Annotated in this window: 48 protein-coding genes, 2 tRNA genes and 2 pseudogenes (1 of these 52 running past the window's edge); 30 read left to right on the top strand and 22 right to left on the bottom strand. The window is 63.7% G+C overall.

Annotation, left to right across the window (positions count from 1 at the left end):
* Positions 1-731: the 3' portion of a KPN_02809 family neutral zinc metallopeptidase gene (gene ypfJ, locus NEI07_RS07045; protein ID WP_256033652.1), read on the top strand. 163 nt of this gene lie to the left of the window's left edge; the window shows 731 of its 894 coding nt (coding positions 164-894); the start codon falls outside the window, past its left edge; its stop codon occupies positions 729-731.
* Positions 732-748: 17 nt separating this feature from the next.
* On the opposite strand, the gene NEI07_RS07040 is transcribed toward ypfJ, so the two are convergent.
* A complete protein-coding gene (locus tag NEI07_RS07040) occupies positions 749-1,264 on the bottom strand; it encodes a transposase (RefSeq protein ID WP_256033651.1) in 516 nt (171 codons plus the stop codon).
* A gap of 119 nt (positions 1,265-1,383) precedes the next feature.
* On the opposite strand from NEI07_RS07040, the gene NEI07_RS07035 reads away from it, so the two are divergent.
* The 3 genes from NEI07_RS07035 to NEI07_RS07025 all read left to right on the top strand — a co-directional run bounded on the left by NEI07_RS07035 (position 1,384) and on the right by NEI07_RS07025 (position 5,415).
* Positions 1,384-2,922 (top strand): NAD(P)H-hydrate dehydratase, encoded by a 1,539-nt coding sequence (locus tag NEI07_RS07035; protein ID WP_256033650.1) that lies wholly within the window; start codon positions 1,384-1,386, stop codon positions 2,920-2,922.
* Between the two features lie 240 nt (positions 2,923-3,162).
* Positions 3,163-3,807 (top strand): carbonate dehydratase, encoded by a 645-nt coding sequence (gene can, locus NEI07_RS07030; protein ID WP_256033649.1) that lies wholly within the window; start codon positions 3,163-3,165, stop codon positions 3,805-3,807.
* 42 nt (positions 3,808-3,849) lie between these two features.
* Positions 3,850-5,415 carry a SulP family inorganic anion transporter gene (locus NEI07_RS07025; RefSeq protein ID WP_256033648.1) on the top strand — a complete coding sequence of 522 codons (1,566 nt, stop codon included), beginning with the start codon at positions 3,850-3,852 and terminating at the stop codon, positions 5,413-5,415.
* A 12-nt stretch (positions 5,416-5,427) separates the two neighbouring features.
* On the opposite strand, the gene NEI07_RS07020 is transcribed toward NEI07_RS07025, so the two are convergent.
* The 3 genes from NEI07_RS07020 to NEI07_RS07010 all read right to left on the bottom strand — a co-directional run bounded on the left by NEI07_RS07020 (position 5,428) and on the right by NEI07_RS07010 (position 7,498).
* On the bottom strand, positions 5,428-6,126 hold the full coding sequence (locus NEI07_RS07020; protein WP_256033647.1) for a tetratricopeptide repeat protein: 699 nt from the start codon (positions 6,124-6,126) through the stop codon (positions 5,428-5,430).
* Positions 6,127-6,254: 128 nt separating this feature from the next.
* Entirely contained in the window at positions 6,255-7,022 is a 768-nt protein-coding gene (locus tag NEI07_RS07015; protein WP_256033646.1) for a glycerophosphodiester phosphodiesterase family protein, read from the bottom strand.
* On the bottom strand, positions 7,019-7,498 hold the full coding sequence (locus NEI07_RS07010; protein WP_256033645.1) for a RidA family protein: 480 nt from the start codon (positions 7,496-7,498) through the stop codon (positions 7,019-7,021). The genes NEI07_RS07015 and NEI07_RS07010 overlap by 4 nt, the downstream gene beginning before the upstream one ends.
* Positions 7,499-7,605: 107 nt before the next feature.
* Between NEI07_RS07010 and NEI07_RS07005 the strand changes: the two genes are divergently transcribed.
* From NEI07_RS07005 to NEI07_RS06990, 4 genes and pseudogenes are all read left to right on the top strand, one after another.
* Positions 7,606-8,427: a cell envelope integrity EipB family protein gene (locus NEI07_RS07005; protein ID WP_256033644.1), complete on the top strand. Its 822-nt coding sequence runs from the start codon at positions 7,606-7,608 to the stop codon at positions 8,425-8,427.
* A 103-nt stretch (positions 8,428-8,530) separates the two neighbouring features.
* A pseudogene (locus NEI07_RS07000) lies at positions 8,531-9,100 on the top strand (pyruvoyl-dependent arginine decarboxylase).
* Positions 9,097-10,017, top strand: coding sequence for an agmatinase (gene speB / locus NEI07_RS06995; protein ID WP_256033643.1), 921 nt, complete (start codon positions 9,097-9,099; stop codon positions 10,015-10,017). Before NEI07_RS07000 ends, speB begins: the two are co-directional and overlap by 4 nt.
* A 126-nt stretch (positions 10,018-10,143) precedes the next feature.
* Positions 10,144-10,707, top strand: a complete 564-nt coding sequence (locus NEI07_RS06990) for a hypothetical protein (RefSeq protein ID WP_256033642.1) — start codon at positions 10,144-10,146, stop codon at positions 10,705-10,707.
* A gap of 22 nt (positions 10,708-10,729) precedes the next feature.
* Here NEI07_RS06990 and NEI07_RS06985 read toward each other — a convergent pair whose 3' ends face one another.
* The gene (locus NEI07_RS06985; RefSeq protein ID WP_256033639.1) at positions 10,730-11,170 is read right to left on the bottom strand and encodes a hemerythrin domain-containing protein; all 441 of its coding nucleotides are present in this window, start codon (positions 11,168-11,170) and stop codon (positions 10,730-10,732) included.
* On the opposite strand from NEI07_RS06985, the gene NEI07_RS06980 reads away from it, so the two are divergent.
* On the top strand, positions 11,157-11,279 hold the full coding sequence (locus tag NEI07_RS06980) for a hypothetical protein (RefSeq protein ID WP_256033638.1): 123 nt from the start codon (positions 11,157-11,159) through the stop codon (positions 11,277-11,279). The genes NEI07_RS06985 and NEI07_RS06980 overlap by 14 nt on opposite strands.
* Before the next feature lie 15 nt (positions 11,280-11,294).
* Here NEI07_RS06980 and katE read toward each other — a convergent pair whose 3' ends face one another.
* Complete coding sequence (katE, locus tag NEI07_RS06975) at positions 11,295-13,367, bottom strand: catalase (RefSeq protein ID WP_256033702.1); 2,073 nt, start codon at positions 13,365-13,367, stop codon at positions 11,295-11,297.
* A 623-nt stretch (positions 13,368-13,990) separates the two neighbouring features.
* Here katE and NEI07_RS06970 point away from each other — a divergent pair.
* The 3 genes from NEI07_RS06970 (at position 13,991) to NEI07_RS06960 (ending at position 16,515) form a co-directional block, all read left to right on the top strand.
* The gene (locus NEI07_RS06970; RefSeq protein ID WP_256033637.1) at positions 13,991-14,911 is read left to right on the top strand and encodes a Cof-type HAD-IIB family hydrolase; all 921 of its coding nucleotides are present in this window, start codon (positions 13,991-13,993) and stop codon (positions 14,909-14,911) included.
* The gene (locus NEI07_RS06965) at positions 14,908-15,849 is read left to right on the top strand and encodes a phosphotransferase family protein (RefSeq protein WP_256033636.1); all 942 of its coding nucleotides are present in this window, start codon (positions 14,908-14,910) and stop codon (positions 15,847-15,849) included. The genes NEI07_RS06970 and NEI07_RS06965 overlap by 4 nt, the downstream gene beginning before the upstream one ends.
* A gap of 150 nt (positions 15,850-15,999) precedes the next feature.
* The gene (locus NEI07_RS06960) at positions 16,000-16,515 is read left to right on the top strand and encodes a superoxide dismutase family protein (RefSeq protein WP_256033635.1); all 516 of its coding nucleotides are present in this window, start codon (positions 16,000-16,002) and stop codon (positions 16,513-16,515) included.
* A 62-nt stretch (positions 16,516-16,577) separates the two neighbouring features.
* On the opposite strand, the gene NEI07_RS06955 is transcribed toward NEI07_RS06960, so the two are convergent.
* Positions 16,578-17,378, bottom strand: a complete 801-nt coding sequence (locus NEI07_RS06955; protein WP_256033634.1) for an SDR family NAD(P)-dependent oxidoreductase — start codon at positions 17,376-17,378, stop codon at positions 16,578-16,580.
* Between the two features lie 230 nt (positions 17,379-17,608).
* Here NEI07_RS06955 and NEI07_RS06950 point away from each other — a divergent pair, with 230 nt between their 5' ends.
* Both NEI07_RS06950 and NEI07_RS06945 read left to right on the top strand, forming a co-directional pair.
* Positions 17,609-18,061, top strand: a complete 453-nt coding sequence (locus NEI07_RS06950; protein WP_328516963.1) for a copper resistance CopC family protein — start codon at positions 17,609-17,611, stop codon at positions 18,059-18,061.
* 470 nt (positions 18,062-18,531) lie between these two features.
* A complete protein-coding gene (locus tag NEI07_RS06945) occupies positions 18,532-19,680 on the top strand; it encodes a copper resistance D family protein (protein ID WP_256033632.1) in 1,149 nt (382 codons plus the stop codon).
* Between the two features lie 122 nt (positions 19,681-19,802).
* Here NEI07_RS06945 and NEI07_RS06940 read toward each other — a convergent pair.
* A tRNA-Ser gene (locus tag NEI07_RS06940) sits at positions 19,803-19,892 on the bottom strand.
* 46 nt (positions 19,893-19,938) lie between these two features.
* Here NEI07_RS06940 and NEI07_RS06935 point away from each other — a divergent pair.
* Genes NEI07_RS06935 through NEI07_RS06920 form a run of 4 tightly spaced genes read left to right on the top strand, consistent with a single transcriptional unit; the run spans position 19,939 to position 22,398 of the window.
* Positions 19,939-20,391 carry a gamma-glutamylcyclotransferase family protein gene (locus NEI07_RS06935; protein WP_305123646.1) on the top strand — a complete coding sequence of 151 codons (453 nt, stop codon included), beginning with the start codon at positions 19,939-19,941 and terminating at the stop codon, positions 20,389-20,391.
* Complete coding sequence (panC, locus tag NEI07_RS06930; protein WP_256033629.1) at positions 20,388-21,245, top strand: pantoate--beta-alanine ligase; 858 nt, start codon at positions 20,388-20,390, stop codon at positions 21,243-21,245. Before NEI07_RS06935 ends, panC begins: the two co-directional genes overlap by 4 nt.
* The gene (locus NEI07_RS06925) at positions 21,242-21,541 is read left to right on the top strand and encodes an acylphosphatase (protein ID WP_256033627.1); all 300 of its coding nucleotides are present in this window, start codon (positions 21,242-21,244) and stop codon (positions 21,539-21,541) included. The genes panC and NEI07_RS06925 overlap by 4 nt, the downstream gene beginning before the upstream one ends.
* 14 nt (positions 21,542-21,555) lie before the next feature.
* Positions 21,556-22,398, top strand: a complete 843-nt coding sequence (locus NEI07_RS06920) for a shikimate dehydrogenase (protein WP_256033625.1) — start codon at positions 21,556-21,558, stop codon at positions 22,396-22,398.
* Between the two features lie 59 nt (positions 22,399-22,457).
* Here the strand turns inward: NEI07_RS06920 and NEI07_RS06915 are convergent, their stop codons facing one another.
* Together NEI07_RS06915 and NEI07_RS06910 are read right to left on the bottom strand one after the other, a co-directional pair.
* Complete coding sequence (locus tag NEI07_RS06915; RefSeq protein ID WP_256033623.1) at positions 22,458-22,832, bottom strand: phasin family protein; 375 nt, start codon at positions 22,830-22,832, stop codon at positions 22,458-22,460.
* Between the two features lie 107 nt (positions 22,833-22,939).
* On the bottom strand, positions 22,940-23,296 hold the full coding sequence (locus NEI07_RS06910; protein WP_256033622.1) for a phasin: 357 nt from the start codon (positions 23,294-23,296) through the stop codon (positions 22,940-22,942).
* Positions 23,297-23,625: 329 nt separating this feature from the next.
* Here NEI07_RS06910 and NEI07_RS06905 point away from each other — a divergent pair, with 329 nt between their 5' ends.
* From NEI07_RS06905 to NEI07_RS06890, 4 genes are all read left to right on the top strand, one after another.
* Positions 23,626-25,887: a sensor histidine kinase gene (locus tag NEI07_RS06905; RefSeq protein WP_256033621.1), complete on the top strand. Its 2,262-nt coding sequence runs from the start codon at positions 23,626-23,628 to the stop codon at positions 25,885-25,887.
* 519 nt (positions 25,888-26,406) lie between these two features.
* Positions 26,407-27,183, top strand: a complete 777-nt coding sequence (locus NEI07_RS06900; RefSeq protein WP_256033620.1) for a LamB/YcsF family protein — start codon at positions 26,407-26,409, stop codon at positions 27,181-27,183.
* A 5-nt stretch (positions 27,184-27,188) separates the two neighbouring features.
* A complete protein-coding gene (locus NEI07_RS06895; protein WP_256033619.1) occupies positions 27,189-27,920 on the top strand; it encodes a 5-oxoprolinase subunit B family protein in 732 nt (243 codons plus the stop codon).
* Positions 27,917-28,915, top strand: a complete 999-nt coding sequence (locus NEI07_RS06890) for a 5-oxoprolinase subunit C family protein (protein WP_256033618.1) — start codon at positions 27,917-27,919, stop codon at positions 28,913-28,915. Before NEI07_RS06895 ends, NEI07_RS06890 begins: the two co-directional genes overlap by 4 nt.
* On the opposite strand, the gene NEI07_RS06885 is transcribed toward NEI07_RS06890, so the two are convergent.
* From NEI07_RS06885 to gloB, 3 genes are all read right to left on the bottom strand, one after another.
* Complete coding sequence (locus NEI07_RS06885) at positions 28,916-29,752, bottom strand: DUF5765 domain-containing protein (RefSeq protein ID WP_256033617.1); 837 nt, start codon at positions 29,750-29,752, stop codon at positions 28,916-28,918. It abuts the gene before it with no gap.
* Between the two features lie 90 nt (positions 29,753-29,842).
* On the bottom strand, positions 29,843-30,298 hold the full coding sequence (locus NEI07_RS06880; RefSeq protein WP_256033616.1) for a cupin domain-containing protein: 456 nt from the start codon (positions 30,296-30,298) through the stop codon (positions 29,843-29,845).
* On the bottom strand, positions 30,295-31,071 hold the full coding sequence (gene gloB / locus NEI07_RS06875; RefSeq protein ID WP_256033615.1) for a hydroxyacylglutathione hydrolase: 777 nt from the start codon (positions 31,069-31,071) through the stop codon (positions 30,295-30,297). The genes NEI07_RS06880 and gloB overlap by 4 nt, the downstream gene beginning before the upstream one ends.
* Before the next feature lie 106 nt (positions 31,072-31,177).
* On the opposite strand from gloB, the gene NEI07_RS06870 reads away from it, so the two are divergent.
* The gene (locus NEI07_RS06870) at positions 31,178-31,936 is read left to right on the top strand and encodes a class I SAM-dependent methyltransferase (protein ID WP_256033613.1); all 759 of its coding nucleotides are present in this window, start codon (positions 31,178-31,180) and stop codon (positions 31,934-31,936) included.
* A gap of 98 nt (positions 31,937-32,034) precedes the next feature.
* Here NEI07_RS06870 and NEI07_RS06865 read toward each other — a convergent pair whose 3' ends face one another.
* The gene (locus NEI07_RS06865; RefSeq protein WP_256033611.1) at positions 32,035-32,718 is read right to left on the bottom strand and encodes an alpha/beta hydrolase; all 684 of its coding nucleotides are present in this window, start codon (positions 32,716-32,718) and stop codon (positions 32,035-32,037) included.
* A 287-nt stretch (positions 32,719-33,005) separates the two neighbouring features.
* Positions 33,006-33,281, bottom strand: coding sequence for a hypothetical protein (locus tag NEI07_RS06860; RefSeq protein ID WP_256033608.1), 276 nt, complete (start codon positions 33,279-33,281; stop codon positions 33,006-33,008).
* Between the two features lie 11 nt (positions 33,282-33,292).
* Between NEI07_RS06860 and NEI07_RS06855 the strand changes: the two genes are divergently transcribed.
* Together NEI07_RS06855 and NEI07_RS06850 are read left to right on the top strand one after the other, a co-directional pair.
* Positions 33,293-33,493 (top strand): DUF2905 domain-containing protein, encoded by a 201-nt coding sequence (locus NEI07_RS06855; protein WP_256033606.1) that lies wholly within the window; start codon positions 33,293-33,295, stop codon positions 33,491-33,493.
* A 57-nt stretch (positions 33,494-33,550) separates the two neighbouring features.
* Positions 33,551-34,339 carry a bestrophin-like domain gene (locus NEI07_RS06850; RefSeq protein ID WP_256033604.1) on the top strand — a complete coding sequence of 263 codons (789 nt, stop codon included), beginning with the start codon at positions 33,551-33,553 and terminating at the stop codon, positions 34,337-34,339.
* Positions 34,340-34,349: 10 nt separating this feature from the next.
* On the opposite strand, the gene NEI07_RS06845 is transcribed toward NEI07_RS06850, so the two are convergent.
* The 3 genes from NEI07_RS06845 to galE form a co-directional block, all read right to left on the bottom strand.
* Positions 34,350-34,426: transfer RNA gene (locus NEI07_RS06845), tRNA-Arg, on the bottom strand.
* An 85-nt stretch (positions 34,427-34,511) separates the two neighbouring features.
* On the bottom strand, positions 34,512-34,979 hold the full coding sequence (locus NEI07_RS06840) for an SRPBCC family protein (RefSeq protein ID WP_256033601.1): 468 nt from the start codon (positions 34,977-34,979) through the stop codon (positions 34,512-34,514).
* Between the two features lie 229 nt (positions 34,980-35,208).
* Positions 35,209-36,216 (bottom strand): UDP-glucose 4-epimerase GalE, encoded by a 1,008-nt coding sequence (galE, locus tag NEI07_RS06835; protein WP_256033599.1) that lies wholly within the window; start codon positions 36,214-36,216, stop codon positions 35,209-35,211.
* 217 nt (positions 36,217-36,433) lie between these two features.
* Between galE and galU the strand changes: the two genes are divergently transcribed.
* The 4 genes from galU (at position 36,434) to murA (ending at position 40,266) form a co-directional block, all read left to right on the top strand.
* Positions 36,434-37,318, top strand: a complete 885-nt coding sequence (gene galU, locus NEI07_RS06830) for a UTP--glucose-1-phosphate uridylyltransferase GalU (RefSeq protein WP_256033597.1) — start codon at positions 36,434-36,436, stop codon at positions 37,316-37,318.
* A 173-nt stretch (positions 37,319-37,491) separates the two neighbouring features.
* Positions 37,492-38,712 (top strand): beta-ketoacyl-[acyl-carrier-protein] synthase family protein, encoded by a 1,221-nt coding sequence (locus tag NEI07_RS06825; protein WP_256033595.1) that lies wholly within the window; start codon positions 37,492-37,494, stop codon positions 38,710-38,712.
* Positions 38,713-38,764: 52 nt separating this feature from the next.
* Entirely contained in the window at positions 38,765-38,971 is a 207-nt protein-coding gene (locus tag NEI07_RS06820) for a hypothetical protein (RefSeq protein WP_256033593.1), read from the top strand.
* Positions 38,971-40,266 (top strand): UDP-N-acetylglucosamine 1-carboxyvinyltransferase, encoded by a 1,296-nt coding sequence (murA, locus tag NEI07_RS06815; protein WP_256033591.1) that lies wholly within the window; start codon positions 38,971-38,973, stop codon positions 40,264-40,266. Before NEI07_RS06820 ends, murA begins: the two co-directional genes overlap by 1 nt.
* Before the next feature lie 1,508 nt (positions 40,267-41,774).
* On the opposite strand, the gene NEI07_RS06810 is transcribed toward murA, so the two are convergent.
* The 3 genes and pseudogenes from NEI07_RS06810 to NEI07_RS06800 form a co-directional block, all read right to left on the bottom strand.
* Positions 41,775-44,078, bottom strand: a complete 2,304-nt coding sequence (locus tag NEI07_RS06810) for a transglycosylase domain-containing protein (protein WP_305123643.1) — start codon at positions 44,076-44,078, stop codon at positions 41,775-41,777.
* A gap of 90 nt (positions 44,079-44,168) precedes the next feature.
* Positions 44,169-50,032 (bottom strand): annotated as a pseudogene (locus NEI07_RS19830) (alpha-2-macroglobulin family protein).
* Entirely contained in the window at positions 50,029-55,194 is a 5,166-nt protein-coding gene (locus NEI07_RS06800) for a hypothetical protein (protein ID WP_256033588.1), read from the bottom strand. The pseudogene NEI07_RS19830 and the gene NEI07_RS06800 overlap by 4 nt, the downstream one beginning before the upstream one ends.
* A 179-nt stretch (positions 55,195-55,373) precedes the next feature.
* On the opposite strand from NEI07_RS06800, the gene NEI07_RS06795 reads away from it, so the two are divergent.
* On the top strand, positions 55,374-55,766 hold the full coding sequence (locus NEI07_RS06795) for an SH3 domain-containing protein (RefSeq protein WP_256033586.1): 393 nt from the start codon (positions 55,374-55,376) through the stop codon (positions 55,764-55,766).
* Here NEI07_RS06795 and NEI07_RS06790 read toward each other — a convergent pair.
* Positions 55,767-56,627, bottom strand: an 861-nt coding sequence (locus NEI07_RS06790; protein WP_256033584.1) for a lytic transglycosylase domain-containing protein, incomplete at its 5' end; no start/stop codon positions are given.

Raw genomic sequence — 56,627 nt, 5'->3', positions numbered from 1 at the left:
TCATCGGCGGCGCACAGATGATCAACAATATGCGCCAGGAGCGCGAAGCGGCGCTGCCGCGCCAAGAGGCGCCGCGGCAAAGCGCGCCGACCGATCAAATGGGGCGTTTCGTCGCGAAGGTGGTCGGCTCCAACGAGCAGATCTGGTCGCAGGTGCTTCCCGAGCAAAAGGGCGTGCGCTTTCAGCCGCCGCGGCTCGTGCTCTTTAGCGGCTACACCCAGTCGCGCTGCGGCGCGGCGCAGGCGGCGATGGGGCCGTTTTATTGTCCGCTCGACCAGCGCATCTATCTCGACACGTCCTTCTTTAGCGACATGCAGCGGCGCTTCGGCGGCGGCGGCGATTTCGCCTACGCCTATGTGATCTCTCACGAGATGGGCCATCACATTCAGAACCTCATGGGCATTCTGCCGAAGATCCAGCGGGCGCAGCAAATGGCAGGCAGCCGCTCGGAAGCCAATGCGCTTTCGGTGCGCGCGGAGCTGATGGCCGATTGCCTCGCCGGCGTCTGGGCCAACAACGCCAACAAGCAGAAGCCCATTCTCGAGGAAGGCGACATTGAGCAGGCCGTCGCTTCGGCGCAGGCGATCGGCGACGACCGGCAGCAAAGGGCTACGCGCGGCTATGTCGTGCCGGATAGCTTTACGCATGGCTCGGCGGCGCAGCGCACGCAGTGGCTGCTGAAAGGCTTGCGCACGGGCAGCATCGACGCCTGCAATACATTCGCGCGCTGATCGGCCGGACGCTGCGCCTACAGGACGCGGCGGGCGCGGGTCGTCAGATCGGCGCCCCGCATCTTTCGCACAAGTTGCGCCAGATCCGCGCCTTCGGCGGATGAGAGCGCGCTCTTTGGCGCAATGAGCCCGACCGGACGCGCCAGGGCCGGCGCAAGGCGGGTGATCAACGAATCGGGCGCCAGCCGAATCGTTCGGGCGCGGCTGGCGTCGCCATAGGCGAAAAAATCCTGCGCTTCCTCGGCAAAGCCGCGCTCCACGGCGAACCCCGCCAGCAGAAGGAGAAGATGGTCGCGCCGCGCCGCTTTCAGCGCCTGCGCCAGGCCCTCGGCGGCGTGCGGCGCTTCGATCAGCGCGCAGCCGGCTTCATCGGCGATCCCGTCCAGGCCTCGTCCCGGCGCGGCGAGGATCAGAGCGTCGGCAATCAGTCCTTGGACGCACGACTCGACGAGCGAACCGAGGCTGCGCGCCACGGCCTCCCGGCGCAGCGGGGCGCGGGGAGAGTCGAAGGCGATCAGCGCGGCGGTCAGCATGTCGCTGACATAGCGGAAACCGGGGCGCGGCGGAATGCGGCGCCCTATTACCGGGCGCGGCGTCCATCTTGTGAGCGGCGCCCATTGCGCGGGCGGCGGCCTTCGGTCACCATCGCGCCATGCCCTCCGCCTTCCCGCTCGAAATCCTCACGACGGATCAAATGGCTCGCGCCGATCGCCTGACGATCGAGAGCGGCGTGCCGGCGATGTCGCTGATGGAGAGCGCCGCCGCGGCGATCGCGCGTGCGACCAGCCAAATTCTTCAACGCACCAGCGGGCGGCGGGTCTTGGTGCTCTGCGGTCCGGGCAACAATGGCGGCGACGGCTTCGTCGCGGCGCGGCTGCTGCGCGCGCAGCGCTATAAAGTCCGCGTCGCCTCCCTGACCCCGCTCGACCAATTGCGCGGCGACGCGGCGCGAGCGGCCGCCGCCTGGCCCTGCCCAGTCACGTCAGCGCTCGACTGCAGCTTCGACGGCGTCGATCTCGTTATCGACGCTCTGTTCGGCACGGGCCTCGCGCGCGATCTCGATTCGAACGCCAGCGCGCTCGTCCGCCGCTTGAATCGCTGGCGGCGCGAAAGCGGCCAGAACGTCGTCGCCGTCGATATTCCAAGCGGCGTTGACGGGACGACCGGCGCGGTGCGCGGCGCGGCGGTGGAGGCCGACGCGACCGTCACCTTCTTTCGCGTGAAGACCGGCCATCTGCTGTTGCCCGGCCGTCTGCATTGCGGCGCGCTCACTTGCGCGCATATCGGCATTCGACCCTCCGCGCTCGATTCGCTCGCCGTTGAGACTTTCGTCAACATGCCGCAGCTCTGGCGCGCCGCGCTGCCCCTGCCGCAGGTCGAGGGCCACAAATATTCGCGCGGCCATGCGCTGGTCGTTTCGGGCGGAGCCTCCTTTACAGGCGCCGCGCGGCTTTCGGCGGCGGCGGCCTTGCGCGCCGGCTCGGGTCTCGTGACGCTCGCCAGCCCAATTGAAGCGCTTGCGGTCAACGCCAGCGCGCTCACGTCGGTCATGGTTCGGCCGGCCGACGGCGCGAAGGGCCTCGCCAAGGTTCTCTCCGACGAGCGCAAAAATGCCGTCGCCATCGGTCCCGGGCTAGGCGTCAGCGAGGAAAGCTGCGCACAGGTCGAAACGGCGCTTGCGCCGCAGGCCTATCGCCGCGCCGCGGTCCTCGACGCGGACGCGCTCTCGAGCTTCGCCGGCTATCCAGAGCGGCTGTGGCGCGCAACGCGCGCTGCGCCGGGTCCAGTGGTGATGACGCCGCACGCCGGCGAATTCGCACGGCTCTTCGCCGCTTGCGAGAGCGATTGCAGCTGCCGCTCGAAACTCGACAAGGCGCGTGAGGCGGCGCGCGCCAGCGGCGCGGTTGTGCTCTTCAAGGGAGCGGATACCGTCGTCGCCGCGCCCGATGGACGCGCCTCCATCCTTCCTTATGCGACGCCCTGGCTCGCCACGGCGGGCTCGGGCGACGTCTTGACCGGCGTTATCGCCGGCTTGCTGGCGCAGCGCATGGACGGCTTCCTCGCGGCGTCCTGCGCCGCCTGGATGCATGCGCGCGCCGCCGAGATTTTTGGTCCCGGTCTAATCGCCGACGATATCATCGCCACGTTGCCGCAGGTGTGGCGGGAGCTCTGCGCGGCGCAACAAAAATAGGCGGCCGAAGCGAGCGGTTTTCTCTTGTCCGTTTCGCGCGCGTGGCCCTATGCGAGGACGAGTTCGCGGACTTGTCGTGACCTCAAGAGCTTCGTAGACTCGCCCCTGCTTGAGCGAGGGCGCTCGACGCCGAGGATGATCGCCTTAGTTCGCGCTCTTGTTACGAGCGGCTTCGTTGCTGTCACATCGCTGTCGCAACAGACCGCTTTTGAGGCGACAGCTGAAAGAAAAACGGGCCTTATGAAATCCTTCGAAAAACTGTTGCTTGAGAACAAAGCCTGGGCCGAGGAAGTCTGTGAGCGCGATCCCGGCTATTTCGAGCGTCTCGCGGCCGATCAGAAGCCCGAATTCCTGTGGATCGGCTGCTCCGACAGCCGCGTGCCCGCCGACATTATCGTCAACGCGCTGCCGGGCGCGATTTTCGCGCATCGCAATATCGCCAATCAGGTGATCTGCACGGACTTCAACTGTCTCAGCGTCATCCAATACGCTGTGCAGGTGCTCAAAGTTCCGCACGTCATCGTCTGCGGTCACTATAATTGCGGCGGCGTTCGCGCCGCCCTTGACCGACAGCGCCCCGAGTTGTCGCTGCTCAATAAATGGCTGATGCATATTAAAGACATCTATCGGATGCATAGAGAAGAGATCGACGCTCTCAACTCTCAGACAGAACGCGCCGATCGGCTCGTCGAAATCAATGTCATCGAGCAAGTGATGCGTCTGTCGCAATTTTCCATTGTGCAGACCGCCTGGAAGGAAGATCAGCGGCCGATGCTGCACGGCTGGGTGTTCGGGCTCGACGATGGGATCCTGCATGAGCTCATCACGCTGCCGCCGGGCAGCGACGTCGACGTCATCTATCAGCAACATGGCGGGGATTTCTAACCGACCGCGCGGCATAAAACCGCCAATAAGGAGAATTCAGGCGTGTTCAGGAGACATCTCGACTACTACGTCCGCTACCTCGATCATGACATTCCGGCGGGGGTCGTGGTGTTTCTCGTCGCGGTGCCGCTGTGCCTCGGCATTGCGGTTGCTTCCGGCGCGCCGCCCTTTTCGGGAATTATCGCGGGGATCATCGGCGGGCTCGTCGTCTCCTTGATTAGCGGTTCGCAGTTGAGCGTTTCGGGTCCTGCCGCAGGCCTGACCGTCATTGTCGCGACCGCGGCCGAAAAACTCGGCTTCGACGCCATGCTGCTTGCGGTGGCGCTGTCGGGCCTCCTGCAATTGGGGATGGGCTTTCTGCGGGCGGGCGTCATCGGCGCGTTTTTTCCGTCGGCCGTCATCAAGGGCATGCTCGCGGCGATCGGGTTGATCCTGATCATGAAACAATTGCCGCACGCGGTTGGCTACGACGCCGACGCGGAAGCTGACTTGTCGTTCCTCGAAGACGACAGCCACACGCGTCTCTCCTTTATCTTTGACGCCTTTCGCTCCTTTTCGACGGGAGCGGTGATCGTTAGCGTCGTCTCCCTCGCGATCATGCTCCTTTGGGATACGCCCTACATCAAGAAGCATCGCTACCTTTCGCTCGCGCCCGGTCCGCTGGTCGCCGTGTTGTTTGGCGTCGCCTATAACATCGCGGCTCAGACGCTGTTTCCCTCTTTGGCGATCGCGCCGCAGCATCTCGTCAATCTTCCGGCCATCTTTGGACCGATCGATTTCGCGCGGGAGTTCAGCTTTCCGGACTTTACGCGGCTGATCGATGTCCAGATCTATGTGACGGCCGCCACTTTGGCGCTGGTCGGCAGCCTTGAAACTCTGCTGAGTCTCGAAGCGGTCGATAAGCTCGACCCGCTCAAGCGCATCGCGCCGACCAATCAGGAACTCAAAGCCCAGGGCGTCGGTAATTTCCTGAGCGGCTTGTTGGGCGGATTGCCGATCACTGCAGTGATCGTGCGCAGCTCCGCCAGCATCGACGCTGGCGCGCACACCAAGGTGGCGTCCTTTGTCCACGGCGTGCTGCTGTTGCTCAGCGCGATGTTCCTGGCGAGCGTGCTCAACATGATTCCTCTCGCCTGTCTTGCTGCGGTGCTGCTCCTGACCGGCTACAAACTCGCGAAGCCGAAGCTCTTCGTTCAGCAATATGACAAGGGCTTCAACCAGTTCGCGCCCTTCGCCGTGACGGTCGGCGCTATTCTTTCGACGGATCTCCTCAAGGGCATGGCGATCGGCATGGCCGTGGGCCTGTTCTTCGTGTTGCGCGCGAATTACCACTCCGCGTTCACGCTCACGCGCGACGGCCGGAACTACCTGCTACGCCTGCAAAAGGATGTATCCTTCCTCAATAAGGCGCAGCTGCGCAACTTCCTCGAGGATGTCGAGGAAGACAGCTATCTGGTGATCGACGGCACGCGCGCCGGCTTTATCGATCAGGACATCATGGAGACGATTCAGGATTTCATCAAAGCTGCGAGCGATTACAATATCCGCGTTGAACTCAAGGAAATGCGGGGCCTGCAGCCGGTCAACGGATTGGTCCCCGCAGAATAGCGCCGCGGCGAGTCACATTGATCTCAGCGCGCGGCGGGAAAAATCGCAGGCGGCGAATTTTGAGTCGAGCCTGCAGGATTTCCTGTAGTAGCGACGCGCGAGGGCAACGCTTTTCTTTACGCCCTCGCCGTTGCGGTACGCCTGTCCGAGCATAGCGCATCCCCAATGATCGCTTTTGTCGCAGGCGATCTTAAAGCTGCGAAATTGACAGCGCTCATTGGCCTTTGCCGACAGCGACTCGAGCGGATCGCCCTCTTCGGCGGCGTTGCGCATATGCGCGGCGCGGTTGGTGCAGCCGGAGGCCTTGCCAAGCGCACAGGCCATTGCGAACATGAGCTGCGCGTAGCGCGGCGCGATGACGCTTTCATTCTCCTGAAACGCGAGCGCCAACCGGAAGCAGTGTTCGCCGCTGCGCTTACCAATGCAGGCTTGATAGCATTCCTCAGGGCGGGCTGCGCAGTGATCGCGCGTGACCGCTTCATCTCCCAGGAGCAATCCGCCAAGCGAGGCTTCCTTACGGAAAACGTCCGCCGGACAGGCGCGGGCGCTGGATTGCAGCGTCTTGTCGCGATCCATTTCGCCTGTTGCGCGGCGGGCGCCATCGGCGTCGAAGGATCCGTCTTTCACGTCGGCGACGGCTGCGCCGACTCCCAGGAGCGCCGCTATTCCAATTGTTAGCACAAGGCGAAACGAGCATCTGCGCTGGCGCATGGCGATGTGGCTCCCGTCGATCGAGGGGCGCGCTCCATTTGTGATTCATGTCGCGCCCGATCGGCTCTGCTAACAAGAATTGGCGCTTGGGCGGATGCGGCGGCGCACAGGCCGCGCGATTGGAACGCTTATGGCGAGAAGCCCTCGAAGACGATCTGATCGGTCCATTCTCGCGCCCGCGCCGCTATCTCGGGCGAACGCACGGTCCAGGTCGTTACGGGAATCTTGAGCGCGTCGCGCAACAGCAGGGGAATGGCGTGCGGAAGATCGCGCACGCGCCAAGACAGGAAATCCGGCAGCGTGCGCTGGTAGTGCAGAAAGTGCGTGAGCTCCGCGCGCTGCGCGGTGGACAGCTGCGGCCAATCATCCGCGTCGTAATGCGCCTCGCCGACGATGCCGAGCGGCCGATGCGCGATCCCAAGCGCCGCGGCGCGCGCGCGAAGAAACGCGATCTGATCGGGATCGAAACTTTCGATGGCGACTGGCCCCTCGTAACGCGCCAACGCCTGCGCCGTGCGCTGCGCCGCGGCAGTGTCGCCATCGAAGGCGCTCTTGATTTCCACAATGATCGGCGTTCGCCCAGCGATAGCCGCGAGAAACTCGGAAAACGTGGGAATGGCGTCACTGGCGCCGCGCAGCCTCAGACGACTGAGCTCATTCGCGCTGCGCATCGCGACAGCCCCGGCGCTTTCGGTCAGGCGCTCCAGCGTCTCGTCGTGAAATACGACGAGTTCGCCGTCGGCTGTGAGTTGCACGTCGCATTCGACGCCAAAGCCGGCGGCGATCGCCGCGCGGGCGGCCGAAATCGAATTTTCGATCACGCCCTTGCGGGCGTCATGCAGTCCGCGGTGCGCGATCGGCCGCGCCGTCAGCCACGAAAAATCACGGGGGTTCACGGAAGAATCTCGAAGATTCCTTCCACTTCGACAGCGGCGTCGAGCGGCAATTGCGCGACGCCCACGGCGAAGCGCGCATGTTTGCCATTCGCGCCCAGCACGGCCGCGACGAGATCGGAAGCGCCGTTGACGACTTGCGGCAGCGAAGCGAAGTCGGGCGCGCTGTTGACATAGCCGCCGAGCCGCACGGCGCGCAATTTCGCAAGATCGCCGGTGGCGGCGTTGGCTTGGGCGAGGACGTTGAGCGCCGCCTGACGCGCGGCGGATTGCCCCGCCTCAAGCGAAACGCCAGCGCCGAGCTTGCCTTGATGCGCCGGGTCGACGCCATTGGAGCCGAGCGGCAGCTGTCCCGATATGAACAGTAAAGCGCCGGTGCGCACAAAAGGAACATAGTTAGCGACCGGCGCGGCCGCGGCGGGCAGCGTCAGTCCCAGCTCTTTCAGCCGCGCGAGCGGGGTGTCGGACGATGCGGTCATAGCGCCTCTTCAAAGAGAAAGTCGTTGCTCCCAATGACGCGCGACCCTAGTTTCCTACTCCACGCGACGCAATGGCGTCCAGGCGCCGCCACACAGAAAGAGGTCCAATGATTTCGTTACGCGTGCTGGCCGCCGCGATCTGCGCGGCGACGCCCGTCGGCCAGGCGTTCGCCGAGCGCGCATTGCCGCTCGCCAATCATCGCGCCGTTTATGATCTGAGCCTGTTGAAATCGAGCGGCGCGAAGGCGCCGGCGCAGGCGCGCGGCCGGATCGCTTTCGACTTTTCCGGTTCGGCCTGCGAGGGCTATGTGCAGAATTTTCGCCAGATCACCGAATTGCAGCCCTCGGAAGGGGCGGCCAAGCTCTCCGACATGCGTTCGGCGACATTCGAGGGCGGCGACGGCGCGGACTTTCGCTTCAAGGTGGAGACCAAAGTCGACAACTCGCGGACCGATGAAGTCGACGGAATGGCCAAAAAATCCGCCGACGCCCGGCTTGCCATCGATCTTGCAAAGCCCAAGCGCACGCGACTGGAGCTCGCCGGTCCGATGCTCTTTCCGACGGAACATTTGCGCAAGATCGTGGAAACGGCCGCGGCCGGTGAACAGCTGCTTGAAGCGCGGGTCTTCGACGGCACGGGAGACGGCGAGAAGGCGTTTGATACCTTAACGGTCATTGGCAAGCCGACGACCGAGCCGCCCCAGGAAAAGGTCGCGCGCTTGGATGCGCTCAACAACATCCGTCGCTGGCCGGTGGCGATTTCCTATTTTGACCTAGGCAAAAAGGACGGGCAGCCGATTTATGTGCTGTCCTTCGACCTTTATGAAAACGGCGTCTCGCGCGCGTTGAAACTCGACTATGGCGACTTCGTCTTGCGCGGCGACATGACGGATCTCGTCTTGCAGCCGACGCCGGCCTGCAAAAAATAAGCGTGGCCTGCTGTTGGTTTTAAGGAGCGTCCGCCAATTCGCGTGGCAGTCTCGCCCGCTTGTCCTAATTGAAGCGTTGCGGTTTTTGCCAGGAGCGCGTTCGATGTTTCCCATTCCGCAATGCGTCTTTCTCACGCGCGGCGTCGGCGTTCATCGTCATCGTCTGACGGCGTTCGAATATGCGCTGCGCGACGCCGACATCGAACAGTAGAATCTCGTGGCGGTGTCGTCCATTCTGCCGGCGGGATGCGAAGTCGTTCCGGTGGAGCGGGGCGTCGCGACGCTTCAGCCTGGCGAAATCACTTTTACGGTGCTTGCGCGCGCCGAGACCGACGAGCCCGGACGGCGCGTCACTGCAAGCATTGGCCTCGCGCGGCCAAAGGAGCCGACGCTCTACGGCTATATTTCGGAACATCACGGCTATGGCTTGACGGAGCGCGAGAGCGGCGATCATGCGGAAGATCTCGCGGCGACGATGCTCGCTTCGACGCTCGGGATCGAATTCGATCCTGACGCCGCCTGGAACGAGCGCAAGAAGGTTTATGAGACAAGCGAACTGATCGTCGAGAGCCTGTCTTTGACCGCGGCGGCCGAAGGCGCTCCGAACGGCGAGTGGACCTGCGCGGTCGCCGCGGCGGTGTTCCGTTTCGTCAAACTCGATGGTTTGCCATGAGTGGGACGCCGACATTCGCCGCGCCGCCGACCTTCCTCGGCGTCGCCCCGCGTGCTGACGCGGCGATTGTCGTCGCCGGCGTCCCATTCGACATCGGCACAACCAACCGCAGCGGCGCGCGCTTCGGGCCGTCGGCGATTCGTCACGCGAGCCGTATGTTGATCGACGGCGAGCACCCCGCGCACTGGACGTCGCCCGTCGATCTGCCGCTCGCTGACGTCGGCGATTTCGCCATCGCGCTGGGCGATATCGCCGCAAGTCTCAAGCTCATCGAGGAGCAGGCCTCAGCCTACGCGCATCTCGTGACGCTTGGCGGCGATCATGGAATCACGCTGCCGCTCTTGCGCGCCTGCGCGAGAAGACGCGGCCCGCTGGCGTTGATTCATTTCGACGCCCACGTCGATACTTGGCCCGATAATTTCGGCCAGCCCTATGCGCATGGCTCGATGTTCTATCACGCGATCAATGAAGGCATTGTCGATGCGCGCCGCATGATTCAGATCGGCATTCGCTCGCCCGTGCAACGCGAAGTCTACGACTGGACGCTTGGACAAGGCGTCACGATCATCGCCGCACAGCAGGCGCATGAGATTGGGCCGGCGGCGATCGCCTCGCGGATCGTCGACGTCGTCGACGACTCCCCGGTCTATTTGACATTCGACGTCGACGCGCTTGATCCGGCCTTTGCCCCGGGGACCGGCACGCCGGAAATCGGCGGCCTGGCCACTTGGCAGGCGCAGGCGATCATCCGCAAGCTCGGTGATCTGAACCTTGTCGGGATGGACGTCGTCGAGGTGGCGCCGGCCTATGACATTTCCGAAATCACCGCGCTCGCCGGCGCGACGATGGCCTGGGAATACCTCTGCCTGTCGGCGGCCTCGGCCGGTGCGTCTCGGTCCGCCGCGCGATCTCCTTAGCTCCTCGCCAGCGTCAACGCGTCTCTTGCCAAGGGCCGGCGTTCGGCAGCACTCTGCCCTGAACAGCCGCGATGCGGCGGGCCGCTTCGAAGCGGATCGAGGCGTGCAAGGCTAGGGGAGGGCGGCATGTCTAGTGCGGAGCGGCGGGCGCGAGAGGTGGTCGGCGTTTTCTCGGACGGCTATGTGCTCGAGAGCGCTGTCGAGGAATTGGTGAATTCGGGGTTCGATCTCGGCGACATCAGCCTGCTTGCGGGTGAAAAGGCGATCGTCGGCAAGCTCGGCCATAAATATACAAAGGTCGAGGCCGCCGAAGACGACGGCGCCGCCCCGCGCGTGGCCTATGCGCCAAGGGAGTCCTTGAGCAAGAAAGAGGGCGCGATCATTGGCGGTCTTGTCTACGTCGGCGCCACCGTGGCGGCCGGCGCGGCGCTCGCGTCAGGCGGCGCCCTCGCGATGCTTCTCGTGAGCGGCCTAATCGGCGCGGAATTTGGCGGCCTCATCGGCGTCGTGCTTGGCGAGTTCATGGAAGAGCGTCACGCGAAATATCTGCAGGAGCAACTTGACCATGGCGGCTTGTTGCTCTGGGTGCGAACGCGTAACGCAGCGCTCGAGGAGACCGCCAAGCGCATCATCGCCCAACATTCTGGCCGCGACGTGCATGCGCATGACGTGCCCGCCGCGGCGGCGTGAATGTGCTTCGAGGCGGCCGCGATCAGGCCGCTTTTTTCATCAGTTCGGCTTTACGCTTGGATAGCTTGACGCCCAAGGCGTCGAGATCGACCTCGCTCTTGCGCGCCTCGGGAAAGATTTCCTGCTCTTCTTCCTGGACATGGTGCATGACGTATTCGCCAAGCACCTTCACCTTTGCGTCGAAGAGATGGTCTTGCGGCGACATCGAGAGAATTTCCGCGATGAGCTGTTTGGCGCTTGCGTGCTCAACTTCGGCTTCGTCGAGAAGCTCTTCGTCGTCTATGTGCTTGCGCAGCGCCGGATAGAAGATCTCCTCTTCGATCTTGGCGTGAACGGTCAACGCCGCGCAAATGTTTCGGGCGAGATCTTCCTTCTCCGCCTTTTTTTCGAGCTTTTCATACTGTTTGAACCAGGTCTTCACCTCCCGGTGGTCCTCCTTGAGGAGCTTGATGGCGTCCGCCATTTTGGACGCGCTGGCCGATGTCTTCGCGCCCGTGTGGGACTTCGACCGTTTCGTGCTGCCGCTTGTGCTCGCCGTTGGCATTTTGGTTCTCCTGTTGCGCGGTTGTTGACTTGACGTGACCGCATCACGCATCGAGATCGACCGTCAGTTCTCTGGGCCAGTAACGAAGTTCGGCGCAGGCCGCGACGAACGCGGCCGCGTCCTTGACGGTCGCAAGCTGAATGCATGCTTCATCCAGCGCGTCGGCGACGCCGGCTTTCTCCAGCAGCGGCGTCGCGCTCTGGGTGAAGCCGATGAACTTGCAATGCGCGAAGGCGTCGCTTGCAAAATCGCGCGCGGCGGCGTCGCCGACGAGATCGGCGACGCCGGTCTCCGAGGCGACGATAGCGACGGCGTCGTAGAGCACCGACGGTCCTCCGTCGATCTTTTGCGCGGCCGGCTGCATCGCGCCGTCGTCAAGCACCACGCCGCCGATGTGGGGCGCGACAATCTCGTAAACCGCTCCAATCTTTTCGACGGCCTCGATCAGCGCCTTTAACAGCTTCGCGTCAGCGCCATCCGTCGCGAGAATCCCGAGCTTGCGCCCCGCGAAGGATTTCGGACGCGCCAAAATGCTCAGCGGCGCGGACGGGGGAAGCTCTTGCCGAGTCGGGCGCGCGGCCTTCGCCGGATCCGGCATTTCAAGCCGCAAGCCGTCGGCGACGCGCGTCGCGAGCGCAACGTCGATGTTCAAGAGATGCGACACGACTCGCGCGCGAATGTCCGGGCGCTCGCATTTGCTCAGTTCGAAGGTGAGGGCGTCGCCGATATGTTTGCGCTCGATCGGCGCCTGGCTGATGAAGAATTGCCGCGCCTGGCTGTAGTGATCGGCGAAGCTTTCGGAGCGAAGTCTCGTCTTTGGCCCGGCGACCTCCTCCGGGAACGACGTGAATCCGCGCTCGGGATTTTCGCGCGGTCCGCCGAGCGCGCCCCAGCTGTTGGGCTCGTAATTGGCGCGGGCCTTGGGATTCTTCATCGCCATATGCCCGTCCTGTTGGAAATGCGCCATCGGACATCGCGGCGCATTGACGGGAAGATGGGTGAAGTTCGGGCTCCCGAGCCGCTTCAACTGGGTGTCGAGGTAGGAGAAATTGCGGCCTTGGAGCAGCGGATCGTCGCTGAAATCGATGCCAGGAACCATGTTCTGCGTGCAGAAGGCGACCTGTTCGGTTTCCGCGAAGAAATTATCCACGGTTCGGTCGAGCACAAGGCGCCCGACGATTTGCACGGGAACCTGTTCTTCCGGAATAATTTTGGTCGAGTCGAGAATGTCGAACTCGAAACGTTCGGCGAATGCGTCGTCAAAGAGCTGAAGACCGAGCTCCCATTCCGGGAAATGGCCGCCCTTGATGGCGTCCCACAGATCGCGCCGATGGAAGTCGGGATCGGCGCCATTGATCTTCACCGCTTCGTTCCAGAGCACCGATTGCAGACCGAGCTTCGGCTTCCAGTGAAACTTGACGAACGTCGACTTGCCTTCTGCGTTGATGAAACGGAAAGAGTGAACCCCAAAGCCTTCCATGAAGCGGAAGGAGCGCGGAATGGCGCGATCCGACATGATCCACATGATCATGTGAAAGCTTTCCGGCGAGAGCGAAACGAAGTCCCAGAAATTGTCATGCGCCGTTTGCGCCTGGGGGAAGCCGCGATCCGGCTCAGGCTTCGCCGCGTGGATCAAATCCGGAAACTTGATCGCATCCTGAATGAAGAACACCGGGATGTTATTGCCGACGAGATCCCAATTGCCTTCCTTGGTATAGAACTTTACCGCGAAGCCTCTCACGTCGCGCGCGAGATCGGCGGATCCCTTGCTGCCGGCTACGGTCGAGAACCGCACAAACACCGGCGTCTGCTCGCCGACCCGCTGGAAAAGATCGGCGCGCGTCATGTCTGCGAGCGACTTCGTGAGTTCGAAATAGCCATGCACGCCGAATCCCCGCGCGTGAACGACGCGTTCCGGGATGCGCTCGTGGTCGAAGTGGAAGATTTTCTCGCGAAAATGGAAGTCTTCGATGAGGCTCGGACCGCGCGCGCCAATGCGAAGCGTATTCTGGTCGTCGGAGACGGGAATGCCCTGCTGCGTCGTGAGCGTCTCAACCGCGGCGTTGGCGGTCTGGTGCGTTTCACCGCCGTCGCCTTGCGGCTGCGCGTAAGACATCTCAGTCTCGGCCGCGGCAAGATCGGGCTGCGCGGCTTGGCTCTTTCCAGCGTTCGCCATGGCGGATTCGCCGAAGGACGACGGTTTGCGTTTTGACCCCATAGGAAAACTCCGAAGAAGCGACCCACGACGCGAGCGCGCACGTGAGCGAAACCTCAGGCGATCCGACTTGTTCCCGGGCAGGAAAAATTCTCTGAGCCAATTAAAGCGCACAGTGTCAGAAGCGCAGAGCTTCGAAGACGTTTGATGCGGGGAAGGTCCCGCCCGCCAAAAACTTGCAAGTTTTTTCACTGACGACGCAGCTCAAATCAAAATGACGCTGGGCGGCGAGATGTTTGCCGTAAAGAATGTTTGCGCAAGAAGCGCCAGCCCGTCCGGTGTGCGAGTGGGGCCGGCCGAACGTAATCTTCGCGCGTGATCGTGCGCGAAGGATTTTAGGAATAGGGGCTGTCGCTTAAGCGCATCGGCGCCACATAGGACGGAGTGTCCGCCGTCAAGCGCACGCCGACCTGTCGACTCTCATCTGATTACAGCAGGCGCGATCATCATGTCTTCTGTCTCGATACGAAAGCTCGCTGCTTGTGTGAGGACGAAAAGCGGCGACAGAGAATGGAGGACCGGGAATGGCGCTTAGGGAGCATATCGACGAAGAGCTCAGGGCGTTTTTGGCGGAGACCAATTTCACCGGAGCGGGAGCGCTCATAACCGACCTTGACGGAACTGCGGTGCACGAGTTTGAAGGCCGTATCGTTATCCCTGAGCCGGTCGCTTGCGGCTTGAAGCGCCTCAATGATCTTGGCCGCCCCATTGTGCTGAACACGCTGCGGTTTCCGCTGAACGTCATCCGCACCTTCGGACGCGAGTGGTATGCGATCACCAATGCGCCCTTGCCGCTCGTCTCGCTCAACGGCGGCGTCGTCGGCTATCTTAGAGAAGATGCGGCTGGAGACATCATCTTCGAGGAACTCGATGCTTTTCCGCTTGAGCCGCTGGAAATTGACGAGGTGCTGACGGGCGTGCGCGGGCTGCTTGAGAATGGCGTCGATGAGCTACTTATCTTCTATTACACGCGTGACTGGACGCGTGGCGAGACGATCTGGACGCCTGTCAGGGAGAAAATCCCCCATCTTCAGGCAAAATACACGAGCGCGTCGTCGATCGTCTGCCTCTCGGTGGATGATCTTCGCGAGTCCTTGATGGCCCAGGACGTCTGCATGATGTTTCTGCTCGTCGAAGCCCCGCAGGATCGCCTGATGGCCTATCAGCACGTCAAGCGCTCGAACTTCGCGACGCGCAAGGGCGTCGACAAATTGTTCGGCGTGCGCGCCATTGCGGAGCGGCTCGGCGTCGACCTGCAGGCCTCTGTCGGCTGCGGCGACACGCCGATGGATTCATTTCTTTCCGGCGTTGGCCTTGCCGTCCATGTCGGATCGCGTGATCTGGAATATAAGGGTCTGCTGCGGACGGTGAAGATTGAAAGCTCCCAGGAGCTTGGCGAACTGCTGTTTCGCCTTGGCGGGCTGGAGAGCGAGTCGCTGCAATGACTGCTGCGCAAGAAACGCCGGTCACGCTGCGCAAGGCGCGATCCAACGCGGGCAAAATTATCGAGCATCACCTCGGGTCAAAACCAAAGCGCATCGTGGCGCGCGGCGGCGGCCTCACCAATTTCGTGTTCGAGGTCCGTCATGCCAAAGGCGATTTCATCGTCCGCATGAACACGACCCCTGACAAATTAAAGGATTATCTCAAGGAGCAATGGGCGATCGCCAAGGCCAGCGAGGCTGGCGTGCCGACCGCGAAAATTCTCGAGGTCGGCGCCGACATCATCGGCATGCCTTATATGGTGTTGCCGAAGGTCGAGGGGCAGGAAGCGACGCATCATCCCGAACGCCTCGCGATTCTGCGGGAGATGGGACGTCTGACCGCTCTTATCCACTCGGTGAAGACATCTGGCTTTGGGCAAACCTTCGATTGGTCGGACAATACGCTCTCGCGCAAAGAGACCTGGAAGGAGTATCTGCACGGCGAATTGAAAATTGAAGCGCGCGTCGACCTGCTCGATACGCAGCAGATGCTGGACGCCGGCCAGCTTAAACGTCTGAGATCGGTCGTTCGCGACATGGAGCGCTGGGACCCTTCGCCCGTCCTCAACCACGGCGACATGCGGCTAAAGAACGTGGTGGCCGACGCCTCTGGCGCGATCACGGCCGTGATCGACTGGGAATGCTGCGCCTCCAATGTCGCGCCCTATTGGGATCTGTCGATGGCGCTTCATGATCTCTCGGTCGACGCCAAGCAGGAATTTCTGATGGGCTATGGACTGACGGAGGAGAAGATCCGCGAAATGGCGCCGATTGTTAAGGCGATCAACCTCATCAATTACGCGCCCTATGTGGAGCAGGCCGCAGCGGAAAAAGACAAAGCTCGCCTTGAACAATATCGCACGCGCTTGTCTGGGGCGCTGGATCTATATTCGCTTTGACCAAAATTCATGGAGAGCCTGGAACTGTGCTGGCGCGCCAGATATCCTGCGACGCGGCGACGTCGCGCATGCTGCGTCGCTGACTGCAAAGCGCCGTCCGACCCCAACAGACCGTAGCGTCGCCGGTTCGCGAAGACGTGAGAGGAAAACATGTTCGACAAACTTGTCATCGCCTTAGTATCAATCGCATTCATGACGGGCTTTGCAAGCGCGGAGGAGCGAACCGCCGACGTCATCGACAACACAGGGAAGGGGATAGGCTCCATCGAGGTCAAACAGGGGCCGCGTGGCGTCGTTCTTCGCGTCATGCTGCGGCCGGCCGCGCTCGCGCCGGGCTGGCACGGCATCCATCTACATGAAGTTGGCGACTGCTCCGACATCGAGAAATTCATGCATTCGAAGGGCCATATAAATCCGTCAAATGCCGAACATGGGTTCCTCAATCCCAAGGGGCCGCACCCGGCGGATCTGCCGAATGTCTATGCATATTCCGATGGCTCCGCGCAGGCGGAAATGTTCATCGACGGCGCGTCCTTGAGCGGCGGTAAGATCAATCTCCTAGACGCGGACGGATCGGCGGTCGTGGTGCATGCGAGCCCCGACGACCACATGTCGCAGCCGATTGGCGGCGCCGGCGCGCGCGTCGCCTGCGCCGTGTTGAAGTAGCGTCGGCGCTGCTCGCGTGGCGCAAGAGCGCGCGAGCGCTCGGCCCGGCTGGGCGTGAGCCGCTAGCGCCGCGCTGAATGCGGCTTGGCCATCCTGCGATGCTGTTTGGCGAGGAAGGTCGCGGGCATCGCTTGTATGAAGGTCGCGGAAATCTTGTTCCTCCATCCGCTGACGACTCGCGCCTGACCCTGCATCATCGCGTCGAAGCCGTCACGCGCGACGTCAGCCGCATTCGCCTTCCTGGCCTGCCCGAGGCGCGTATCCAGCAGGTCGGCCCGGCGAAAAAAGTCCGTCTCGGTCACGCCCGGCATAAGCAAGGAAACCGTAACGGTGGTGTCCTTCAGTTCGTTGCGCAGCGCGAAAGCGAAATTGTCGAGAAACGCTTTGGTGCCATTGTAAACCGCCTGGAAGGTTCCCGGCACCATGCCGGCGATTGAGCCAACGATCAGAATGCGCCCAGAATTTCGGTTTCGCATGTCGCGGCCAAATTTCTGGATCGCATAGACGGTTCCGGTGATGTTGGTGTCGATGACATGACGAACCTTTTGAAAATCCTGATCGAGGAAGGCTTTGCCCAGTCCAATGCCCACGTTGGCGATGAGGACGTCAACGGGCCGGCCGAATTGCTGAGCTGCGTCATAAAGCCGATCGACCCCTTCGATCGTCGAAAGATCAGTTTCAATCGCGACAACGCGAGCGCCTCGCGCTTCGAGACTTGCGGCGGCGTCATATATGCGCGCCTTGTTGGATGCGATGGCGACATCGAAGTTATTGACGACGCAAACTTGCGCCAGTTCGAAGCCGATGCCGACTGAAGCGCCGGTAACGACCGCAAGCGGACGGCCGCTGGAAGTATGATCCATAACGCTCTCCTTTTAGGGGATACATACAACCTATTTCTGAACTGGTTCCCCCATCGACATCGACAATAGGCGCGCGCATTTTTCCTTTCGTTCGTCGGTTATCAAGCCTGCTCTAAGGCGACGACAAAGGTCCGCATCAGCATCAACAGCGAGAAGCGACCGGGCGAACAACCTGCAGGGTAGGGGCGCGCGCTTTCGGCGCTAAATGCTTCGAAGAGGCGGCATCGGCGATGCACCGCTTGCCGGTATACGCGCGTGACTTAGATGCAATGACATTGACGGCCGAAGGCGCTGGTTTTCAACTGGGGCTCGCTATGATCGTACGGAAAAAACTACCTTTTCTTCTGTCGCTTATCCTAGCGTTCGCGCTTGTGCGCGCTCCCTGCCTCGCTCATGCGTCTCTGATCTCGGCTTCGCCTCGCGATGGCGCAACGGTTCCAAGCGGCGAAGTCGTCATTCAGCTTCGGTTCAATAGTCGCATCGACTCGAAGCTGTCGCGTCTCACGCTTCTCAAGGCCGCAGATCAAAGCGTCGTTCAGCCTCTCGAAACGAGCTCTGCATCAGAGGGCCTAGAAGCGAGAGCGCCGGACTTGCGGTCGGGCGCTTATACGCTCGAATGGCAAATACTGAGCCTTGACGGCCACCTGACGCAAGGCAGGCTGAATTTTCGCGTGGAACGCTGACAATGCAATCCTTCATCGCGTTGTACGGTTTCTTGGACCTCGTGCTGCGCGCATATCTCCTCGCGACGCAAGCGATCGTCGTTGGCGGCGTCGCGTTTCTGACGCTCGTTCTGTCCCCTCTTGACGGGAAACTAGACGCCGAGGAGTCGCCAATTGCGCGACGTTGCCTTCGTATTCTTTTTTGGAGCTGCTGTGCTTCGGTCTTCGGCGAGATCGTTGCCGTGGGCGTACTGACCGCGATGCTCGTTGGAACGTTGCAGGTGGATTTTGCGGTCGCAGCCAGCGCCGACGCCGTCGTCAGTCACTTCATCGCCATGATCCTGTCGGGCGCGCTGGCGCTGATCGCCAGCCTCGACGCCCGCGCCTTTTTCAGATGGAAGGGGGGCGCCGTTGCTTTAGCGTTGCTGCTGGTTTGTGCGCATGTGGGCGTGACACACGCCGCGAGCCGCCCCGTCGCTTCTGCGTTGCTGGTGGCGACCGAGATCGTGCATGTGCTTGCAGCGGGGATCTGGATCGGCGGCATTCCGTTCTTTTTGGTCGCGCTCGCAATGACGAAGAGCGGCGAGGCGCGGCGATTGATCGCCTCCAAATTCTCGCGAAACGCCATGTGGGCCGTGGGGGCGTTGATTATTGCCGGCCTGTTGATGATGACGCGCCACACGTCGGATCTCAATGCGTTGTATGAAACGAATTACGGAATGCTGCTCACCACCAAAATCATGCTGCTGTTTGGCTTGCTTTGCTTTGCCGCCGCTAATCTTTCGACAGCGCGCAAACTGTGGCGCGTTTCTTCCACGCCGATCAGAAGATTATTGCGTTTCGCTGAGGTGGAGGTGGGATTGGGCCTCGTGACGCTGTTTTGCGCCGCCGCGCTCGCATCAGCGTCGCTCCCAACAGACGGCGGCGCCGAGCGCACGAGTTTGTCTGAGATCACGGCTCGTTTCGCACCGCGTTGGCCGAGTTTCCATAGTCCCGCGTATGCCGAATTGTCTGCTGCGCACGCAGCCTCCAGCGTAGCCGAACCAGGAACGCCCAGCTTACCCAGCGCGGCGGACATCGCCTGGGCGGAAATGAATCATCATTTGGCGGGCGTTCTTGTTATCCTTATGGGCGCTTTCGCCTTGCTTGAGCACCATTGGCGAACGGCGCCCATGGTGCGTCATTGGCCTCTGCTATTTTTATTGCTTGGCGGCATTCTGGTGGTTCGCGCCGATGAAACCGCATGGCCCCTCGGACCCATAGGGTTCTTTGAAAGTCTTCGCGACCCTCAGATCGTCCAGCACAAAGTCATCACGGTCCTCATTGCGACCTTTGCGATATTCGAATGGCAGGTTCGACGAAGCCGCTTTAAATCCGACTGGCCAGCCTTCGTCTTCCCGATAACAACCGGCGCGGCGGCAGCGTTTCTATTGACCCACTATGGACACACGGAAGGCAAAGACGAGGTTCTGATCGCGATCAGCCATACGCCGATCGCCTTGCTCGGGGTTGTCTCCGCAAGCGCGCGCTGGCTGGAAATACGTTTATCGGACACCTTCGCCGGTCGAATAGGCGGTTATGTCTGGCCCGTCGCATTCATGCTGTCGGGCTTCTTGCTGCTGCTCTACCGAGAGCAGTGACCGGTAGCGGATGCAGCCTAAGAAAGCCGATGCACAGCGCTCAGCAAGCCTTCCGCAGAGTTGCGGCGAGAGACGTGTCGACACATAAAAATATTTATAATTCAATTGCTTAGGTAGTGAACTGGCGGAAGGGGTGGGATTCGAACCCACGGTGGAGTCGCCCCCACGCCGGTTTTCAAGACCGGTGCCTTAAACCACTCGGCCACCCTTCCGCGTTCGTCGTGATATAGCACGCGTCGTCTTTTTCGCGACCCGGATTTGCGCGTGCCGCTCTACTTCGCCTATGGCTCCAACATGGACGCCGCCGCCATGGCGGGTCGCTGTCCGCGCTCGCGTCTGCTCGGGCGGGGACGGCTTGCCGGCTTCAGGACAATTCTCATGCCTTCAGGCTTTGTCAGCGTCGCGACGGACCCCCGCATGAGCGTTCATGGCGTGCTGTGGGACGTCGCGGTCGGCGACGTCGCCGCGCTCGATCGCTACGAAGGCGTCGCCCATGGTCTTTACGCCAAGAAAAATTTGCCCATTCTGCGCCAACCGGTCGGCTCGGTCCTGGCGTTGACCTATGTCGGCGCTCGGCCCGATCTTGGCGCGGCGCCCCGCGGCTATTTCGAGGGGGTCATCGCCGCGGCGCGGGCGCAAGCGCTGCCCGGCCAGTATATCGACTATCTATCGAGCTTGCTTTCCGCTCAGCAATCAGGGCGACGATCATGAATGCAAAAACGCCTATTGTCGGCGCGGTCGATGAACTGCGCCGCTATGTGCGCGCGCGCCGCGCCGCCGGCGAGCGCATCGGCCTTGTGCCGACGATGGGCGCGCTGCACGCCGGCCATTTGTCGCTCGTCAACGCGGCGCGTCAGGCGGCGGACCGCGTCATCGTCACGATTTTCGTCAACCCGGCGCAGTTCGGGCCGAACGAAGATTTCGCCCGCTATCCGCGCACGCTCGCGGCGGATGTCGAGAAGCTTTGCAGCGTCGCCGCGGATCTTGTCTTCGCGCCTGCCGTCGAGGAGATCTATCCGCCGGGCTTTTCGACGAAAGTCGTGCTCGAGGGGCCGGCGACCGCCGACCTCGAAGACCGGTTTCGGCCGACGCATTTTTCCGGCGTGGCGACGGTGGTGACGAAGCTCCTGAATCAGGCGCAGGCCGACGTCGCGGTCTTCGGCGAGAAGGACTATCAGCAGCTTCTGGTGATCAAGCGTCTCGCGCGCGATCTCGACATCGCCACCGAAATTGTCGGCGCGCCGACCCTGCGCGAGGCCGACGGCCTCGCCATGTCTTCGCGCAACGTCTATCTCTCCCGCGAGGACCGCGAGCGCGCAAAAGAATTGCACGGCGAAATGAGCGAAGCGGCCCGGCAAATCCTGAAGGGCGAGAACATCGGCGCTGCGACGGGCGCGGCGCGGGACGCGCTTGCCGCCGCCGGATTCGAGGTCGACTATCTCGAAGCGCGGCATGCGCAGACGCTCGCCCCGGTCGCCTCTCTCGTGGATGGTCCCATTCGTCTGCTCGCCGCGGCGAAGCTCGGCGCGACGCGGCTCATCGACAATATCGCGATTCAATCATGAGCGATCGGGAGATCATACGTCTTTTCATCGAAGGCCGGGTGCAGGGCGTCGGCTATCGCGCCTTTCTCGTGCGCGAGGCGCTGGCGCTCGATCTCACCGGCTGGGCGCGCAACAGGCGTGACGGCGCGGTCGAGTCGGTCGTCTCGGGGCCGCGCCCGGCGCTCGACGCGCTTATCGATGCGGCGCGGCGGGGTCCACGGCTCGCGCGAGTCGACGCGCTGCGCGAGGAGCCGGCGGATGAAGCCGCGCTCGTCGCGTTTTGCGGCGCGGGATTTTCCGTCGCCCCCGACGCGTGAGTTGGAGAGAGAATATGACGAACGGCCATCGCTTTGTTCTCGCCGGAGTCATGGGCTGGCCGATCGCGCATTCGCGCTCGCCGAAAATCCATAATCACTGGTTCGCGCAATATGGACTCGAGGGCTGCTACGCGCCGCTGCCGGTCGAGCCCGGCCGGCTGGAGGCGGCGTTGCGCGCCATGCCGGCGCTCGGCTTCGCCGGCTGCAATCTCACGATTCCGCATAAGGAAACGGCGCTAAAGTTTCTCGATCATGTCGATGAATCGGCGGCGCGAATCGGGGCGGTCAACTGTGTTGTCGTCGAAAAGGACGGCGCTTTGAGCGGCCGCAATTACGACGGCTATGGGTTCATCGCGTCGCTTTATGAGGCGGCGCCCCTTTGGCGCGCCGAGAGCGCGCCCTGCGTTATCATCGGCGCCGGCGGCGGCGCGCGCGCGATCGTCCACGGCTTGCTTGAGGCGGGCGCGCGCGAGATTCGTCTGTTCAACCGCACACTGGCGCGCGCGGAACTTCTCGCGGCCGACTTTGGCCCGCGCGTGTCGGCTCTGCGCTGGGAAGAACGCGAGGCGGGGCTCGCCGGAGCGGGACTTCTCGTCAACGCGACGAGCCAGGGCATGGTCGGCCAACCGCCGCTAGATCTGTCGCTCGCGGCATTGCCAAAATCGGCGCTCGTCGCCGATATCGTTTATGCGCCGCTGGAGACGCCGTTGCTGGCCGCCGCCCGCAAACATGGCGCGACTCCCGTCGATGGGCTCGGCATGCTGCTGTATCAGGCGCGCCCGGCGTTTCGCGACTGGACCGGCGTGATGCCGGACGTGACGCCGGCGCTGCGCGCCATGATCGTCGCAACGCTATAAAAGAAAGAGCGCCGCGACATCGACCGCGGCGCTCTTCTTACATCAACTCAATTTTAGCGTTACGCCGCGCGCGCGCCGTAGATCGGCGCGATGGAAAAGTTCAGCAGACGTTGCGCGAGCGTCATCAATTCGGTCGACTGCCGCAGCAGCGCGTCAAGCCGGTCGCTCACGAAACGCGACTGAAGAGTCGTCACCTCGTCGATCGTCTTGGCGTTGGCGAGCCGTTCGGCGAAGTCGAGGAACGCTGTGGCGTTTTCCGCCCAGAGATCGATGGACTTCTTCTGCCAGAGGGCAGGGTCGAATCCATCGGCTTCGCTTTCGGCGGGCTTTGGCGGTTCGGAGATCGCGAGGGCTGTAGATGGAGCCGCCGCAAACACCGGCGTCTGCGCTTCAACGGCGGCGGGCGAAGGCTCGTCGCTGACAGCTTTGCTCACCGTCTGAGCCGCCTCGGCCTCCGGAACATTGGGGGCAGGGCGTTTCGTTTCGGGGGCCTTAGGCTTGGGGGAACCGTTCTGCGGATTGGCCATTGAGCTTCTCCCGGTTAGGACTTCGTCGTCGAGCGCTGAAGGCTCGCGCCAAGCTCCGCGGTCTGCTCCTGAATCGCGCGCAGCTGCGCCTGCACGAACTCCGACTGAAGCTTGAAAACTTCCTGCGGGTCCTTGGCGTGGACGAGCTTCTGGGCCAGATCGAAGGCCGCGTTGACATTAGCCTCCGCAAAAGACAGGGCCTTGACGCTAACGTCCTTTGCGCTCGGCAGCCCAAACGGAAGGTCCGCCGAAGTGTCGAGCGCCTTCTGCGCGGCTCCAGCGAATCCTTCAAAGGCCTTGCGCGCCTGTTCGACGCTCTTCTCCGCAAAATCGCGGACTTCAGTGGGAATTTGATAGACAGCTTCGACCATGGCGCACCTCCGTGCGGTGAAAATCAAACAAGCCCCGCGCTAAACCATTTGTAACCCGCGCCGCGCCCGGCCCCAAGGCGATCCGGCGCTCAGTCATATTGCCCGATTTGATGTTGCATTGCAACAAATTTGTGCGCCGCAGCAGATCGAGGGCGGAGGCGCTGATCGGGGACGAAAGTGCTGGAAGCGTAGAAATACTAGGAAAAACGCGCGACGATCATAGACCTTGCGCGCGGCGGCGACTAATTTGCTTTCATCCGTTAGCGTCGAGCCGACGAGACGCCTGGGAAGCGCGCGGCGAGCGAGACCGTCGGTTGAGGCGGTAGGCAATGGGCGGTTCGCAGCAGGACCTCGAGGAAGACGCGCGAGCAGCCGCTTGCGTGGCGGCCGATCCTGTTTTTTCCGCGCTTGACGCCTCCGGCGCGCCGATTATCGCGGCGAGCGGCGATCCCCTGCGCATTGCGTTTCTGAACGAGCCCGCGCGCGCCGTCTTTGGCGCAGACGCCGGCGGCCTCGCCGAGCGGCTGTTTCGCGGCGACGATCCAGGGCCACGACGTCTGGCCGAGCTTGTCGGCGAACTGCGCCGCCGCCCCGGTCTTCGTCTCGAGCGGCTACGCTTTCGTGCTGTCGCGCAGGCGCAACCGGTCACCTTTCTCTGCCGCAGCCTCGCCGTGGAAAGCGGCGACTGTTTCGTTATCGCGGCGCTTGGCCTGCGCGCAGATTCGCCAGCTCAGGACCGGCGCTTGGCCGACGCTTCGGCTGAAGCGCGGGTCAGCGACGCGACGGCGGCCCTCCGCCGCCGCCTTGCGGCGCGACACGGCGCGCGTTCGCCGCGCTTTTTATGGAAGACCGACGCGGCAGGACGGTTCACCGACGTGACCCACACGCTCGCCGACGTGGTGGGCGAAAAGGCCGCCGACATCCTCGGCCGCTCAGTGCAGGATGCGACGCATGCCCTTACGCTCGACGCCGCATTTGCCCGCGCCGTCGCCTCGCGCCGCGCGTGGAGCGGCGTCGAGGTCGAGTGGCCCTTGGAAGGCGATGCCGGATGTGTGCCGACGACGCTCGGCGCTCTGCAGATGACGGATTCTGCGGGGCGGTTTCTCGGCTATCAGGGCTATGGCGTGTTGCACATTGATCGCGGACGAGCCGCCGAACCCGCTGCGGCGACCGCTTGCGGTTCGAGTTCTGAGGAGAGCGCCTTCGAGCCGCCGCGCGACAATGTCGTGATGCTGCGCGCGCCGGCTTCGGCGCGCGTCGATGTGAGAGAGGCGCTCAGTTCGAGCGAACGCCTGGCGTTTGACGAAATCGCGCGGGCGCTCACGGAAGGCGATCTCGTCATCCCCGCCGCGGAGTCCGCCGCGCCGTCTGAGCCCGAGGCTGATGAGCGAGCGGCGCCGACGCATCGCAATCTCGAGCTCATCGCGCCGGGCCCGGAGCAAAGCGCTCTGGCGCTCGCGCGCGCGTTCGAAGAAAAGCTTGCGCGGGCGAAGTCCGAGAGCGCGCTGCTTGGCGCGGCTTTCGAGCTCTCGCGCGCGCCGATTGCGATCGTGGCGGCCGACGGGATGGTCATGAGAGCCAACGCGTCGTTCGCGGCTTGCTTCGCGATGGAGGCGCCAGCGCTTGAGAGCCGCAATCTGACGTCTCTTCTCAGCCCATCCGACGCGCAAATCGTCCGTCAGGGTTTTTCTGACGCCCAGCCGCACGCCCCCGCGCGCGTGTCGCTGACGACAGCGCCGCTGCGCGGCGGCTTCCCTGTCGATCTCATCCTGCGCCGGGTCTGCGTCGATGGAAAGCCGGTGATGTTGGTTTCCGCCGAGCCTTGGGAGGCTGCATCGGCGGATGATCGCGCGCTTGAAGCGGCGCGTCTTGCCGCCGAAAGCGCCAATGCGGCGAAATCCGATTTCCTGACCCGCGTATCGCATGAGATTCGCACCCCGCTGAACGCCATCATGGGTTTTGCGGAAGTAATGATGGAGGAGCGTCTCGGGCCGATCGGCTCTCCTCGCTACAAGGAATATTTGAAAGACATCCGCGCTTCCGGCGCGCATGTCTTATCCCTGGTCAACGATCTTTTGGATCTCTCGAAGATCGAAGCTGGCAAGATGGAGCTTTCCTTCTCGCGCGTTGACGCCAATGCAGCCATCGCCGAATGCGCGTCGATCATGCAGGCCCAGGCCAATCAGGGCCGCGTCGTCATGCGTCTCGCGCTTGCCGCTGGCCTGCCGCCGCTGCGCGCCGATGCGCGCTCGCTCAAGCAGATTCTTCTCAATCTTTTGTCGAATGCGGTGAAGTTCAACGAGCCTGGCGGACAAGTCATCGTGTCGAGCGCGCTGAACGACGCCGGCTCTGTCGTCATCCGCGTCAAAGATACTGGGGTCGGCATGTCGGAGGCGGATGTCGCAACCGCCTTGGAGCCGTTCCGACGGGTTGGCGCCTCACGCGAGGCGAGCGGAACGGGGCTCGGACTGCCGCTGACAAAGGCGTTGATCGAGGCGAATCACGCTTCATTCAGCATTAAGAGCCGTCACAATGAGGGCACGCTGATCGAAATCGCGTTTCCGCCGCCGCAAGCGCTCGCGGCGGAGTAGTCCAAACGGGGTAATGGGGAAATTGCTCGCCGCTGCGGCAAGCTAGAGCTGAACCAAATCAGCTCGGTCCGTTGGCGTAATACCGCTGGCGCTCAGGCCAAGCAGCTGCCCGCCAACGGACCGTATGGGACGTAAACGTCCTGCTTTCTTGAACTTACTTGCCGATCCGCATCGCGACGAGAGCGCCGCCGACGACGATAGCGAGCATGAGTCCCGGGATAAGATACTGCATATTTTTTCCTCCCACATTAAGCCAGCCAGTGGCTTTTTTTTCCGGCTTCGCCGCGATGTAGCTTCACCAAAGGGCACAGTCTTTGTCAAGCGCCGCCTTGTCCTATTTGTGCGGGTCTGTGCCGATCTTTGCTGCATCGGATCGCCCTGGCACGGCTGAAATCGCGGCGCTAAAGCCATCGGCCCATGGAAGTTGCGGCGCGCGGACTGACCGCGCGTCGGCCATTGCCGCCGTGGCGCGGTTGCGCCAATCTCGCGGCCCCTCTTCAAAGGCGACTCGCATTTTTCATGACTTCCGCCTCTCGCGCCATCGATCTTAACGCCGACCTCGGGGAAGGATTCGGCCATTGGCGCATGGGCGACGACGACGCCATGCTCGACATCGTGACGAGCGCCAATGTCGCTTGCGGCTTCCACGCCGGCGATCCCGACATTATGGCGACGACATTTGCGCACGCCAAAGAAAAGAGAGTGGCCGTCGGCGCCCATGTCGCCTTTCCAGACCTCGCAGGCTTCGGGCGGCGCAGTTTGCCGATGAGCGCGCGGGAAATCGAGCGCGCGGTCGCCTATCAGCTCGGCGCGGCGCAGGGGCTCGCGGCTTTGAGCGGACATCGGATCACGCATGTGAAGGCGCATGGCGCGCTCGCCAATATCGCCGAGCGCGACGCCGATGTCGCGAACGCCATCGCCCGCGCGGTCCGCGGCGTCGATGCGTCGCTCGCGCTGCTCGCGATTGCGCTCTCCGAGCAAACGCTCGCCGGCGCGCGCGCGGGGCTGCGCGTCGTGAATGAAATTTTCGCCGACCGCGCCTATATGGACGACGGACGGCTGCAGCCGAGATCGCAAGAAGGCGCGGTGATCGAGGATATAGAAATCGCCAGCACCCGTGTGCGCGACATGCTCGCCAGCGGCGGTTTGAGAACCATTAGCGGCGGACTCCTGCCGACGCAGATCGACTCGGTCTGCGTCCACGGCGATTCGCCCCTTGCGGTTGAAATGGCCCGGAGCCTGCGCGCGGCGCTCGAAGCCGACGGCTGGAAGCTGCGCGCCTTCGCGGGAGCGTGATCGCGATGGACTATGAGACGCCGCGCTTTCTCGATTGCGGCGAGGCGGCGCTCTCAGTGGAATTCGGCGACAGCGTCGATCCCGCCGTCAATGCGCGCGTGCTGGCGCTGGACGAGCGTCTTCGCGCCGCGCCGCCGGCCGGCCTGCGCGAAACGACGCCCACCTACCGCGCGCTCTTCTTGCGCTACGAGCCGCTCGAAATCTCGCGCGCCGCGCTCATTGCGGCGATCGAAGCTCTGATCGGGACTGCGGGCGTTGAGGCGGCGCAGCCGGCTGCGCGCTGGACCATTCCCTGCTGCTATGATCCCGAATTCGCGGAGGATATTGGCGAAGCCGCCGCGCTGCTCGGGCAAACGGCGCACTCCATCGCGCAGCTGCACGCCGGCGCCGACTATCGCGCCTACATGTATGGTTTCGCGCCGGGGTGGTGCTATCTCGGCGGACTGCCTCAGGCGCTCGCGATCCCGCGGCGCGTCAGCCCCCGCGGGCCGACGCCGCCGGGCGCCACGCTGATCGGCGGCGCGCTCTCTCTGATCGCCGCTCGTCCCATGCCGACCGGCTGGTATGTCGTCGGGCGCACGCCCGAGCGCATGTTCGCACTGGACCGCACCCCGCCTTTTCTTGTCGCGCCAGGCGACGCCGTGCGCTTTGAGCCGATCGACGCCAAGACGTTCCTCGCGCTCGATGCGCGCGCCTGCGCCGGCGAAACGGTGGCGCGGCAGGAGACGCTGCTTTGAGCGCGCGGCTGCTGATCGAGGCCGCCGGACCTGGCGTCACCATTCAGGACGAGGGCCGTTTCGGACTGTCGCGCTACGGCGTCACGCCCGCGGGGCCGATGGATCTTGGCGCTTATCGCGCCGCGACGCGCGCCGCCGGCGCTGACTGCGCAATCGAAGTTTCGCTCGGGGGCGTGACGCTGCGGGCGGAAGGCGCGACGCTTTGCGTCGCCGTGGCGGGAGGCGAATTCGACATCCGGCTCGACGGGCGGCCCATGCCGCCGGCGTGCCTGCTGCCGCTTGCCGAGGGCGCACGGCTCGCGCTGCGCGCGGGCGGGTCAGGGGCCTGGTGCTATGTCGCCGTCGGCGGAACGCTCAATCTCGCGCCCACGCTGGGTTCGCGCGCGACGCACGCCCGGTCCGGCATCGGTCCCAAGCCGCTCGCCGCCGGCGACGCCTTGACGCTCGCCGAGGCGGCGGGGGCGCCGCTCGAGCCGCTGGCCTTGGCGGCGCCTTGGCTGACGTCCAGCGACGCGCCGATCCGCCTGGTTCTCGGGCCTCAGGTGGATTATTTCGCGTCGGAGGAGATCGAGGCCTTTTTGAGCGCACGCTGGCGCATTGGCGCCCGCAGCGATCGCATGGCCTATCGACTCGAAGGGCCGGCGATCCGCCATTGGCGCGGACATGACATCGTCTCCGACGGCGTCGCCATGGGCGCGATCCAGATTCCCGGCGACGGCGCGCCGCTCGCGCTGATGGCGGACCGACAGCCGACCGGCGGCTATCCGAAAATCGCGACGATCATCGGGGCGGATCTCGGCCGGCTGGCGCAATTGCGTCCCGGCGAAGACCTGTCCTTCCGCGCCGTGGATTGGGACGAGGCGGTCGCCGCCCGCCGCGCCTATTTTGCGTCCATCGAGGCCGGCGCGACGCGCGAGCCTCTAGGCGCCGAGATGACCACCGAGTCGCTGCTGGCGGAAAATCTCGTCGGCGGCGTCGTCAACGCGCGAGACTGATCACTCCGCCGGCTCTTTGACCTCGGTGAGGAGAGCGACGGGCGCGGCCGGCGGCGCCGTCGCGGCGAGGGCCGCCTTTGCCGCCGCTTTGCGCCGCTTCCACCATTTGATCAGCATCATCCACCACGGGTCGCCGACATGCAGATGATAGCGCAGCGGCGTCTTGATGATGGCGAGCACGAGCCCGATCGAGAATAGGCACCAGACCGCCGGCCATTCATTGATGTTGCTCGTCGTCAGGCCGGCAAGAAACGGTCCGGCAAGCCAGGAGAACAGGATGAAGCGCCAGCTGCCGAAGAGCGCTGGGATGTAGAAGGCCATCAGCGGATATTCGATATAGCCGCGCCCAAGATAGGCGTTGTCGACCATGGAATTGCCAATGCCATTCGTCGGCAGCAGCCAGGCGATGTGCCATTCGCCGCGGACCGTGCAGAGCATGTCGCCGCACAGCGGCCGTCCGGCGGCGCAGTGGCCCGCCCAGGCGAAGGGATAGAGCTGGAGCAGCATGGCGATGGCCGCGACGAAGCAGCCGAAATAGGCCCAGGGCGCGACGATGCGGGCGCTGTCCTTGGGCATGAAATAGAGCGCGACGGCGTTAATGAAGAAGGGCTGGAATGTTATGTGGAGATAACCAAACATGGTCATCAATTGATTGAGCGGCGAGTCGCACTGGTTCAAGACCGAGTAGGCGACCGCCTGAAGCGACTCCATGCTGGCGAAGTAGAGAAGGCAGACCCAGAGGGCGAGCGGTTCGGGGTCCTTTTTGAGCGCCGAATAGGCCGCGCCGGCGATCCCCGCCGTCGCCAACACCGCTGACGCCTCTCCACTCCAACACATTCGGACATTTCCTCATTTTTATTGTCTGCGACCCGATACACTATCCGCCGGGTCGGTCAAAGCCCCCGATGGGCTGAAAAGCCCTTGCGTTCAAGGCAAAGAGTCGGGCGCGAAGTCCGCCGGCGCCAGCTCGAAGCCGGCGAATTCGAAGCCCGGCGCGACCGTGCAGCCGACGAGGGTCCATTCGCTCGCCCCCTGGCCGAGGCTCCTCGCCGACTGCCAAACGCCTGCGGGGACCACGGCTTGCGGCCGCTCGCCCGCCGCGAGCCCGGCGCCCAGGCGCAGGACTTCGGTGGGGGCGCCCTGCGCCGCGATCTTAAGCTCCAGCGCCGCGCCGGCGTAAAAGTGCCAGACTTCGGCGGCGTCGACCCGATGCCAGTGGGATATTTCGCCGCCCGGGAGCAGATAGTAGATCGCCGTCGAGGCGGCGCGGGCGCCGCCGACCGGCAATAAATCGCGAAAGGTCTGCCGATAAAAGCCGCCCTCGGGATGGGGCGAGAGGTCGAGAAGCCGCACGACCTCCTGCGTCGAAAGCCCGTTGGTCATGCGGCGAAGCTGTTCTTGCGTTCGCGCATCGCCGCGAAGACGGCGAAAGAATCGGCGCCCTTCATGCCCATCGCGGCCTTCACGCTCGGGTCCTCGACCCGCAGAAAGGGGTTGGTGGCGTTTTCGAGCGCGATCGTCGTCGGCAGGGTGAATTTCCCCTCCTTGCGCAGATCCGCGACGGTCCGCGCCCGCTCGCGCAACACTGAGTTCTCCGGATCGACGGTGAGCGCGAATTTGGCGTTGGCCTGCGTATATTCATGGCCGCAGTAGACGCGCGTTTCGCCGGGCAGATTGGCGAGCGCTTCGAGCGTGAGATGCATCATGTCCATGGTGCCCTCGAAAACGCGGCCGCAGCCGAGCGAGAACAGCGTGTCGCCAACAAACACAATTTCATCGTCGCCGAAATAATAGGCGATGTGTCCAAGCGTATGGCCCGGCGTTTCAATGACGCGCGCGCGCGCCTCGCCGACTTCCACGATATCGCCTTCCGAAACCGCGCGATCGAGCGGCGGGAGGCGGTGCGCGTCCTTGGCGGCGCCGATGACCTTCATGCGCGGAAAGCGCGCCTTGAGCGTCTGCGTTCCCTGAATGTGATCAGCATGGTGATGGGTCAAAAGCAAATGCGTCAGCGGCCAGCCGCGTCGCTCGGCCTCATTGGCGATCGCTTCGCCGTCGGGCGCGTCGACGCTCGCGGTCGCGCCGAGCTCCGGCTCATGAGCGAGCAAGCCGAAATTATCGTTGAGGCAGATGAACTGCGCGACTTCCAATGCCATCAGGCTGTCTCCTCGAGCGGTCCCTACCATAAACGCGCTTCGCCAAAAAACGCGACTGCGACGTGCGAACGATTGCAGCGCCTTGCGCCATTGCTCGATTGCGCCGATGATCCGCGCCATGCTCGACGTTGTCGAATTGCGCGCTTTTTACGATACCGCGTTGGGCGGGGTCGCCCGCCGCCTTGTGTCGCGACTGGTGCGCGCGCGCTGGCAGGACCACGCCGGCCTGCGCGTGCTCGGCCTTGGCTACGCGACCCCCTATCTCGACGATTTTCGCGAGAAAGCGCAGCGGGTTCTTGCCTTTATGCCGGCCACCCAGGGCGTCGTCCATTGGCCGGTCGACGGACGCTCCGCCTCAGCTCTGGTGGAGCCGTCGATGACGCCGCTGCCCGACGCCAGCATGGATCGCATCCTGATCGTGCATGCGCTCGAGACCGACGAACACCCGCATGATCTCCTCGAAGAGGTCTGGCGTATTCTCGCGCCGGGCGGCCGGGTGCTGATCGTCGCGCCGAGCCGCACGGGGCTTTGGGCGCGCGTCGACACGACGCCCTTTGGACAGGGCCACCCCTATTCGCGCGGCCAGCTGCAACAATTGTTGCAGGCGGCGCAGTTTCTGCCGCTCTATTGGGACGAGGCGCTTTATGTGCCGCCGTTCCAGCGCGCTTCGCTGCTGCGCTCGGCGCCGGCCTTTGAGCGTATCGCCGGCCGCTTCTCGCTGCCCGGCGGCGGCGTGCATATCGTCGAGGCGACGAAGCAGCTCTATCGCCCGGTTATGCGCCGCGCCGTGCGTCGCCTGCCGATCGAACTTGAGCCGGCGATGGAGCCGGCCGGCGCCGAGGCGGGGCTGGAAGGAATAAGTTAGAGCGTTGCGCCAAAACGCCGAGCCGTCGCACGCCTATGCGACGGGGCGACAATTGCGATCGTCGGCAAAATCGTCTTCACGCCCGATAATTTCGCGCGTCACCGTCGGCGAAGTTCGACGGCGACGCCGAAGGACTGCGCCAGGAACAGGGCGCCGTGGATCAATCCGGTTTCGTCGATCCCGTGGCCGAGCCGCGCCGAGAGGTGCCATTGGGTCGGCACGCCGGAGTCGGCGAGCGCATTGGCGGACATGAGCAGCGCCTCGACCGGGATCATTTCGTCTTCTTCGCCGTGAGCCAAAAGGACGGCCGGTGGTTTCTCATAGGCCAGCGGCGCTTCGTCCGCCTGCGCCGGCCCGAGCACATAGATTCCTGAATAGCCGAGAATCGCGCGCGGCGCGCGCTTGCGGCGCAGACCCGTATGGAGCGCCATCATCGTGCCCTGGCTGAATCCGACCAGCGCCAGCGCGCGATCGTCAAATCCGCGCTTAGCGAGTTCGGCGTCCAGAAAGGCGTCGAGCGTCGGCCGCGCCGCCACGCAGCCGCGCCAACGCTCTTCGGGATCGCGCATGGTGAGCGGAAACCATTGTCGTCCGGTCGGCGATGCGGCGCATCGGTCGGGCGCATGCGGCGCGACGAAATCGGCGTCGGGAAGGAAGGCGCGCCATTGGCGGCCGATCTCGATGAGATCAGCGCCGTCGGCGCCGTAGCCGTGAAGAAAAACGACGAGCTGCTTTGGCTTGCCGGAACGCGCCTGCACTCTTGGACCATCAATCGCCGCCATGAACCTGCGCCCTTCCGTCGCATCGATGCGTGGCGAGGTTTATGCGCGAAGCGCGGCGCCGGCGCAACGGCGCGCGAAACTATAGCGTCTTGACGAAAAACGAGACGATCTTGAACGCATAGATGCAAGCGGCGGCCAGCGTGCTGTGCTTGACCATGGTCATGGCGAGATAAATGTGATCAGGCCTCATGAAAACCCTCATAGTCGCACGCAAACGCTGCGCGCCGGCGATCGCATCAGGAGCGATCCATTCAGTGGGACGGTTGCTTTGCAGAGCGTCGCGCGGCTTACGTCTCGAACAGGTTCCCGCAAGAGCCGCGCCATGCGCCGTCAGTTCGATTGCGTCCGTTCGCCGCAGGCGATGCAATGACGTCGAACCATTCGCCGGCACCTACACGTCGACGACGCGCCTGGTCAAGCGCAGCGCGCTGAGATTCCTGGCTTTGCGACAATGTGTCACCTGAAACGGCAAGGGTGGACAACGCCCCGGCGCTGCTGGCGATTTTCTCAAAACGCGCGAAGTAGCAATGAGGATGGACATCACCGATCGGGAACGTGATCAAAGGCTGACCCTATGGCCAAGTTTCTCATCATTGCAGGGCTCGTCATGGTCGGGTTCGGCCTTCTGTGGATGGTCGGCGAGAGATTTGGCCTTGGGCGCCTGCCGGGCGATATCGTCGTCGAGCGTGGCAATGTTAAATTCTATTTCCCGCTCGCCACGTCGCTCATTTTGAGCGTCGTCATTAGTCTGCTGTTGTGGCTTTTTAATCGATGAGCCTTTTGACAATGCTGACGCGGTCGTCTCCTAATGCCGCCGAAAAAGGAGGCGCCGGTGCCGCAGTCGTTTAAAAGTTTGTCCGTCCCGCAAATGGCCGCTCTGTTCTGCCTCGGCTCGGTCGCCGTAACGTGGCTCGGCGTTTTTCTTTTCAATCGGCTCGCGCATCGGTGGGTGCATGGGCGTCGCAACGCCAATGAAATGATCGGGTTGACGTTGGCCGCCTTTTCGACGCTTTACGGAATTTTGTTGGGATTGCTCGCGGTCGAGGCCTATCAGGATTTTTCTAACGTTCAGGACATCATCTCTAAGGAGGCGTTGACGATCGCCACGCTTCACCGAGATTTCGACGGCTTTCCACAGCCGACGCGGAGCGAGCTTCAGGACGATCTGCGCAACTATGCGCGCGAGGCGATCGACGCTGTCCATCCGCCAGCCAATGTTCCTCAGGACCCCCATTCACGTTCGCCTGGATTGACGGCGCTCTTCGCGCAGGTGATGAGTTTTCAAGCCAAGCTGAAAAGCGAGGAAATCGTTCAGACCGAGACGTTCAGTCGCCTGAACACGCTTGTCGAACATCGCCGCTATCTCATCGCCGCCGGCGCGAATGGCATTCCAAAGGAGCTGTGGCTGGTGGTCTGTCTCGGCGGTTTTTTGTTGCTTGGCCTGATATGCATCTTTGACATGGAGCTCCATGTCCATTTGATCTTGAGCGGCGCGATGGCGCTGTTTCTCGGCTCGGTGATCTTTCTGATCGCCGCGATGGATAATCCATTTAACGGCGGCATGACGGTCGATTCAGGGCCGCTTGAAGCGGTGCTGGCGACCTTCCCGGAGGCGCGCTGAGGCGCGCTTCTGGCGGTCCCGAAGGGATTCGAACCCCTGACCTTCGGTTTAGGAAACCGCTGCTCTATCCTGCTGAGCTACGGGACCGCGTCGCCCCTCTCTAGCATAGAGCGCGTCGGAGAAAAAAGACGCCATGCGCCCTCCGGCCAACGCCAGAGGACTCATTTCTTCCTCAGGAAATATTCCGCGCCACTTCCTCGAGCTGCGTGATGCATGCGCCCCAGCCATCATAGAATCCCATCTCTTCATGGCGTCGGCATTCGGCGTCGTCCTTGTGCATGACGCGCGCGACATAGCGCGTGCCGGGGCCCTCGTCGGCCATGGTCAGGATCGCGGTGAATGCGAGCCATGGCGACGCCGGACGCCGGCCGCCAAGCAGCATTGACGTCAGGACGATGCGCTCCTGCGGCGCGATGTCGAGAAAGCAGCCCGGATTGTCGCTTTCTCCCCCATCCGGCCCTCTCAGGAACGTGTGGAAGGCGCCGCCCGGATGAAAATCAAAGGCGCGGACTTCGGTTGTCCAGGGTCGCGGGCACCACCATTCTTTCAATAACGCAGGGTCGGCCCAAGCCCTCCAAACACGCTCACGGGGTGCGGCCACGAAGCGCGAAATTTCAAGATCGAGTTTTTTCTCACTCATCCTTCTCCTCGCCTTTCTCCAGGAACGCGTCCAAAGGATCGAAGCGCGCCTCCCAGTGTGCGCGTTGCCGCGCGAGCCACGCCTGGGCGGCGTCGAATCTTTTTGGCTGTATGCGGCATGTGCGCATGCGCCCTGTCGTTCGGCTTGTCAGAAGCCCGCTCTGCTCCAGAGACTGCAAATGCTGCATGGCCGCGAGGAGCGTAAGCAGCTTAAGCGTTTAATGGACGCATCAGCCGCCGCGCGCCATCAGCGCGCCGCGCGCCATCAGGCGTTTTTCCCACTCCAGAGCCTGGCGAACGATTTCGTCGAGGTTGTCATGCTGCGGCGTCCAACCGAGCGTCCGGCGGATTCGTTCGTTCGCCGCGACGATCGCGGCAGGGTCGCCTGGACGGCGCGGGGAGATCTCGACGTCGAAATCAACGCCCGAAACCCGCTTCACCGATTCGATCACTTCGAGAACGGAAAAGCCGCGTTCATAGCCGCAATTGGCGACGAGCGGGGCGCCGCCGCCCCGCAAATAGCGCAAGGCGTCGAGATGGGCGCGCGAGAGATCGGTGACTTGGATATAGTCGCGCACGCAGGTGCCGTCGGGCGTCGGGTAATCGTCGCCGAAGACCTGCATTTTTGGACGCAGGCCGAGCGCCGTCTGAACGGCGACCTTGATGAGATGTGTGGCGTTCGGCGTGGATTGCCCCGAGCGGCCCTTGGGATCCGCGCCGGCGACGTTGAAATAGCGCAGGGCGACATAGGCAAGGCCGTGCGCGCGCGCCGTATCCTCCAGCATCCATTCGACCATGAGCTTCGATCGCCCATAGGGCGAAACCGGCTTGAGCGGCTCTTCCTCGGTTACAGGATTATGCAGAGGATCGCCGTAGACGGCGGCGGTCGAAGAAAAGATGAAGCGTTTGACGCGATGCGCCACCGACGTCGCGAGTAGCGCGCGCGCTTTCGCCGTATTGTTGAGATAATAGCCGAGAGGATCGGCGACGGAATCGGGAACGACGATCTTTGCGGCGAAATGGATGATCTCATCAATGGCATGGCGCTCGATCAAATCCGCGACGAGATCCGCGTCGCCGAAATCGCCGACCACGAGCGGCGTCCCCTCGGGAACCGACCAGCGGAAGCCGGTCGAGAGATCGTCGAGCACGACCGGCGGAGGTTCACCGGCGTCGAGCAGTTCGAGAACCGTATGACTGCCGATATAACCTGCGCCGCCCGTAACCAGAACCGTCATGCCGCAATCTTCCTCTTGTATCTTCGACTGATGTTAACGCCGCAGGCCTGAACGCCTCAAGTCTTTTGCGCCGTTCGTGTCGCGAACTCTACGATCCAGCCAAATCGTGCTAAGCGGCCCGGCTTGAAGACGCTTCCCTCGGTCACGCGGCGAGTCGATTCCGGAACAATTCGCCGCTATCACCCCTTCGTCGTCTCATCTCTCAATGGGCCCATCCATGAGCAAACGCATTCGCAAGGCTGTTTTCCCCGTCGCCGGTCTCGGCACGCGCTTTCTGCCCGCCACCAAGGCCGTGCCGAAGGAGATGCTGACCGTCGTCGACCGTCCGGTCGTGCAGCATGTCGTGGACGAAGCGCGAGAAGCCGGAATAGAGCATTTCATTTTCGTCACCGGGCGCGGCAAGGCGGTCATCGAAGATCACTTCGACATGGCCTATGAGCTTGAGGACACGCTGCGCCGCCGCAACAAGACCAAGGAATATGAAGCGCTGATGTCGGACCTGCCAGCCGCGGGGGCGACGAGCTTCACCCGCCAGCAGGCGCCGCTTGGCCTCGGCCACGCCGTATGGTGCGCGCGCGACATCGTCGGCGACGAGCCCTTCGCGGTGCTCCTGCCCGACATGATCACGCTTCCCGCGCGAGGCAAAAGCGCGCGCTGTCTCGCAGAAGCGGTCGCGGCTTACGAAAAACATGGCGGCAATATCATCGCGGTCGAGGAAGTGAAACCGGAAGAGACGCATCAATACGGCATCGTCGCGCGCGGCAAGGATTACGGCGCGACGTTCGAAATCACCGGCATGGTCGAGAAGCCGCCGCAGGGGACGGCGCCGAGCAACTTCATCATTTCCGGTCGCTATATTCTGGAGCCGGAAATTTTCGGGCTGCTCGAAAAGCATGAACAAGGCGCTGGCGGCGAAATTCAGCTCACCGACGCCATGATCCATCTTGCGAAGACGCGGCCCTTCCACGCCGTGCGCTTCGACGGACGCACCTATGACACGGGCTCGAAGCTTGGCTTTCTCGCGGCCAATGTGGCTTTTGGCCTGGCGCGGCCGGACGTCGCGGAGGGCCTGCGCGCCGAGCTGAAGAAGATGCTCGATTAGAGTGTATATCCAAAAAAGACAGTGGTTTATGGGCGTCTTGAGCAAAAGGCGGCTTTTGTCTGTGGCGCGGTCCCTCGTTTGACGCCGGCGCGCCAGTCATTAAACCTTCAAACGATTCTTAAGATCGGCGCGTGGCCGCGCGTGGTTGAAAGCAAGCAGGGGATTGAACACTGATGCCGCAACAAGGCGCCGCGCGCAGAATCGTCATTACCGGAATGGGCGCGGTGTCGGCCGCCGGCGTTGGCGCGACGCCGCTGTGGCGCGCGGCGCGTGACGGCGTGTCTTGCGTGCGCCCGCTGAGATCGGAGCGCCCCTATGTGGGGCGAATCAAGATCGCCGCGCAGGTCCCGGATTTCGATCCGGCGACGCATATCGAAGCCGAACTGCTCCCCTATTGCGATCCTTTTACCCAATTTTCCATTGTCGCCGCCGACGAGGCGCTGGCGCAGGCGGGGTTTGAGCGCAAGGCGGTCGGCGGGCCGCGCACCGCGGTCATCATCGGCACCGGCATCGGCGGCGCCACGACCATCGATAATAACGCCTATCTCGAATATAAGCTCGACGGCCGTCCGGATACGTTGACCGTGCCGCGCCTGATACCTAGCGCCGCGCCGACGACTCTCGGCATGCGCTACGGCGCCAAGGGACCGACCTTCGCGCTCGCCTCCGCCTGTTCCTCGGCGGCGCAGGCCATCGGCGAAGCCTTTGAAATGCTGCGCGCCGGCCGCGCCGATCGTGCCATCGCCGGCGGCGCCGAAGCCTGCGTGATCAATGGTTCGATTCGCTCCTGGGAGGCGCTGCGCGTTCTCACGCCGGATCTGTGCCGCCCGTTCTCGCAAAAGCGCAACGGCATGACGCTTGGCGAAGGCGCCGCCGTCGTCATCCTGGAAACGCTGGAAGGCGCGCTGGCGCGCGGCGCGACGCCGCTCTGCGAACTCGCCGGCTATGGCACGACGAGCGACGCTTTCGATCCGCTGCGCGCCGATGTCGAAGGCCCGTCGCGCTGCATGCGGCTTGCGCTCGACAGCGCCGGATTGGAGCCCGGCGACGTCGACTATCTCAACGCCCATGGCACCGCGACCTACGCCAATGACATCACCGAGTCGCAGGCGATGCGCGCCGTCTTCGGCGACGCGCCGCCGCCGGTTTCGTCAACGAAACCCGTGCACGGCCATGCGCTCGGCGCAAGCGGCGGGCTGGAGCTCGTCGTGACGATTTCCGCGTTGCGCGATCAGATCGCGCCGCCGACGATCAATTTCCTTGAGCCTGACCCCAAATGCGCTGTCGACGCCATTCCCAATGTCGCGCGGCAAATGCCGATTCGCGTCGCGCTCTCGAACTCTTTCGCCTTTGGCGGCATCAACGCCACGCTCGCCGTGCGGGCGATGACTTGATCGGATAGAGCCCTAGAATCGCAGTAGTTTTGCAAAGGGGCAGTCGACCGCGATGACAGAGAACGACGAGGGGGGCAGGAGCGGCGCCCCAAAAGGGGCGGATTTTAGCCCGAAGTCTAACGGCGAGCCGAAGAAGAAGGCGGCGCTTGCCGCCGCCTTGCGCGCCAATCTTGCCCGTCGCAAGGCGCGCGAACGCGCGCTGCGGGACCAGGCGCCAGCGAAACACGGCGGGGACTCGAAAACCGACAGCGAGGGGTGATGGATAAGATCAAGATCGTCGGCGGGACCAGGCTCAATGGCGTGATCCCGATTTCCGGCGCCAAGAACGCCGCCTTGCCGTTGATGATCGCATCGCTCCTGACGCGCGAAACCGTGACGCTCGCCAACATGCCGCTCCTCGCGGACGTGATGCTTCTCGAGCGCATCCTCGGCAATCATGGCGTGGATTACGCCATTGCCGGCAAGCGCACCGGCGAGTCCGTCGACGCCGGCCGCACCGTTCAGCTCACCGCGCGTGAGATCGTCGACACCACCGCGCCCTATGATCTCGTCTCGCGCATGCGCGCCAGCTTTTGGGTGCTCGCGCCGCTCGTCGCGCGTTGCGGCGAGGCGCGCGTGTCGCTGCCGGGCGGCTGCGCCATCGGCACGCGGCCAGTCGATCTGCTGCTCATGGCGCTGGAAAAGCTCGGCGCCAAACTCGACATCGAAAATGGTTACGTCGTCGCCTCGGCGAAGAATGGTCTCACCGGCGCCGAGATCGACTTTCCCAAAGTCACGGTCGGCGGCACGCATACGGCGCTGATGGCGGCGTCGCTCGCGCGCGGAACCACCGTGCTGCGCAACGCCGCGCGCGAGCCCGAAGTCGTCGATCTTGCCGACTGCCTCATAAAGATGGGAGCGCGCATCAAGGGCGCCGGCCAGTCGACGATCGAGATCGAGGGCGTGGGTTCGCTTTATGGCGCAAGACATGCCGTGATGCCCGATCGCATTGAGGCCGGCACTTACGCCATGGCGGTGGCGATGACCGGGGGCGACGTTCTGCTCGCCGGTGCGCGCGCCGATCTTCTGCAAGCGGGGCTCGACGCCCTCGCGCAGGCAGGCGCCAGCATCACCGAGACGAATGAGGGACTGCGGGTAACGCGTAACGGCGCCGGCATTTCGCCGGTCGATGTCACGACGGCGCCGTTCCCGGCCTTCCCGACCGATCTGCAGGCGCAGTTCATGGCGCTGATGACTCGCGCCCAGGGCGTTTCCCGCATTACCGAGACGATTTTCGAGAACCGCTTCATGCATGTGCAGGAGCTTGCGCGGCTTGGCGCCCGTATCAAGCTCGAAGGCGATACGGCGATCGTGACGGGCGCCGATCACCTCGATGGCGCGCCGGTGATGGCGACCGATCTGCGCGCCTCTGTCTCGCTCGTTATTGCGGCGCTCGCCGCGCGCGGCGAGACGACGATCAACCGAGTCTATCATCTCGATCGCGGTTTCGAGCGCCTGGAGAAGAAGCTGCGCGGCTGCGGCGCGGAAATCGAGCGAGTCACCGCGGCGGGGTGAGGGGCGGACGGCCATAGCGACGGTAGTTCATGGTGGCGTGCGGCGTTCCAATCCCTAAATTGTTCTGCGCCAATGGCTGGGTTGCTGGGCGCAATTGCATTGCTTGCGCATCTCTAGCGGCTGCGTGAATGAGCTTGCGCGGTCGCTACCGGTGCCGCGTAAGCTGCCCGCTTACAGCGTTTATGAACGATGGTTGAACTATTTTTGTTAGCCTTTTTGAAGGAGTGGTTTGGCATGCCGGGAGATCGAATTAATCCCTGGTTCTACCGGATGACGCGCGCTTCTGTCATTTGGTCCGGCCTCGCCTTACTGCTGCAAGGCTCGCCCAGTTACGCTCAGGCGGACGATTTTTATTCGATCTGTAAATCTTACCGCGCTAACCAAGACTCCATTCTTCATGAATGTTTTGATCGCGCGAAGCCATGGTCATATCTTTGGAATGGCAATAAAGTTGAACTCTTCTCATATGTAAGAAAGTCGCCGTCACGGAGTCATTTCTCCGTGGGATGTGTTTTTCAGAAATCGTTGAAGGGCCGAAATATAATAAGTTATTTTGGCGTCTATTACGCTCCTGACGACACAACGTTTCTGAATCTCGACGCCTCCACTGTTGAGTCTGTCGGTCATGGGGGTGACATTCACGTTGTTCGGAATGGCAATTCTGAAAGTCTCGCGCCGATTAATGGCTTTACGGTCCAAGAGGGGCCGATGCAGGATCAATACAATGGACCGGTATGGTCGAATTGCGAGGAAGGAAAATATCTGAAAGACGCGAGGGAGACGGTTAGGCCATATAATATAAATCATTATGTAACACGCTATAGGGCCGAGATAAATGGGGATAGATTTTCGATTGCGGAGTGCGGACGGCGATTCGACAAGAACACCAATGAGCCAATCACGCTTACGTTCTGCAAGCCGCTGAAATATGTGCGTTCCTTACGTGATCCGCTCACCTATGAGATCATATATTCTGACGACTCTTTGTTCATAACCAGAGACGGCAAGGCTTTTTTCGACCAGCGAGAAATTGAAAGAGCCTGCGACTCGTCAGGGAACAACCCCCTATTCCGGGGCGTAAGCGCCGAGCTCTGCAGGGCGGGAAAGAACTAGCGCGCCCCGCCGCCGCTTACTGTCGAAGCGAAAAAGACAGGGAAGAAGAGGCTAGCTGGCCTGGGACAATGAAGTGTGGATTTGGCGAATAGCTTGGAGCATCGACGTGGCTCTTTCCTTTAGACGGTGGCTGTCCTCTATCTTCTCAGATCCAAGAGAAAATAGCGAACTACTGAAGGAGATAAGCATCCATAGTAAAGGTGAGTTCTCCATGAACGGAGAGTACTGTATCACTATTGAATGTCGTAGAAATCAAGACGGTTATTTCGGGATCATGACCATTAGTGAAAGTGATGTAGTGTGCAGGTACTATATTAATAAAGCGGAGTTTGAACTATTAGCTACGTCTCTTTCTAAATTCGCCTCATAGCGGCAGTGGGCCTCGTGTCTCAGGGTCACTCGATCACAACCTTCACCGCGCGCGACGCGACAGGCGCGAGCGCCAGTCGCGCCTGAATGCGATGTCTGCCGGGCGTCATCGGCCAGAACACGGTCTCGTTCGCCTGCGCCGTCGCGAAGGGTTCGCCGTCGACCGTCCAGACGATCTGCGCATCTGCGCCTGTTGGCGCGAGTTTCAGCGCGAGACGGTTGAAGCGCTCAGGCTGCTCCGGGTTTCGCCAGATATGTGTGTTGTGCTCAGGCGTCGCGATCACGAGCGGCGCGGCGCCTGTCGCCTGAGAGTCCGGCGCGGAAGCCATGCTCTCGCCCTGAGCAGGACTCGCATCATAGGTCTCGGCCGCTTTCCCCTCGGCCGGCTTCACCCATTCGCGCAGCGTCTGCGCGCAGTCGGCGCCGCCGTCGGCGCGACAGAGATCGATGGCGATGCGTCCCGGCGGCGGCGCAAAAACTTCCGGCGCGATGTCTCCGGGCTTCGCGTCATGGAGCTTTACGAGCACGGCGTGGGCGAGTCGCGCCGCTGATGACACGCCGGTCATCGCGCGCATCGCGCCGGCGTCGCCGCGACCGAGCCACACGCCGACGATGAATTTATGCGAGAAGGCGATCGTCCAGGCGTCGCGATAGGCTTGCGACGTGCCCGTCTTCACCGCGACGGCGAAGGGATATTCGAGCGGTCCATAGCGCGGAAAAGAGGGAAGCCGCGCCTGCGGATCGGAGAGCATCGAGGCGATCAGCCGCGCGCTGTCGACCGATAATACGCGCCGCGCCGGACGTCGCGATTCGTCGCGCGTGAACGCAAGGTCGCGCATGATCCCGTCGTCCGCGAGCGCGGCATAGGCGCGCATCACATCCTCGAGCCGCGCCGGCAGCGCGCCGATCGCCATCGAAATCCCGAAACTCTCCGCCGGCGTTTCGAGATCGTGCAGGCCGAGGTCGCGAAGAAAATTGAAGTTCGCTTCAAGCCCCACGCGCCGCAGCAGATTTGTCGCCGGCACGTTGCGCGAATTGGCGAGCGCCTGACGCGGCGTCAGCGGTCCAAGATAGAGCCCGTCGGCGTTCGATACGCCCGAGGCGCCTTCGGGAATGTCGTTCAGGAGATCCGTGGTCCTGAGAACGCCGCGCTCGAAGGCCAGCGCATAGATAAAGGGTTTTAACGTCGAGCCGGGCGAGCGCCGCACGCGGGTGAAATCGAATGCCCCCGCCTGCGGGTCGCTGTAGTCGGAGGAGCCGACGTCGGCGATGACGGCGTTGGTTCCCCGCTCAATGACCATCACCGCGACCTGCCGTGCGCCGCGGCGGCGGAAATTCGAAAGGTATCGGCGGGCGAGCCAGAGCACGTCTCGTTCGACCGCCAAATCGATCGTCGCATTGATGCGTCGCTCGCCCTCCGCGACCGGCCGCGCCAGGCCCTCGCGCGCGAGCGTTTCGTAGCGCAGCGCCAGATGCAATGTTTCGGGGCGGCGCTTGGCGTCGAGCGGACGCATATGATCGAGCTCGGCGCGCGCTAGCGCCGCCTGCGCCGCGTCGAGCGCGCCATCGATTTCGAGCCGCGCGATCGCATGATGCGCGCGCGCCGTCGCCAGTGTCAGACCGCTCTCGCGGGAGATGTTCATCCGTCCCGGCGATTGCGGAATGGCGGCCAGCAGCGCCGCCTGCGCCCAGGAGAGGTCTTCGACAGGCTTGTCGAAATAAAAGCGCGCGGCATGGGCGACGCCATGGCCGTTCAATCCGTAAGGCGCGAGGCGCAGATAATGCGCGAGCGTCGCTTCGTGGCCGTGGCGCGCGACAATGGCGAGCGCCGTTGCCGCCTGCATCAGCTTTTCGGCGAATGAGCGCGGCCGCTCGCCTTGCATGCGCGCGACCTGCATGGCGATCGTCGAGGCGCCTTCGCGTCTGCCGCGCGTTGTCAGATTGCGCCATGCGGCGCGCAGCAGCGCGCGGACGTCAACGCCGGGATGATCGTAAAAGCGGCGGTCTTCGAGAGCGAGCGTCGCGCGCGCGACGCGCTGCGGCATTGAGGCGAGGGGCCAATAGCCGTAATCGACGCGCGAGGTTTTGCTCTTAGGATCGCGAGTCTTCTCGCCGATCTGCGTGAGAAAGGCGCCGTTGCGATCGTAGACGATCGAGGTGGCGCGCGGAGAATTAAGCTCGGCGCGCGACAGCGCCTCATGCGAGAGCCAAGCGGCGGTTGCGATGATGGCCACAGTAAGCGCAAGCGCGATGCCGCGTGCAAACCCTCTCCCTTTGGGAGAGGGTGGCTGCGGAGCAGCCGGGTGAGGGGTTACGATATTTGTCGGCATGCGGTCGCGCCAAAACTACAAAGATTGCTGCCCCTCACCCGACCCGGCTTCGCCGGGCCACCCTCTCCCAAGGGGAGAGGGTTATGCGCGTTACTTTCCAATCTCCACCCGCGCGCCGGCGCTCGTCGCCCGAAGGCCTTTCTTGTACATCGCTTCGACAATCGCCGGCGGCTGCGTATAGGCGCCCGCCGTCTGCGCGCGGAGGCGAAAGGCGAAGCGATAGGTTCCCTTTGGCAGCGAATCGTAAGCGTAGAACACGCGGTCGTCGCCATAAGAGACCCAGCTCGGCGGCAGCGTCGGCGCAATTGAGGGCTGCGCTTCGGCAGGCGCCGTGGCGAGATTGGGATTGAGCGGCTCGAAGCCCGCGGCGAGCGGAATCGAAATGGCGATATGGGTGCGATCCTCGGGATTGACTACTTCCGCCGTCTCTTCGATGAGGTCGCCCTGCTTCACCTGCAAAACGCCGTCGCGAACGTCGATCTTCTCCGGCGCCTTGCCGCTTTCGATGCGCCAGCCCTGGCGCGTGATCGTAAAGCCGTCGCTCGTCGCTTGAGCTTTTGCGCCCGGCTCCGCCGGCATGTAGCTGGTCTCGATCATCGCGACGAGCGGCGCGTTGGAGCCGTTGGCGATCTTCAGCGGCGCGTCGCTGCTGGAGACGTGACGGACGACCGGCGTGTTGGCGTCGAGCGTCAGCGCGCGATCCTGTCCGCCATCATTGAAGGTCACGCCGATTGGCGCGGTCGGCCGCCGCCACCCCTCGGCCAGCGCTTCGATCGCCGCGGCGTCGGCGTTGGTCGTTCCCCAGCCATCGCCTTCGCCAAGCCGCAGCAGCGCGTCGCGCAACGCATTTGCGCGCGGATCCCCGGAGGCCGTCAGCGCGGCGGCGCGCACCATTTCGGCGAGGCTGCGAGTCTCGGAAGGCAGGATGATCGGGGAAGCGCTTTCAGCCGCCTGTCCGGCATAGACCTGCACGCCGTTGCGGTTCGCGAACTTCACGCGGCTCCACATCGTATCGATCAGCGCCGCCAGCGCGCGCTGATCGACATTGGGCAGAAGCGCGGCGGCGGAGGCCATCTGCGCAACGCTGATATTGGGAAGGAAATCGGCGCGCCGCGAAAATTCAGCGACATAGGAGTCGTCGAGCTTGCCGCCTTCAGCCAGCGCCGCAAGCGCTTCGACGCGCTCGCGCAATTCATCGCCCGACAGCAGTCGTGGATAATCGGAGCGCAATGACAATTTGAGGATATTGGCGAGGCGCTCCGAAAGGGTCTTGTCGATCGGCTCGCCGGCGCGCTCCGCCCGCGCGAGGAAATCGTAAGACCAGGCGGTCAGCGAGACCGTGCCGCGCGAACGCGGCCAGAAGGCGACGAGCCCGTCGGCGTCGATCGACTGGTCGATGATTTGCGCCGTCGATTTCACATTGGCGGAGACGCGATCCTCGAGCCCCGCCGCCGCGAGAATTGGCCCGAAACTTTTCAGCGCCAGCCCGCCGCGCGCGAGCGACAGGCGTTGCTCTGTGCAGCCATAGGGATATTCGACGAGCGCATTCAAACCAGCGACGAGCTTAATGAGCGACGGGTCGGCGGCGACGATCGTCTCGCGCGAGAAGCTGCCCGGCCGCGACTGCTCGCCAGCACGAGCAAGCGTCTTGGTTTCGCCGGGCGCGATCTCGACCAATTCGAAGCGTCGCGTCGCCTCGCGGTCCTGCTTCACCGGCACGGCGATCTCGACCGCGTCTTTCGCATGATCGGCGTCGCGCTCGATGCGAAAGCCGAGCGTTGCGTCGCCCGCAAGTTGCGCGGGCGCCGCGGCGTGTAGATCAATGCGCACTGGTCTATTCTGCGTCCATTCGATCTTGCGGCTCGTCTCGCCAGAGAGCGTCAGCGCCGGCGCCGTGATCGACGCCTTGCCGGCGCCGCCGGGTCCTTCGACGATCCGCGCGACAAGGCCGATATCGAATGAATCGCCCGGCCGAATGAAGCGCGGCAGCGCCGGCTGCGCGACGAGCGCCTGCCGGATCAGAATTTCGCCGCCCGCGGCGCCGAAGCGATCCGGCCCGCTGACCGCCTTGGCGCGCAGTTTGAACACGGTCAGCGTATCGGGAAGCTGCACCTTGATTTTGGCGACGCCGTCGGGGCCGATCTTCACGCTCGGCAGATAGATCGGCACGGGCGTGAAATTCTTGCGCACGGAAATATTGTTCTCAGCGCCCCATTCCTGCAGTTCATCGCCGTCGCCGCCGGCGATCTCTTCGAGCGGAATGACGCCAAAGGCCATGTTGCGCGTGTCCCGCGCCGCCATTTTGGTTTCGCGCTCGACGATGAAGTCGGACAGGGGATCGAGCGGGCGTTCCTTTGCAAGCGACAGCACCGCCTGATCGACCATCCAGAAGGTCGCTTCGCCGGCGAGTGGCTTGCCGGCGTCGTCGGAAAGCCGTAGCGCGACCTCGATCGCGTCGCCCGGGCGCGCCTTGGCCGGATGTTCGATCTTCACATTGACGATGTTCTTGACCGGCGCGTCACCTCGATCCATTTCGTCGCTGCGATGGTGACAGGTTTGCCTTGGTCGAAACTCGCCGTCGGTTGCGGCGGCGCATCCTTCAGCCGTCCGCGCATGATCAGAAAATGCACGGCGAGCTTTGGCGTCTGCTCTTTTCTGACCGGCAGAGCATAGCGGCCGAAGCCATTGGCGATGTCGACGAACTCATAGTCATAGACGCCGCTCGGCTGTTCGACGATGGCGAGCGCGCGCGCATTCTGGAAGGGCGACTGGATGATGAGCGTCGCCGTTTCGCCCGGCGCATATTTGTCCTTGTCGGTCGTGATGGTCGCGGATTCGGCTGGCGGCCGCGCGAAAGTGACGGGCGTATCGCCGCCGACGAAAAAGTCGACGCTCACCTGCTGTCGGCGCTTGAGCCTGTCATAGGCCTCCAGTTGCACGACATAGACGCCGGCGTCGCGCGTCGCCAATTCGACCTTCTGCGCCTCCTTGGCGCTCGTCACCTTGCGTTCGATCAGGACGTCGTCCTGCGTCTGCGTGACATATTTCGCCGCTCCCTGCGCGAAGTCGGAGGCCTGCAGCGTCGAAATCCAGTTGCGCTTGATAAGCCGCAGCGTCATCTCGAGACCGACGACCGCGTCCCCCTTGCCGTCAATGGCGATGAGCTCCGGCGTCACAACGCCGGGACGCTCGACATAGCGGGGCGTCTTCACGCCGAGCACGAAAGGCGGCAGCGCGATGACGTTCTGCACATTGCGCACTTCGATGCCGTCGTCGCCCGTCACCGTCGCTTCGATGGAGTAGCGGCGTGGCTGCGCCGTCGGCTCGATCGCGGTGTCGAAGGTCATGCGCGCGGCGCCGCCGGCGTCGGTACGCTGATCGCGCTCCAGCACAGCCGTCGATTTGAACTTGCCGTCGCCGGAGAAGCGCGCGTCGGTCGAAAAGAGAAAGCCTTCGCGGCCGGGCGGCGAGAAGACATGCGGAAATTGCGCGGCCCGCCATTTGACGGGGCGCTCCGCCGCAAGTCCGCCAGCGAAATAGCGGGCGAGGAGATCGACGTCGAAAGTTCCGTCGAGCGCAACGGTCTGCGGCGCGTTGAGCACGACCTCAAACGTCGGCAGACGATAGGCTTCTTTCTTGAAGGTGAACTGACCGCAGGAGATGTCCTCAGCGGCTTCTGCCACTTCGCTCTCTCCCTCGGGCGCTTCTTCCGGTTCGGCTTTCTGCGCCTCGGCCTTCTTCGCCTTTTTCCGCGCATCCGGTTCGAACCGCGCCGAATAATCGCCGGTCGCCTGAGTTTGCGCGTCGAACTTGTGATAGAAGCCGCCGGCTGCGTCGAGCTTCACCGGAATGCGCCATTCCTGATTGGCGGGCCCTGTCACGACAAGCGTTCCGCCCGTCTTGGTGAGGCTCAGGGCGCCGCCCCGATAGCTGCGCACGAAGCCCTTGATGTGCGCGAATTCTTCCGGCCGATAAATGGGCCGCTCCGAGAAGAGATGGCAGAGCGTGCGCGGCTTTTCGGCGCGCGGCTGGTCAGCCTCGCTTGTCCAGGCGAGCCATTCCGATTCCGGCTTTGACCAGATTTCCCGCGAATATTCCGATGGCGCGCTGTTGGGGTCGATGACCAGCGTGTCGAGCCCCTTGTTGGCCACGATGCGGCGCGCTTCGCCGCCGCCGCGCTTGTCGGGCGTCCAGGAAAAGAAGCCCGAAGCGTCGGTGGTTCCGCTCGCGAGCGTGACGAATTTTTCGTCCTTAATCCCTTCGACGCGGATTTGCGCGCCGCTCACGGGCTGCGTCGTCGACAGCGAAGTGACGGCGAAACGCACCCGCGTCGGCTCTTCGATGGCGGACAGCGAGAGATCGGTGATCTGCACGCGCAGCCAGCGGCGCTTGTCGTCATCGACCGCGCGCAGGCCGACGAGATAGGTGCCCGGTTGGTCGCGGCCGCTGACTTTGGCGAAATCCTCCTTGAGGTCGACGCCGAATTTCGCGTCGGGGCCGTTGCGGCGGATCGGCAGTTCAACGAGCCGCGACACCGCGGGCGATCCGAGCGACTTGATGCGCTGCTTGATCGCCTCAGCCTCGATGTTGGCGGTCTCGCTCCACAACTTCGGCTCGTTGCCGGGCAGGGGCGGCGCGTCGGAATCGCTCGTTTCGACGCCATGCGCCGGAAAGGGAAAAAAGTCGCGCGACAGCGGATCGATGGCGTGGATGCGGACGTCGGCGCGATCATAGCCGCGCCCGCGCAGCGGCAGAAGTTGCGGGCCAAACCGCTCGGCGACGCCATAGCCCGCGTCCCATTGCAGCGCTGGCGCGTCGCGCGTGAAGGCGAATCGCTGCGAGAAGGCGCTCGCCAGCGCGCGTCCTTGCGAGTCTTTCAGCGCGCCTTCGGCGATGGAGAGTTCGTAAATCTGGTCCGACAGGAATTTCGCAACCATGCGCAGCCGCCTGCCGTCGGTTTCGACGGCAAGATCGTCGACAGGCGGCGTGATGCGCAGCGCCTCGCGCGCACGCAGAATGTCGATCGTCTCGGGCGTCGCGTTGAAAGAGAGCGTTAGCTGCCGCTTGCTCGCCGGCGCATAGGGGATGGCGGCGGCTTCGCCTTCCTCTTCGCTGCTCTCGGGCGTCGTAAGATAGGATGCGCAACGCAACACGTTTTCGGCGCGGTCGTCGCTCCAGCCGTGGCCGCAGCTTGCCTCCGTCGCCGCGAAGGGCGGGGCGGTGCGCAGCCGCAATTCATAGGTCTGGTCGTCGAGGCTGGGTTCATCGGAAAGCCGCAGCCGCAGGATCGCGACGCGGCCATCGGCGATCCGTTCGCGGAAACGGATGACGTAGGTCTGTTCCTCGGCGCGCTCGCCCCGCTCCAGCGCGCGGATCTCATAGGCCGAAGCGCTGAGCATTTGTCCGCCCTGCGGCGAGACGCCGGGCGAGGGACGAATTTCGATGGTCAGCAGCCGCGCCAGCGCGGCGACGTCGACCGGCTCGGCGAATGTGAGGGCGATCTGCGTCAGTTCGAGTTGCGGATCGGCGCCCTCGGCGGGATTGGTGGAACGCGGCGTCGGCAGCAGCGCGACGAGTTTAATCTCCGTCGAGCCGAGCTTCAGGTCGACGCGCGACAGCGGTTTCCAGGCGTCGGCGGGACGAAATTGCAGAGCGCGCGGACCGAGCCAGCGCCATTCGCCGGCAGGCTGCGGGGTCATCGTCACATATTTTTGCGGCGCGTCTTCCGCGCCGCCGGCCTTCGGCCCCGTGTCGCTAGCGAAGAAGATCGTCACCGGATCATAGGCGCGCAAGAATCTGTCGGGCGCGACGCGCGCGCCGTCGGCGCGTTGCGCGCGGTCGAAGACAGGCGGGGTTTCGGCGCGCAGCGGCGCCGCGGCGTCAAGAAACGCGCCAAGAAAGGCGCAAAGAGAGAGAAGCAGAATGTTTTTCATCGCCGCGCCTTTCGAAGTCATTGCGCCTTGCTTTTCTTCATGCCGGCCTTGTCGAGCAGCTCCGCGACGATCTCCGCCGGCGGCGCGTTCACAGGCGGGGACAGCCCGACGATCGCGACGCGGATCGTCGTCGCCTGCGCGTCGGCGGGCGTCCGCGCCTCGATAAAATACCGGCCGGGCGAAAGCGTCATCGTCTGCGCGACGCCTTCGCCGAGCGTCTTGCCTTGCGCATCCATCAGCCGCGCATTGATGCGGTCGGGTTCCGCGCGCACGCCGAGGCCGATGTTGCGCGCGTCCTTCACCTCGAAGCTGAAGAGCGCGCTTGCGCCGGGCGAAACCGCCACCGCGTCGTTGACGCCTTCATGCGCCTCGATGACGGGCTGCGTCGAAATATCGAGCATGTCGGACAGCGCGCCGTCATAAGGCGCGTAAATGTCGAGCGTCGCTTCGCCCGGCGTCATGTAGCGATGAAGATCGACGCCATTCGCGAAAGCGAGCGTCTCCAGCCTGCCATTCTGCGTGAAACCGACGATCGCCGGCGCGCCGCCCGTCGCTCTCAACAGCGCGGGCTTATCGCTCCTGATCGAAAAGCGCATCGCGGCGCCCTCGAGCGCCACGCGCTGCGGCGGATTGAGCGCGCGCGCCGCCGGCGCCGGCCAGGGCGATGCGCCGGCGCGCTCGATCCAAAAAGCGACGAGGCCCGGCCCATGATCGATGATCGCTTCGCCCGCCCCATCAAGCGCAATGTTCTCGCCGCGTGAAACACGGCCGCTATTCGATATCACCGTCGCCTTCGCGCCGCTGACGATCAGCCTGTCGTTTTGCTGCGCGTCGAGCGGCAGCGAGATTTGTCCTGCAGTCGGGAAGAAGCGCGTGAACGCCCGGCTTGCGTCGAGTCGTCTACTCTCGCCAGTCTCGCGTGCGATGCGCGCCGGCAGCGGCGCTTGCGTCAGATTGACGAGAAGCACGCGCGATTTGACGCCGTGCAGAATGCGCGACGTGGCGGCGCCATCGCCGAAGACGACGCGCGGCTGCGCGAAGGCGGCGAGCCCGCCGGCGAGGTCGAGCGCGAGCGGCCCGGCGGCGTCGTCCATGTCGACAGGCTGCGCGCTCATCGGCGGGACGATCCCCGAAAATAGCGCGTCGCCCTTCATCGCCGGCCGCGTCTCGACATCAATCGCGTTCAGCGTGACGCGCATCGGCGCGACTCCTTCAGCGTTCCAAAGTTCGAGCGGAGCGTCGCCAGCGAGCGTCAGCGCGGCGCCCTTCGCCACGCCGACGCCGCGTCCGCCGTCGAGCGCCGGCTGAGCGAAGGCGGACCGCGCGAGCCACAGTCGTAGCTTGCCGGCGGCTGACGCGAGCGGAACGAGATGAGCGCGCTCGCCTTCGCCGACGTCGAGCGAAATCTCGGAGCCCTTCCAGTCGAAAGCGGCGACGCCGACCCGGGAGGCGCAGTCGCCGCGCCCCATCAGCCACAATTCCGGCGCTTGCGGCGCGAGCGGTCCGGAGCGCGCCGCGCGCAATAATGTCCTCGCCATCGAGCCGGCGGCGATATTCTCTTGCGTCGTCAGCGTCACGAGGGCCGCGTCGGGCGTCGCAACCTTGGCGACGCAGACTCCGGCGACGCCGTCGACCGGATCAAGCGCGATTTCGCCCAGTCGGCGCGGACGGCGTTCGACAGCCCGCGCGACGAGCGAAATTGGCGCGTTTTCGCCGCCGATCGTCCAGACGACCGCACGCGTTTCGCCTTCGCCGGCCGCAGGCCAGGCCGCGACGGGCGCGCGCCCGCGCTCGACGCCGATCGCGCGCCATTGGCCGCCAGCGTCGCGCCGCTCGATTGAGATGGCGACCTCGCTTTCGGCGCGCGCCGCGATCAGCGCGAGACTCGCCGAGGGAGCAGGCGGCAGAGAAAGGATATGCGCGCCGGCGCCGTTCAGCGTCTTTTCGCCAGAGAGCGTCAGCGCGCCGTCATTCTTCTCCTCAAGAAGCGACAAGCGAAGCTCGACGCCGCTTAGAGGCGCTTCTTCATTTTCCGCGACCTCTTCTTCATTCGAGGATTCTTCGGTTTCTTCGCTCGGCTCTTGCTGAGCTTCCACAGGGGCGCTAGGCGCAGCGCCAAGCGGTTCGAGTTCGAGCCGGTAATTTCCCGCTGGCAATCGCCGCGACAGAGCGACATTCCAGTCATCGGCGCGCGGCTGCAGGCGCTCGATCACGTCGCCCCTGCCGTCTTTCAGCACGCCGATCGTTTCAATGTCCCCGAAGCTCGCAAGGTCGACGACGCTGTCCTTCGCCAGCGAGAAATCAACGTGCGTCGGCGGCTGAACCGCGCGCCGCGCATCTGGCTGCAATTCCTTAGAGTCGAGCGAAACTTCGTAATCGAGGCGATCGTCATGAGCGAGGCTTCGCGCCTCGACCCGGTAATCGCCTGCCGTCAGCTTCGACTTGAACGGCCTGCCCGCCGCAATTTTGCCGACGCTGTCCGTCTCGCCTTTGAAGATCTCGCCAACCATGCCGTCGCCGATCGAAAGATCGATCTCGGCGTCGCCATGGAGCGCAAAGCGCCAGACGTCGGGCGCGCGCGGCGCATCGCGCGCCTGCGGTTCGCGCCATTGCAGCCTCTGGGCTTTGCCGAAGGGCAGGGGATGCGGACCATGCCCTTCCAGCGCCTTCGCGGCGACGATCGGCGTCAGTCGCGCCGCCATGCGCGCTTCGACGTCTTTCGGCATGACGACCAGCCGATAGACGCCTTTCTCGAATCGCCGTGTGACGCGCTGCATTTCGCCCGGCGCCGCGAGCGGCCAGCCGTCGGCGTCCTCCAATCTCGCGCGCCATTTCTGCTTCAGGCCGAGAAGCTCGATGCGATATTCGCCGTCGCGGGTGATCTCGATCGGCACGATCGCGCCCTTGCCGGAATCGAGCGTCGCGCGCGCGATTCCCGCGTCGACAAGTTTCGCCGTCGGCGCAAGAGTCGCAGATGAAACGGCAAGGCCGAGATGGCCGGCGGAGTCCTTTGCGGTGACAGCCGCGCGATAGGCGCCGGCGCGCAGAAAGGCTGTCACCAGCGCATTGTCGCCGGGTCCATTCGCATCGCCTTCGCCAAGTCGCGGCGACACATTCGCGCCGACGCGCAGCGCGGTCTTCATGCGCCCCAGCGTTTCGACCCGGTAAAGGCCGCCTTGCGCGACGTCAAAGCGCAGACGCTTGGTTTCGTCGCGCGCGAGATCGAAGAAGGCCGGGCGCGCGACGGCTGCGGAAAGGGCCGTTGGCGCGGGCTTGCCGGGCTCCTCGGATTTGGCCGGCGTCGGTTCGGGAACGAAGATGAGGCCCAGCGCGCGCGGTTTTTCCGCGGCCGCGATCTTTATTGTCGCGAGACGCTGCTCATTCTCTTCCTTTTGATCTCCGAGCGTCAGCGCGACATCCGCGCCATGCCAATCGCGCGCAATCGCCTTGCCGGTCTTGGGAAGCCGCACCGGCAGCGCGACGTCCTTGCCTGTGTCCTGCCAGAGCGCCAATGGCGCCTTGTCGAGTTCGACGGGAAGCGCGACGACGCGCGGCCCGGTCAGAAGTTGCGGCGCAATATTCGTCAGGATGAGATAGGAGCCGTCCCTTTCGAGAGTCTGCGTCCCGAAAGAAATTGTTGGGCGCGAAGGCGCCGCCGCAGGCGTTGATACAGAGAGGCCGGGCGGCCCGAGCGTCACGTCGATCACGCCGGCTGAGTCGCCCTTTGGCTCGAGCCTGAGAAAATAATAGCCCGCCTGCAGATCGTAGCGTGCCGGGTTTGTTCCGTCTGCGCGGGGCGCCTGCGCGCCGAGCGCCGGTTCAATGAAGGCGTCGACTTTGACCCCTTTCGCGTCGATCGCGACGCGCCCGTCGCGCGTCGCTTCGAAGAGAATCGACGTCGGACCGAACAGATTGAACTTTCCCCGCCACGCTTTTCCGGCGCCGATGCGCGGCGCGTCCGAGGCGATCACCCGCGTCTTGCCATCCTTCTCTATGCGCGCGAAGAGCGCCGTGGCAGGGGCTTCATCGCCCCCGTCGCCAGCAAGATCGACGCCGACAAGATGCGGTCCGAACGCTTCGAATGTTTCGCGGTCCGACTGACGCAGACCGCGCAGCGTGAACGCCTGGCCCTCATAGCCGGAGACTTCAAGACGCGCGTTTGTCTTGCTGTCGGACGCGAGCCTGACGTTTGCGGACGGCGTGCGGCTGTTCTTCGAAATTGTCGCGATCTCTTTCGCGTCGTTGCGCCGCGCTTCAAGCCGCGCCGGCGTCGTCTGCGCGAGATCGAGGCGAAAGGCGTCATAGCTCGCCGGCGCGTCAAAGCGCGCGGCGCCAAAGGGGCCGATCACGCCCTCGGCGACGCCCGCCGCGAGCAGCGCCGGCTCTTCAAGCCGCAGCAAGAAGGGCTGCGACGCATCGCCTTGCGCCCAGACGAGCTTCTCGCCGCCATAGGCGGTGACGACATAGCGCCCGGGCTCCAGCGCGCCTTCAACACGCAGCCGATTCATCGCGCGGCCCGGTTTTGTTTCGACCGTCTCCTGCTCGAAGGCGAGATCGACGAGTTCGCCGTCGCTACGCCAGACGCGCAGGTCGCTGAGCGCTCGGCCGATCGCTTCAAGGCTCACGCGACCCTCGGCGCCGACGTCGAAGGAATAGGAGCGTTGCTGCAGATCGCCGAGTTCCCCGCTTTGGATGCGCCCTGGCGCGAGCGTCGGCTTCGAGGGGCTGGCTTCGACGAACGCCTGCGCGGAGAGCGCGGCCTTGCCGCTCGCGCCTTTGACGCCGAAAACCCGTAGCTTGTAGACGCCTTTGTCGAGCAACGCGTCGATGCGTCCGTCGCGCAGGCCGGGCGCGCCGCTTGAGTCAAGCGGGCCGGCGATCATGTCGACGAGTTCGATGCGCGCGCCGGAAGGACTTTTTGCGCGAATCGAATAGCGGCCTGGCGCTGGCGCGGCGAGGAGGCTCGCGCCGTCTCGATCCGCCGCCAACTCGCCTGGCGTAAGGCTGATCGCGCTTGGTTTGGCTCTTGTCTCGGCGATCGCGTTCTGCGTGGCGCGCCACAACGGCTGCGCAAAATACGCCGCGAAGGCGGCGACAAGAGAAAACGCGATCCGCCGCATGAGCGCACCGTAAGCCAGCGGCGGATTTGCCGGAAAGTTCCCGCCGCCGCTGGAGTCAAGCATAGGCCGCGCGCGGCGCCTGAGTCGAGAGCCACGCGCCTTTCGTTGCGCCGACGATTCGTCCATGCCGCTGCCCCACGCACTTGTTGACCGGCGCCATTTGGAGCCGGCAGGAATATCTTTTAGGCTAGGTTCTGCGTCTGGGGATTGCGCGAGCGCACATCAAAACCAGGGAAGTCGGCATGCGTCGGTCGCTATTTGCCTTTGTTCTTTTTGGCGCGCTCTCCTGCGCTCAGCAGGCGGCGGCGATAAAGCTGACGCTCGCCTACCCGGCGGTGCTGCGCGCGGGTCCAGAGGAAAATTATGCGGCGATCACGACCGCGCCGGCGGGGACGGAGGTCAAAATCTTGCGCGACGATCCAAGCTGGACGCGCATCGCCATCGACAATAGGCGTTTTTTCGTCGCGACCCTGGAGCTTGTGTTCATGTCGTCTAGGGTCACCCAGACGTCCGGCTGCGATTTTGGCTATCCCTATTCGGGTAGCAGCCAATATTTCGCCGAGCCGCTAACGGAGCTGCGCCACAGCTGGCCGCTGGGCGACCTGCTCGGCTATCACAACCGCTTTCCCTGCTAATCAGAGGCTGTCGCCGGCGCGGGCCAGTTCGACTTGCGGCGACCGCGTTCCCGTATCCTCGAACTTCGCCCGATAGACGACGAAATTCTCCATCACCCGCTGCACGTAATTGCGCGTTTCGGTGATCGGAATCCGCTCGACCCAGTCGATCGGATCGACATTGGGCTTGCGTGGGTCGCCATAGGCGTCGATCCATTGCTTCACCCGACCGCCGCCAGCGTTGTAGGCGGCGAAGGTGAGGAGATAGGCACCCCGATATTCGCCCAGCAGAATGCCGAGATGCGCCGCGCCGAGCTGGGCGTTGAAGGGCGGGTCGCTCAGCATCCGCGACATGTCGAAGCTGACGCCGCGCATATAGGCGGTGTGCCGCGCCGTCGAGGCGATCATCTGCATCAGGCCCATGGCGCCCGCGGAGGAGACCGCCTTTGGATCGAAGGCGCTTTCCTGGCGTGCGACGGCGAAGACGATCGAACGGGACGCCGAGCCTGGAAGCGCGTTGAAATTCGGAACGCCATAGGCGGGGAAGGCGACGTCGTCGAGCGCGATTCCCCTATAGGAAGCGGCCTTGCCGAAAATGAGCGAGAGTTTCGCGTCGCTTTGGCGCGCGATGACCTCTCCGAGCGCCGCGACCTGCGCCTCGTCCTGCAAGTATTTTGCGCCGTCGAGCGCAAGCGGCGCCGCGACGTCCTTCTCGCCCACGGCGAACAGCAACTCGGCGACGCGAACCGCTTCGGCTCGGCTGTCGCCGGAGGCGGCTGTCGGGGGCGGGCGAAGCGGGCGCTCGTCGGCGCCGAGGCGGGAATTGGCGAGCTGCCCGTAGAACGTCGTCGAATGCGCGGCCGCCTGGAGATAGAAATTGCG

The sequence above is a fragment of the Methylocystis suflitae genome, from assembly GCF_024448135.1.
Taxonomy (GTDB): Bacteria; Pseudomonadota; Alphaproteobacteria; order Rhizobiales; family Beijerinckiaceae; genus Methylocystis; species Methylocystis suflitae.
Note: the sequence above shows the minus strand (reverse complement) of the source record. Positions and strands in the feature narration are given on the sequence as shown.

What these genes read in the sequence shown, in the direction of transcription:
- NEI07_RS06820 (WP_256033593.1), top strand. Translation starts at nt 38,765, where the DNA reads ATGACAGAGAACGACGAGGGGGGCAGGAGCGGCGCCCCAAAAGGGGCG.
- panC (WP_256033629.1), top strand. Translation starts at nt 20,388, where the DNA reads ATGAATGCAAAAACGCCTATTGTCGGCGCGGTCGATGAACTGCGCCGC.
- NEI07_RS06905 (WP_256033621.1), top strand. Translation starts at nt 23,626, where the DNA reads ATGGGCGGTTCGCAGCAGGACCTCGAGGAAGACGCGCGAGCAGCCGCT.
- NEI07_RS06965 (WP_256033636.1), top strand. Translation starts at nt 14,908, where the DNA reads ATGACTGCTGCGCAAGAAACGCCGGTCACGCTGCGCAAGGCGCGATCC.
- NEI07_RS06925 (WP_256033627.1), top strand. Translation starts at nt 21,242, where the DNA reads ATGAGCGATCGGGAGATCATACGTCTTTTCATCGAAGGCCGGGTGCAG.
- NEI07_RS06895 (WP_256033619.1), top strand. Translation starts at nt 27,189, where the DNA reads ATGGACTATGAGACGCCGCGCTTTCTCGATTGCGGCGAGGCGGCGCTC.
- NEI07_RS06880 (WP_256033616.1), bottom strand. Translation starts at nt 30,298, where the DNA reads ATGACCAACGGGCTTTCGACGCAGGAGGTCGTGCGGCTTCTCGACCTC.
- NEI07_RS06870 (WP_256033613.1), top strand. Translation starts at nt 31,178, where the DNA reads ATGATCCGCGCCATGCTCGACGTTGTCGAATTGCGCGCTTTTTACGAT.
- NEI07_RS06985 (WP_256033639.1), bottom strand. Translation starts at nt 11,170, where the DNA reads ATGGCGGACGCCATCAAGCTCCTCAAGGAGGACCACCGGGAGGTGAAG.
- katE (WP_256033702.1), bottom strand. Translation starts at nt 13,367, where the DNA reads ATGTCTTACGCGCAGCCGCAAGGCGACGGCGGTGAAACGCACCAGACC.
- can (WP_256033649.1), top strand. Translation starts at nt 3,163, where the DNA reads ATGAAATCCTTCGAAAAACTGTTGCTTGAGAACAAAGCCTGGGCCGAG.
- galE (WP_256033599.1), bottom strand. Translation starts at nt 36,216, where the DNA reads ATGACGGTTCTGGTTACGGGCGGCGCAGGTTATATCGGCAGTCATACG.
- NEI07_RS07035 (WP_256033650.1), top strand. Translation starts at nt 1,384, where the DNA reads ATGCCCTCCGCCTTCCCGCTCGAAATCCTCACGACGGATCAAATGGCT.
- NEI07_RS06855 (WP_256033606.1), top strand. Translation starts at nt 33,293, where the DNA reads ATGGCCAAGTTTCTCATCATTGCAGGGCTCGTCATGGTCGGGTTCGGC.
- NEI07_RS06810 (WP_305123643.1), bottom strand. Translation starts at nt 44,078, where the DNA reads ATGCCGACAAATATCGTAACCCCTCACCCGGCTGCTCCGCAGCCACCC.
- NEI07_RS06920 (WP_256033625.1), top strand. Translation starts at nt 21,556, where the DNA reads ATGACGAACGGCCATCGCTTTGTTCTCGCCGGAGTCATGGGCTGGCCG.
- NEI07_RS06950 (WP_328516963.1), top strand. Translation starts at nt 17,609, where the DNA reads ATGCACCGCTTGCCGGTATACGCGCGTGACTTAGATGCAATGACATTG.
- NEI07_RS06990 (WP_256033642.1), top strand. Translation starts at nt 10,144, where the DNA reads ATGTCTAGTGCGGAGCGGCGGGCGCGAGAGGTGGTCGGCGTTTTCTCG.
- NEI07_RS06825 (WP_256033595.1), top strand. Translation starts at nt 37,492, where the DNA reads ATGCCGCAACAAGGCGCCGCGCGCAGAATCGTCATTACCGGAATGGGC.
- NEI07_RS06800 (WP_256033588.1), bottom strand. Translation starts at nt 55,194, where the DNA reads ATGCTTGACTCCAGCGGCGGCGGGAACTTTCCGGCAAATCCGCCGCTG.
- NEI07_RS06795 (WP_256033586.1), top strand. Translation starts at nt 55,374, where the DNA reads ATGCGTCGGTCGCTATTTGCCTTTGTTCTTTTTGGCGCGCTCTCCTGC.
- NEI07_RS06960 (WP_256033635.1), top strand. Translation starts at nt 16,000, where the DNA reads ATGTTCGACAAACTTGTCATCGCCTTAGTATCAATCGCATTCATGACG.
- murA (WP_256033591.1), top strand. Translation starts at nt 38,971, where the DNA reads ATGGATAAGATCAAGATCGTCGGCGGGACCAGGCTCAATGGCGTGATC.
- NEI07_RS06980 (WP_256033638.1), top strand. Translation starts at nt 11,157, where the DNA reads ATGGCGTCCGCCATTTTGGACGCGCTGGCCGATGTCTTCGCGCCCGTG.
- galU (WP_256033597.1), top strand. Translation starts at nt 36,434, where the DNA reads ATGAGCAAACGCATTCGCAAGGCTGTTTTCCCCGTCGCCGGTCTCGGC.
- NEI07_RS06900 (WP_256033620.1), top strand. Translation starts at nt 26,407, where the DNA reads ATGACTTCCGCCTCTCGCGCCATCGATCTTAACGCCGACCTCGGGGAA.
- speB (WP_256033643.1), top strand. Translation starts at nt 9,097, where the DNA reads ATGAGTGGGACGCCGACATTCGCCGCGCCGCCGACCTTCCTCGGCGTC.
- NEI07_RS06885 (WP_256033617.1), bottom strand. Translation starts at nt 29,752, where the DNA reads ATGTGTTGGAGTGGAGAGGCGTCAGCGGTGTTGGCGACGGCGGGGATC.
- NEI07_RS06865 (WP_256033611.1), bottom strand. Translation starts at nt 32,718, where the DNA reads ATGGCGGCGATTGATGGTCCAAGAGTGCAGGCGCGTTCCGGCAAGCCA.
- NEI07_RS06840 (WP_256033601.1), bottom strand. Translation starts at nt 34,979, where the DNA reads ATGAGTGAGAAAAAACTCGATCTTGAAATTTCGCGCTTCGTGGCCGCA.
- gloB (WP_256033615.1), bottom strand. Translation starts at nt 31,071, where the DNA reads ATGGCATTGGAAGTCGCGCAGTTCATCTGCCTCAACGATAATTTCGGC.
- NEI07_RS07005 (WP_256033644.1), top strand. Translation starts at nt 7,606, where the DNA reads ATGATTTCGTTACGCGTGCTGGCCGCCGCGATCTGCGCGGCGACGCCC.
- NEI07_RS07040 (WP_256033651.1), bottom strand. Translation starts at nt 1,264, where the DNA reads ATGCTGACCGCCGCGCTGATCGCCTTCGACTCTCCCCGCGCCCCGCTG.
- NEI07_RS06910 (WP_256033622.1), bottom strand. Translation starts at nt 23,296, where the DNA reads ATGGTCGAAGCTGTCTATCAAATTCCCACTGAAGTCCGCGATTTTGCG.
- NEI07_RS06970 (WP_256033637.1), top strand. Translation starts at nt 13,991, where the DNA reads ATGGCGCTTAGGGAGCATATCGACGAAGAGCTCAGGGCGTTTTTGGCG.
- NEI07_RS07020 (WP_256033647.1), bottom strand. Translation starts at nt 6,126, where the DNA reads ATGCGCCAGCGCAGATGCTCGTTTCGCCTTGTGCTAACAATTGGAATA.
- NEI07_RS06955 (WP_256033634.1), bottom strand. Translation starts at nt 17,378, where the DNA reads ATGGATCATACTTCCAGCGGCCGTCCGCTTGCGGTCGTTACCGGCGCT.
- NEI07_RS07010 (WP_256033645.1), bottom strand. Translation starts at nt 7,498, where the DNA reads ATGACCGCATCGTCCGACACCCCGCTCGCGCGGCTGAAAGAGCTGGGA.